Here is a 57,671-nt window from a genome sequence, read left to right as displayed (position 1 = left end):
CTCAGTGGGGTGTCGTACGTCTCGGATCACGGTCGGTGGGTGGGATGGCCGGTGTGGTCGCCGGGGACGTGGTGGCGCGGACGCCGGAGCAGTGGGGGCGGACCGGCGGTGGTGTCCGCGCTGCTGTCCGGTGCGGGGCAGCGATGGTGTTCGGCGTGGTCGCTTCGCTGGTGGGCCGCTCGTCGGTGCGTGTGGTGGCGGGGCGGACTCGGAGGGTACTCGGATGCGGGAGGGGGACACAGTGAGCGGCAGGATCGCGCTGGTGCTCGGCAATGGCAGCGGTGGTGTGGGACCTCATGTGCGTTCGCTGGGGCTGGGGTTGCTTCGGCGGGGGTACCGGGTGGTGGTGTTGGGGCCGCCCGAGGCGGAACGGGAGTTCGCCTTCACCGAGAGGGGGATGCGCTTTTCTCCGGTACGGGTCGGTTCGGCTCCCTCGTGGAGCGATCCGGCGGTGGTGGTGCGGTTGCGAACAGTGCTGGGAGGGGCGGACGTGGTCCACGCTCACGGATTGCGTGCCGGTGCCCTGTGCGCGTTGGCCGGCGTGGGCCCGTTGGTGGTGACCGCGTACAACGCTCCACCCTCGTCGCGGGGGCCGCTGGCCGCGGTCTATCCGATCCTGGAACGGATCGTGGTGGCGCGGGCCGAGGTGGTGCTGGGGGTATCCGGTGCCCTGGTGCGCCGATTGCGCGAGGCGGGGGCCAGGGACGCGCGCATGGCGGTGGTGGCCGCGCCGGAGATGGGACGTGTGCTCAAGGGACGGGCGGAGACCAGGCGGGACCTGGCGGTCTCGCCGGAGCGGCCGTTGTTGTTGACGGTGGCGCGGTTGGCCGAGCACAAAGGGCTCGACGTGCTCCTGGAAGCGGTGCCGACGATCGCCGACCGTGCGCCCGAACCGGTGGTGGCCATCGCCGGGGACGGGCCGCTGTGGGGCGAGTTGCACGATGTCGCCGCTGAGATGGAGGAGGACGTGCGCATGTTGGGGCGACGACGTGACGTGGCGGATTTGTTGGCCGCGGCCGACGTGTTCTGCCTCACGAGCCGGTGGGAAGGGCCCTCCCTGGTGATCATGGAGGCGTTGCGAGCCGGGCTGCCGGTGGTGGCCACACGGGTCGGCGGTATCCCGGACCTGTACGCGGGCACGGTGATGATGGTGCCTCCGGGGGACCCTGGGGCCTTCGCTGCGGCGGTGGGGAAGGTGCTCGATGATCCGGGACTCGCCGAGGACATGCGGGCGCGTTCGCGTGAGGCGGCTCGGACCCTGCCCGATGAGCAGGACGCGGTGGAGGCCGCGTGCTCGGTCTACAAGGCGGTGGCGCGGTGGTGACGGAGCGCGGGCGGGGTGGCCCTGGTGGAGCGTCGTGGGCGAGCGGGGCTTTCCTCGGGTGGCGGAAGGGCGCGGGGGAGGTGTCCACGGGGCCGGCGCGATACCACCGCTCGGGTGGTTTCCCTGGGGTGAGGGTTGATGGCATGCTGGGTGCCGGTCCGAATCGCGTATCCTGTGCCGGTGCGCTTTTCGCGCCTGCTCCATCACGTGAGGGGAGTATCCCTGTCGCGGCGGCGCCGTCATCACGGAGTACAAGGACGTGCTCCCGGTTCCGCCGGTCCACGCCGCTCGGGTGTGGGCGGGAGAGACCTCCGGTTGTTTACCGTGCGCGCACAACGCTCGCGCGCACCGACCGGAGGAGAATCCGTCCGTGAACGTTCCCCTGTGGGTGTGGGCCGCCACGATCGTGGCCATGATCTTGATCCTGACGCTGGATCTGCTCATCGTCGACCGTCCGTGGAGCAAGACCAAGGGCCCCATGGAGTTCGGGATCAAGCAGGCCGCCTGGTGGGCGGTGTTCTACATCGGTATCGCGGTGCTCTTCGGTTTCGGTGTCATGTACTTCGGTGGGGGGGTCCCAGGGGCCGAGTACTTCGCCGGGTTCGTCACCGAGAAGAGCCTGAGCATCGACAACCTGTTCGTCTTCTACCTGTTGATGACGGGGTTCGCGGTGCCCAAGAAGTACCAGCACGAGGTGTTGTTGGTCGGCATCGTCATCGCCATCGTCATGCGCGGTGTCTTCATCGTCCTGGGCGCCCAGGTCATCAACGCCTGGAGTGAGGTCTTCTATCTCTTCGGCGCCTTCCTCATCTACACCGGGTACAAGATCATCCGGGACCACCTCAAGGGTGACGAGGAGGAGAAGGACTTCACGCAGACTCCGGTGGTCCGCTTGGTCAAGCGTTTCTGGCCGGTCACGAACGACTACCACGGCGCCAAGCTGACCACGAAGTTGGACGGGCGTCGCCACGTGACCCCGATGCTGCTGGTGATCGTCGCCATCGGTGTCATCGACCTGGTCTTCGCGGTCGACTCCATCCCGGCGATCTTCGGCCTGACCCAGGACGCCTACATCGTCTTCACCGCCAACGCCTTCGCCTTGATGGGTCTGCGTCAGCTGTACTTCCTGTTGGCCGGGTTGATGGACCGTTTGGCCTACATCAGCTGGGGTCTTTCGGCCATCATGGTGTTCATCGGCGTGAAGATGATCCTGCACGCGCTGCACGAGAACGGCGTGCACGTCATCGAGGTGGGTATCGGTACCTCGCTGACCGTCATCTTGGGCATCATGACCATCACGATCGTCGGCAGTCTCCTGAAGTCCCGCGCCGATCGGAACAAGGAGAAGGCCGGCCCGGGGGCCCGGCTCGACGGCTCCTGACCACCCATCGGTGCGTGGGCTCGCGCACCGGGCCGAGAAGTCGCGAAAAACCCCGTTGTTCGAACGCCTGTTCGTCTATAGTGGTGGTGTCCTGGCGCCGGAGCGTCGTGGGCACCACCACTTTCGCGTGGTGGAAGAAACCGTCCCAGGCGATCGTTAGTCTTGTCGGACGGGGAAGGCGAGTCCCCTTCCCACGCCCCCTGAAGCGGCCCGCAGCACGAGGCCGCGGCGGCCCGAACGGGTCTGCGACCGCCATACCGCGAAGCCGCACACGGGTCGACGACGTCACGTCACGTGGCCCGCATCCCGTGCGTCACAGCCGAAGGATGTCTCACTCGATGGTCGAACAACTGGTGGTCCGTGGAGCACGGGAGCACAACCTCAAGGACGTCTCCGTGGACCTGCCCCGCGATTCCATGATCGTGTTCACGGGTCTGTCCGGTTCGGGCAAGTCCTCCCTGGCCTTCGACACGATCTTCGCCGAGGGCCAACGCCGCTACGTCGAGTCCCTCTCGGCGTACGCGCGCCAGTTCCTCGGTCAGATGGACAAGCCCGACGTCGACTTCATCGAGGGTCTTTCCCCCGCGGTCTCCATCGATCAGAAGTCCACCAGCCGCAACCCGCGATCCACGGTCGGCACCATCACCGAGGTCTACGACTACCTACGGCTGCTCTGGGCCCGGGTGGGGGTGCCGCACTGTCCCGAGTGCCACCGGGAGATCGCCCGGCAGAGCCCTCAACAGATCGTGGACCGGGTCATGGAGATGACCGAGGGCACCCGCTTCCAGGTGCTGGCCCCCCTCGTGCGTGGTCGCAAGGGCGAGTACGTCGAACTCTTCAAGGACCTGCAGTCCAAGGGCTACACCCGCGCCGTGGTCGATGGTCGGGCGGTGCGTCTGGACGAGGCGCCCAAGCTCGGCCGCTACGACAAGCACGACATCGCCGTGGTGGTGGACCGGCTCAGCGTCAAGCCCGCCTCACTCGGTCGACTCACCGACTCGGTCGAGACGGCCCTGAAGTTGGCCGGCGGCACCATCGTGCTGGACTTCGTCGACCTGGACTCCGACGACCCCGAGCGTGAGAAGGTCTTCTCCGAGCACCTGTACTGCCCCTACGACGACCTGTCCTTCGAACAGTTGGAGCCGCGCTCCTTCTCCTTCAACGCCCCCTACGGCGCCTGCGCCGACTGTTCGGGCCTGGGGACCCGGATGGAGGTCGACCCCGACCTTTTGGTGCCCGACCCGGAGAAGACCCTGGCGGAGGGGGCCATCGCCCCCTGGTCCGGTGGACACAACGGTGGGTTCTGGGAACGCATCCTCAAGGCCCTGGGCGAGGCGATCGGCTTCGATCTGGACACCCCGTGGGAGCGGCTGTCCAGGCAGGCCCGCAAGGCCATCCTGGAGGGCCACGACACCCAGGTCCACGTCAGCTACCGCAACCGGTACGGACGTACCCGCTCCTACTACACCGACTTCGAGGGCGTGGTGCCCTGGGTTCGGCGCCGCCACTCGGAGGTGGAGAGCGACCACACCCGTGAGCGCCTCGAAGGCTACATGCGCACCGTGCCCTGCCCTACCTGTGAGGGCACCCGGCTCAAGCCGGTGGTGCTCGCGGTGACGGTGGGTGGCAAGTCCATCGCCGAGGTCGCGTCGATGTCGCTCAGCGAGAGCGCCGCCTTCCTGGCCGGTCTCGAACTCTCCGACCGGGACATGGTCATCGCCGCCCAGGTCCTCAAGGAGATCAACGCTCGGTTGGGCTTCCTGCTGGACGTGGGGCTGGACTACCTCAGCCTGGCCCGCTCCTCGGGTTCGCTCTCGGGAGGCGAGGCCCAGCGCATCCGGTTGGCCACCCAGATCGGCTCCGGTCTGGTGGGGGTGCTGTACGTGCTGGACGAACCGTCCATCGGCCTGCACCAGCGCGACAACGCCCGCCTGTTGGAGACCCTCCAGAGGCTGCGTGACATCGGCAACACCCTCATCGTCGTCGAACACGACGAGGACACCATCCGTGCCGCCGACTGGATCGTGGACATCGGCCCGGGGGCCGGTGAGCACGGTGGTCACGTCGTGGTCTCGGGCATCGTCGATGAGTTGTTGACCGCCACCGACTCGCTCACCGGTGACTACCTGTCCGGGCGGCGCGTCATCGAGTTGCCGGCCGCGCGCCGTCCCCTCACCAAGGGGCACGAGTTGGTGGTGCGGGGTGCCCGTGAGAACAACCTCGACGGTATCGACGTGACCTTCCCCCTGGGCGTGTTCACCGCGGTCACCGGAGTGTCCGGTTCGGGCAAGTCCACCCTGGTCAACGAGATCCTCTACAAGGCTTTGGCCAAAGAGCTCAACGGGGCCCGTAACGTTCCCGGGCGCCACCTGCGGGTCAATGGCATGGGCAAGGTCGACAAGGTGGTGCACGTCGACCAGAGCCCGATCGGGCGCACCCCGCGTTCCAATCCGGCCACCTATTCCGGGGTGTTCGACCACGTGCGCAAGTTGTTCGCGCAGACCACCGACGCCAAGACGCGCGGCTACCAGCCGGGTCGCTTCTCCTTCAACGTCAAGGGCGGCCGTTGTGAGGCCTGTTCCGGTGACGGCACACTCAAGATCGAGATGCAGTTCCTGCCGGACGTGTACGTGCCCTGCGAGGTCTGCCACGGTGCCCGGTACAACCGGGAGACCCTCCAGGTCAAGTACAAGGGCAAGAACATCTCCGAGGTGCTGGAGATGCCGATCTCCGAGGCCTTGGAGTTCTTCGAGCCGGTCAACGCGATCCGTCGTCACCTACAGACCCTGGTCGACGTCGGGTTGGGGTACGTGCGGCTGGGCCAGCCGGCCACCACGCTCTCGGGTGGGGAGGCCCAGCGGGTCAAGTTGGCCGCCGAGCTACAGCGTCGTTCCACCGGCAAGACCGTGTACGTGTTGGACGAGCCCACCACCGGTCTGCACTTCGAGGACATCCGCAAGCTGTTGGGGGTGCTCGATCGGTTGGCCCAGAGCGGCAACACCGTGATCGTCATCGAGCACAACCTGGACGTGATCAAGACCGCCGACCACGTCATCGACATGGGACCCGAGGGCGGCTCCGGTGGCGGGATGGTGGTGGCTCAGGGCACCCCGGAGGAGGTCGCCGCCGTCGCCGAGTCCTACACCGGGCGGTTCCTGGCCAAGATGCTCTAGAGGGCATGTCCAAGGGGGCGGTCCAGGGCACACCACCTGGGCTACTACAGTTCGTAGTGGACGTACAGACGCAGGTGAGGAGCGTTCGGTCGTGGCCGGAAAGAGGACATGCGGGTGCGGGGTGAGCAGGCGAGGCCTGCTCGGAACGGCGGGAGCGACGGTGGCCGTCACCGCCGTGAGCGCCTGTGGGGAGCCTCCGAACCCGCAGGAGGTGCGTCGTGGTCGGGTGATCGGTCAGACCGATGAGGTCCCCGAGGGGGGTGGCGCGGTCTTCAGCCACAGCAAGCTGGTGGTCACCCAGCCCGAGAAGGGCCGGTACAAGGCCTTCAGCGCCGCCTGCACCCACGGGGGGTGCACGGTTCAGGAGGTGGAGGACGAGGTGATCCGCTGCCTGTGCCATGGCAGTGAGTTCGATGTCGTTTCGGGTGAGCCGTTGTCCGGACCGGCCAAGGAGCCGCTGGAGCCGTTCACCGTCACGATCGACGGCACCGACATCATCCTCGACTGAGGCCTGGGCCCCTGGGGGCGAATACGACGACGAAGCTCCCTGCGGTCCTGGATCGCAGGGAGCTTCGCGGCGTGTGGGGAAGGCTCTCAGTCCTCGTCGTCGGAACGGGTGCCGTTGCCATCGTGTACGACTCCGGAGGTGACCGTGGCACGGCGGAAGGCGGAGGCGGGGAACCGGGCGGCGTAGGCGGATTCCTCCTCGCCGCCGGAGATGAACTCGGTGCGCTTGCGCGGCAGCGACTGCGGGTAGTGGGTGGCCAGCCAGGTGACCAGGTGTTCGCGGATCTCGCAGGCGATGTTCCACTGGTCACCGGTGTCGGCGGCGGTGGCGACCACGCGCACCACGATCTCACCGGTCTCGCTGATGTTCACGACCTGGCAGGACCAGCTGCGGCCGTCCCAGTGCTTGCTCGCGGTGACCAGCTTGCCGGCCTCCTCGCGGAGTTCGGCGACGGGCACCTCCCAGTCCAAGGGGAACTCCACCTTGGCGGTGATGTTGGTGCCCTGCTTGGTCCAGTTCTCGAAGCTGGTCGTGGTGAAGTTGGCGACCGGGACCACCAGACGACGTTCGTCCCAGATCTTGATGGTGACGTTGACCAGACTCAGTTCCTCGACCCGGCCCCACTCGCCCTCGACCACCACCACGTCGCCGATCCGCAGGGCGTCACTGAAGGCCAGCTGGAGTCCGGCGAACAGGTTGCCCAGGGTCGACTGGGCGGCCACACCGGCGACGATACCGATGATGCCCGCGGAGGCCAGGAGTCCGGCGCCCAGTGCGCGCACGGCGTCGAAGGTGAAGAGGATGGCGGCGATCGCCAAGATCACGATGATGGAGGTGATGACACGGCGCAGGAGACGGACCTGGGTCTGCAACCGGCGGGCGCGGCGGTCGGCGTCGCCGCTGTTGACGGACAGGCGTTGCAGGATCATGTCGGTGGCCGCGTAGGCCAGGCTCATGCCCAGGGCGGTCAGCGTCGCGATCATCAGGATCTGCATCGCGTGCTGGATGGTCTGGTACGTGCTCCAGCCCACGTCCCCCACGCTGGGCAGGGCCAGGTTGGCGCCGACGACGGCGGCCGCGGTGTAGGCGGTCACGGCCGAGCGCGAGACGACGTAGCGCGCCAGCGGCCAGATCTTGCCCAGCTTGTTGTTGAGCAGCCAGTGCACCACGAAGACCAGGGTCATGGAGACCGTGACGGCGATGCCGATCGCGATCCAGTGCGCAATGGTCACGGCGTGGAGCCCCCTTGTCGTTCATGTCGGAAACTTGTGAGTTACCTGCCCAACCTAGAACATGGGGATACCCAATCGTGACGTTTGCTTGAATGATCCTTGTGAAGTGATCGGCTCCACCCAAGGGTGTGTCTCGTGCGGGTGGCCGTGTGTCCCCGGGACCCACCAGAATGGGGGCATGGCTGCGACTCCTCACTTGCGACCGGCGCCCGGATCGATTCCCACCGACCCGGGTGTCTACCGCTTCCGGGACGGTGCCGGTCAGATCATCTACGTGGGCAAGGCCAAGAACCTGCGGGCACGGCTGTCCTCCTACTTCCGTGACTTCGCCGGCCTGCATCCGCGGACCCAACAGATGGTCTCCACCGCAGCCGACGTGGACTGGACGATCGTCGGTACCGAGGTCGAGGCGCTCCAGTTGGAGTACTCGTGGATCAAGCAGTACAACCCGCGTTTCAACGTCAAGTACCGCGATGACAAGAGCTACCCCTACCTGGCGGTGACCCTCAACGAGGAGTTCCCCCGAGTGCAGGTGATGCGCGGGGCCAAACGCAAGGGTGTGCGCTACTTCGGGCCCTACTCGCACGCCTGGGCCATTCGCGAGACCGTCGACCTGCTGTTGCGGGTCTTTCCGGTGCGGACCTGTTCGGCCGGGGTCTTTCGGGGCGCACGCAACAGTGGGCGGCCCTGCCTGCTCGGCTACATCGGCAAGTGCGTGGCCCCCTGCGTGGGCAAGGCCACGCCACAAGGGCATCGGGACCTGGTGGAGGACTTCTGTTCCTTCTTGGCCGGTGACACCGGCCGGTTCCTGCGCGAACTCCAGACACAGATGATGGATGCGGCCAAGGAACAGGAGTACGAACGGGCCGCGCGGATCCGTGACGACATCGAGGCCCTACGAGCCGCATTGGAGAAGCAGGCCGTGGTCCTGCCCGACTCCACCGACTGCGATGTCATCGCCATGGCCGAGGATCCACTGGAGGCCGCGGTGCAGATCTTCCACGTGCGCGGTGGTCGCGTCCGTGGTCAGCGCGGTTACGTGGTCGATCGGGTCACCGACGCCGACTCCGGTGAGCTCATGCGGACCTTCCTGCGCCAGATCTACGGCGGTCTGGGCGGGGAGGAGGAGAGCCAGGGCACCGGCACCTCCGTGCCACGGGAGGTCCTGGTCTCCCACGAGCCCACCGACCGTGAGGCGGTGGCCGGCTGGTTGGCCGAACATCGGGGCTCGGCGGTGGACCTTCGGGTGCCTCGGCGGGGGGACAAGAAGTCCCTGTTGGAGACGGTGGACAAGAACGCCCGTGAGGCGCTGGCCCGGCACAAGACCCATCGGTCCGGTGACCTGAGCACCCGCTCGCGTGCCCTCAACGAGGTCCAAGAGGCCCTGGAGTTGCCCGAAGCGCCACTGCGCATCGAGTGTTTCGACGTCTCCAACCTCCAAGGCGAACACGTGGTCGCCTCCATGGTGGTGTTCGAGGACGGTCTGGCCCGCAAGTCCGAGTACCGGCGCTTCTCGGTCCGTGGCAGTGGCGTGGGCGGGGCCGAACAACACGATGTGGCCGCCATGTACGAGGTGGTCAAGAGGCGCTTCCGCCGGTACCTGGAGGAGAGTTCCCGTTCCGGGGAGTTGGCCCGCATGGGTAAGACCGGTGACCACGGAGGCCAGGAGGGTGTTCAGGAGGGCGAGCCGGCTCCCGGCAAGTTCGCCTACCCGCCCAACCTGGTAGTGGTGGACGGAGCCCGGCCTCAGGCGCGGGCGGCCCGGCGGGCCCTGGACGAGTTGGGTATCGAGGACGTGGCCGTGTGCGGATTGGCCAAGCGGTTGGAGGAGGTGTGGTTGCCCGACGACGAGGACCCCGTGATCCTTCCTCGTAACGGTGAGGGACTCTACCTGCTTCAACGGGTGCGTGATGAGGCGCACCGCTTCGCCATCCGCTACCACCGGCAACAGCGCGCCAAGGCGCTCACCGGCAGCAGCCTGGACGAGCTTCCGGGGCTGGGGCCGGCCCGACGCACCGCGCTCATCAAGGAGTTCGGTTCGGTGAAAAGACTGGCTTCGGCGAGCGCCGAGGATATCGCCGCCGTGCCCGGAATCGGTCCCAAGCTGGCCGAGGCCGTGCACGCCCACCTGTCCGGTGACCCCGCCGGGCGGGATGAGAAGGACGCAGGGGTGACCAAGGCAGAGCATGGACGGGGGAATGACGGATGACGATAGAACTGGGTGGGGAGTTGCCACCCGAGGTGGTCATCGTGACCGGGATGTCCGGCGCGGGCCGCAGTACGGCGGCCAGGGCCCTTGAGGACCTGGACTGGTTCGTGGTGGACAACCTGCCGCCGGGGTTGCTGCCGACGATGATCGAGTTGGCGGGTCGCACCCACGGTGCGGTCCCGCGGGTGGCGGTGGTGGTGGACGTGCGTTCGCTGGCCTTCACCGAGAATCTGTTGTCCACGGTGGAGGAGTTGCGCAAGCGTGACATGACCGCGCGTGTGCTGTACCTGGAGGCCTCCGACGAGGCGCTGGTCCGCCGCTTCGAGGGGGTGCGGCGTCCCCACCCGCTCCAGGGGGACGGGCGAGTCACCGACGGTATCGACCGGGAGCGTGAGACACTGCGCGCGATTCGGGGCGAGGCCGACCTGGTCATCGATACCTCCCAGCTCAACGTGCACCAGCTCAAGGCGCGCGTGATCGGGTTCTTCGGGCAAAGTGACGAGGCGCGTACGCGCGCCAACGTGGTCTCCTTCGGGTTCAAGCACGGGCTTCCGGTCGACGCCGACCTGGTCTTGGACTGTCGTTTCCTGCCCAACCCGCACTGGGTCCCCGAACTCAGGCCGATGAACGGCAGGGACGAGGCGGTGAGCGACTACGTGCTTTCCCAGGACGGCGCCAAGGAGATGTTGGAGGCCTACCTGGAGGTGTTGAAGCTGACCATCGCCGGTTACCAGCGTGAGGGCAAGCACTACATGACCCTGGCGGTGGGATGCACCGGTGGCAAACATCGTAGTGTGGCCATGGCCGAGCAGTTCGCCGAACGTTTGGGTGAGCAGGGCGTGGACGTGCACGTGGTCCATCGCGATGTGGGCAGGGAGTGAATCGGGGTCGGTGACGTCCCGCCCCGAGGGAGGTCGACCGAATCGCCAAGAATGGCGTCTTCCCTTACATTGGCCCGATCATCGTTGGTCTTCGGCCCTTGGGAGCCGGAGTACGGCGGGCCTGGGGCGTGGCCCGGCCGTTCGCACGCCACCTCGGGGTGGTGGGGCCGGAGCGTCCACTGGACCATGGGACGAGGGGACAGGCCGAGGGCATGTCGAAGAGCACCGCGCCGGACGGGGACGACGCCTCGCGTCCGCCTCGGGTGGTCGCGTTGGGTGGCGGGCACGGCCTGTACGCCTCGTTGTCGGCGTTGCGCAGGGTGACCACGGATGTCACCGCGATCGTGACGGTGGCCGACGACGGCGGATCCAGCGGGCGCCTGCGTGAGGAACTGGGCGTGCTGCCGCCCGGGGACCTGAGGATGGCGTTGGCCGCGTTGTGCGGGGACGACGAGTGGGGACACACCTGGACCCAGGTGCTCCAGCACAGGTTCCGTTCGGAGGGTGATCTGCACGGTCACGCCGTCGGCAACCTGTTGATCGTGGCGTTGTGGGAGTTGCTGGGCGACTCGGTGGCCGGGTTGGACTGGGTCGGTCAGCTCTTGGGCGCGCACGGTCGGGTCCTGCCGATGTCCTCGGTGCCATTGGAGATCTCCGCGGAGGTGGCCGGGGTGGACCCGGCGCGGCCCGAGGAGTTGACCACGGTGCGTGGTCAGGTGGCCTGCGCCAGCACCAGTGGGCGGGTGCGTTCGGTCTCCTTGGTCCCCGAGGGGCCGCCGGCCAGCCCTCAGGCGGTCAAGGCGGTACGGGAGGCCGACTGGGTGGTCTTCGGTCCCGGGTCCTGGTTCACCAGTGTGTTGCCGCACCTGTTGGTCCCTGAACTGGCCCATGCCCTGGTCACCACCCGGGCCAAGCGGTTGGTGGTGTTGAACCTGTCGCCGCAGAAAGGGGAGACCGACGGTTTTCGCCCCGAGACCTACTTGGAGGTGTTGCGCGAGCACGCCCCCAAGCTGGGGGTGGACGTGGTGCTGGCCGATGTCGCGATGGTGGAGGAACCCGCTCCGCTGATGTCGATCGTGGACGAACTGGGTGGCAGGTTGGAGTTGGCCGACCTGAGCCGGGGGGACGGTACCCCTCGGCATGACACCGACAAGCTCGTGACGGCTTTGGAGGACATCCTGCGGGACCGGTACGGGGACTGAGGTGGCGAGGCGCCGGTGGCTTCGGGCGCAATTGACCGCACATCGCGACGAAGGCTGACACCTCGCCTGTGAACAGGGTGGAGGGATCGGCAACACGCGGTGCAGGGGTCTGCCTTAAGACTCCAGTCACGTAGTCTGCGACGAGTAGGCCGCCCGCCCTGGTGGGGTGGGCGGTGAACCGGTGTCGGGCGTGTGCCACCGGTTTTCCGGCAGCTCAAGAGGAGGACCCCAACGATGGCGATGACCGGCGTGGTGAAGGATGAGTTGAGCCGCCTGGCGATTCTCAAGCCATGCTGTCGTAAGGCGGAGGTCTCCACCATCTTGCGTTTCACCGGGGGTCTGCACCTGGTGGGCGGCCGGATCGTGATCGAGGCCGAACTCGATACCGGTGCCGCCGCGCGCCGTCTGCGCAGGGACATCTCCGAGGTCTTCGGTCATGAGTCCGAGGTGGTCGTACTCTCTCCGAGTGGTCTGCGCAAGGGCAACCGGTACGTGGTCCGGGTGATCAAGGACGGTGAGTCCCTGGCCCGCCAGACCGGTCTGGTGGACAACAACGGTCGTCCCGTCCGGGGCCTGCCCCGACACGTGGTGGCCGGTGGCGCCTGTGATTCGGAGTCGGCCTGGCGTGGCGCTTTCATCGCGCATGGTTCCTTGACCGAACCAGGGCGGTCGATGTCACTGGAGGTCACCTGTCCGGGGCCGGAGGCGGCTTTGGCCCTGGTGGGGGCGGCGCGCCGGCTCAAGGTGCACGCCAAGGCCCGTGAGGTGCGCGGAGTGGACCGGGTGGTGGTGCGCGATGGTGACTCCATCGGGGCGTTGTTGACCTTGTTGGGTGCCCATCAGAGCGTGCTGGCCTGGGAAGAGCGCCGAATGCGTCGCGAGGTGCGTGCGACGGCCAACCGACTGGCCAACTTCGATGACGCGAACCTGCGACGTAGCGCCCGGGCGGCGGTCGCGGCCGGTGCGCGGGTGGAGCGGGCCTTGGAGATCCTGGGAGAGGACGCTCCCAAGCACCTGGTGGCCGCCGGACAGTTGCGACTGGCGCACAAGCAGGCCTCGCTGGAGGAGTTGGGGCAACTGTCGGTGCCGCCGCTGACCAAGGACGCCATCGCCGGACGTATTCGCAGGCTGTTGGCCATGGCCGACAAGCGGGCGAGTGATCTGGGGATCGAGGGGACCGAGGCGAACCTCACTCCGGACATGCTCGTGCCCTGAGCCGTTCGCCCCGTTGTCGAGGCCCGCTGGGTTCCAGGGCGAGGGAACAATGGGATGTTCACCTTTGTTAACTGGGAAAACCCATGGATAACTTCCGACAATGGTATAGACCTCTTTGCTTCGCGGTGCCAGGATGGGTGATGAATCCGCGAGGGGTGAAAGGGTTGTCGAAGGAGGGGTCGAACGGGTTCCCGTTCGGCGCTCCGCTAGGCTCTTTGTGAACACCTGTTATGCGTTCACGCTGTTCAACATGGTCGATTCGGCTCCTGTCGGCGCCGATCCCAGCGGTGTGGACGTGCGGGTGAAACTGATGTGCGATAAATGAGGAGATTGGTTCCGTGACCATCCGTGTAGGCGTCAACGGCTTCGGTCGGATCGGCCGCAATTTCTGGCGCGCGGTCGCCGCTGGCGGCAGCGACATCGAAATCGTCGCGGTCAACGACCTCACCGACACCAAGACGCTCGCGCACCTGCTCAAGTACGACACCGTCCTGGGCACCCTCGACGTCGACGTCGAGGCCGGTGAGGACTTCATCCGCGTGGGTGACAAGACCGTCAAGGTCCTCGCTCAGCGCGACCCCGCCCAGCTGCCCTGGGCCGACCTGAACGTGGACGTGGTCGTCGAGTCCACCGGTATCTTCACCAAGGCCGAGGACGCCAAGAAGCACATCGACGCCGGTGCCAAGAAGGTCATCATCTCCGCCCCGGCCAAGGGCGAGGACATCACCGTCGTCATGGGTGTCAACGACGACCGGTACGACGCCGCCAACCATCACATCATCTCCAACGCCTCCTGCACCACCAACTGTGTGGCACCCATGGCGAAGGTGTTGCTGGACAACTTCGGCTTCCAGCAGGGTTTCATGACCACGGTGCACGCGTACACCAACGACCAGGTCATCCTGGACCTGCCGCACAAGGACCTGCGTCGCGCTCGTGCCGCCGCGCAGAACATCATCCCCACCAGCACCGGTGCCGCCAAGGCCACCTCGCTGGCCATCCCGGAGCTGGCGGGCAAGCTGGACGGTATGGCCATGCGCGTGCCCGTGCCGGACGGTTCGGCCACCGACCTGGTCGTCACCGTGGACCGTGAGGTCACCAAGGACGAGGTCAACGCCGCCTTCAAGGCCGCGGCCGAGGGCCCGCTCAAGGACGTGCTCGTCTACACGGAGGACCCGATCGTCTCCTCCGACATCGTCGGCACCTCGCCCTCCTGCACCCTGGACGCCGGCATGACCATGGTCTCGGGTAACCAGGTCAAGATCCTGGGCTGGTACGACAACGAGTTCGGCTACTCCAACCGCCTGGTCGACCTGACCAAGCTGGTCGGCTCCAACCTGTAACCACGAGTTCTCACGGCTCGTGGCCGCACCGCGTGTCCCGGCACCCCTTCCGCTCCGCGCGGTGGGGGTGCCGTCGCGTGCGTGCCCCCGGCCCGCCGTGCGGGACCTTCAGACCCACAAACCCCAACGAGGAGACCAGCATGCGGACGATCGACGACCTCGACGTCTTTGGAAAGCGCGTGTTCGTCCGGGCCGACCTGAACGTGCCCCTGGACGGTGAGCGCATCACCGACGACGGGCGTATCCGGGCGGCCCTGCCCACCATCACCAAGCTGCGTGAGCGCGGTGCCCGGGTCATCGTCGCCGCCCACCTGGGGCGCCCCAAGGGCGCCCCCGACCCCCGCTACTCCCTGCGCCCGGTGGCCACCCGCCTGGGCGAGCTGCTGGGNNNNCCGCCCCCGCCGGTGACTCGGCTCGCCAGACCTGCGCCGCCCTGGCCGACGGTGAGGTGGCGCTGCTGGAGAACGTGCGGTTCGAACCGGGGGAGACCAGTAAGGACGACGCCGAACGCGGTGAGCTCGCCGACCGCTTCGCCGAGTTGGCCGACCTCTACGTGGGCGATGCCTTCGGCGCCGTGCACCGCAAGCACGCCAGCGTCTACGACCTGCCCGGCGAGCTCCCGAACGCCGTCGGTGGTCTGGTGCTGACCGAGGTCGAGGTGCTCAAGAAGCTCACCGGTGACCCGCAGCGTCCCTACGCCGTGGTCTTGGGCGGCTCCAAGGTCTCCGACAAGCTCGGTGTCATCGACAACCTCCTGGGCACCGCCGACCGCCTGCTCATCGGCGGCGGCATGGTGTTCACCTTCCTCAAGGCCAAGGGGTACGAGGTCGGTTCCAGCCTCTTGGAGGCCGACCAACTCGACACCGTCCGCGGTTACCTGGAGCGGGCCGAGCGCGAGGGCGTGGAGATCGTCCTGCCGGTGGACGTGGTGGCAGCCGAGAAGTTCGCCGCCGACGCCGCCCACACCGTCGTCGACGTGGACGCCATCCCGGCGGATCGGATGGGTCTGGACATCGGTCCCAAGAGCCGGCACCTGTTCGCCGAGAAGCTCGCCGACACCAAGACCGTCTTCTGGAACGGCCCCATGGGCGTGTTCGAGATGGAGCCCTACGCCGGTGGCACCCGGGCCCTGGCCCAGGCGCTCATCGACTCGGACGCCTTCACCGTCGTCGGTGGTGGCGACTCCGCCGCCGCGGTGCGCGCCCTGGGCTTCGACGAGGCGGCCTTCGGCCACATCTCCACCGGGGGCGGGGCCGGCCTGGAGTACCTGGAGGGCAAGGACCTGCCCGGTATCGACGCCCTCGCCTGACGGTACCCCCCGAACTCGAAGAACATCAGACCTTGAAGGAAGTGACGACGATGTCCAAGCGCCTGCCGCTCATCGCGGGTAACTGGAAGATGAACAACAACCACCTGGAGGCCATCGCTCTGGTACAGAAGCTGGCCTTCGCACTCAACGACAAGGACTACGACAACGCCGAGGTCGTGGTCCTGCCACCGTTCACCGACCTGCGCAGCGTGCAGACGCTGGTGGACGGGGACAAGCTGAAGATCAAGTTCGGTGCCCAGGACGTCTCCGCCCATGACAAGGGCGCTTACACCGGAGAGGTCTCCGGCTCGATGCTGGCCAAGCTCGAGTGCTCCTACGTGCTGGTGGGGCACTCCGAGCGTCGCGAGTACCACGACGAGGACGACGCCCTGGTCAACGCCAAGACCAAGGCCGCCTTCAAGAACGACATCGTGCCGATCCTGTGCGTGGGCGAGGGCCTGGAGGTCCGCAAGGCCGGACGACAGGTGGAGCACGTGCTGGCCCAGTTGGACGGGGCACTGAAGGAGATCCCCGCCGAGCAGGCCGAGAGGATCGTCGTGGCCTACGAGCCGGTGTGGGCCATCGGCACCGGTGAGGTCGCCACCCCCGAGGACGCCCAAGAGGTGTGCGCCGCCATCCGCGCGCGCCTGGCCGAGCTGTACTCGACGGAGGTCGCCGACGCGGTGCGCGTGCTCTACGGCGGTTCGGTCAAGGGCGACAACGCCCCCGGCATCATGGCCAAGGACGATGTCGATGGTGCGTTGGTCGGTGGTGCCTGCCTGAAGGCCGACGAGTTCACCAAGGTGATCCGCTTCGGTGAGAACGGCTGACCGAACGTCTTGTTCATCCTCGTCCGTCACGCTCCGATGTCCAAGCGTGACGGGCGGGGTGCCCGACAGGTGCCTCGTTCGGGCTAGACTTCGCTAAGGGGATGACCGTGCCTCGCGGTTGCTCCTCGCGTGCCCACAAGGCGCGGTAAAATCCGAAAACGTCCCCGGCTCTCCTCCTTCCGTGACCCGCTCCCGGACGGCACCCCCAATGTCGTCTTCGGTGGTGGGTGGGGAAAGGGGGGCCGAGGTGTCCATCCCCCCGCTGCGGGGTCGAGCTACGGGTGAGCGTGTGATCCTCGGTCTGTCCATCTTCGTGATGCTTCTCAGTGTGCTACTGATCCTCCTGGTGCTGATGCACAAGGGCAAGGGCGGTGGTCTGTCCGACATGTTCGGCGGTGGTGTCACCTCCTCGCTCGGCGGGTCCTCGGTGGTCGAGCGCAACCTCGACCGGATGACCATCGGTATCGGTGTCGTGTGGATCGTGACGCTCGTCGTGCTCGGCCTGCTCATCAACCGGGGGATGTAGCGCCGCTCGGTAGCGGTCCCTCGTCTACAGTCAAGCTCGCCCGAGTCAGCCGGTGAGCGAGTTCGCCGAAGGAGTTTTTCGTGGGTAGTGGCAGTGCCATCCGTGGCAGCCGAGTCGGAGCCGGCCCGATGGGCGAGGCGGAGCGGGGCGAGGCCGCGCCGCGTATCAGGGTTCCGTTCTACTGTGCGAACTTGCACGAGGTCGTTCCCAGCTTCGCCAGTGAGGCCGCGGTCCCCGATGAGTGGGATTGTCCGCGTTGTGGTTTCCCCGCGGGTAAGGACAAGGCCAATCCGCCCTCGCCTCCACGCACCGAGCCCTACAAGACCCACTTGGCGTACGTGAAGGAGCGTCGTAGTGAGGAGGAGGGCAAGCTCATCCTGGATGAGGCCCTCGCCAAGTTGCGCGCCGACCGTGCCGCCGTGGAGGCTCACATGAAGGCCTCCCAGAACTGATCCCCCAAGACTTACCGCCGGGGCTCGTCGCTGCGTGCGCGAGCCCCGACGTGTTTCCACGGTTCCGTCGAGAACGTGAAAAGGAGTCTGGTTTCCTCATTCTCGGGGTGTGTGTGACTGCTGGGAATTACTATGACCGAAACACCCCCGAAAAGCCCCTTGCCGTGAGGAGATGGTGTTGATGTCCACGTGCCCCACCGGAGGAGACCACGACTGGGTCCTGGGTGATGATCGCAAGTTCCAGTGCGCCAAGTGTGGGGCTCAGAGCGCTCGACGGCTCTGAGGGGGCTCGCCAGGCTGGGCGATCCCGCTCGCCTCGGGTTCGTTCTTGGCCTTGGCTCGCCAAGTGACCGGCTCACCCAGGCTTTCGGCCACGCCCTTGGCCCAACGTTCCAGTGGAGCGAACCGGTCCTCACCCTCCTCCGGCAGCATGGTCGATCCCCGATAGAGGACCCCCTCCTGGGACAACACCTCCCCGTTCACTTCGAGTGCCGTCTCGTACTCACGTGTGCCGCGTCTCATGGGCAGGACTGTAGTGGTCTTCGGTGCTTTCCACCGGGTGTTCGTCGCAACCGTCGTTCCGCAACGGTCACAACACCACAAAACCTGACAGGAGGGGCGAGTCGGCGGGCAGAGCGTCTCCGGAACTTGGGAGAATGGGGATATGGCTTCCCCCGAACCCTCGGAGGTCCCCTCGGCCTCACCAGGGGCCCCCTCGGATCTGACCCGGCCCTCGACAAGCGTTTCCCACCTGCGCCGGTACGTCAGTCTGCGAGGTCCCAACGCGCGTATGTGGATGACCGCCGCCTACTTCTCCGCGGCACTCACGCTCGGCTTCCTCCTCGTGGTGGGCTCGATGCTGTGGCACGTGGTGCGTGAAGAGGCCACCGTGGGCTCCGTGTCCCTGTGGGCCCTGGCCGGACTCGTCATGTTCTTCCTAGGTCCAGGAAGCAACGTCTTCCTCGTGCGCGGGTTGCCGCAACGCATCACCCGACAGGGGATCAGCGCAGACAGCGACGGCATCACCGTCCTCCAGGAACGCAAGTGGTGGTTCCCGGGGGAAGGGACCTTCATCGCCTGGCCGGAGATCCGCCGGATCCGTGAGGTGCACACCGGCGCGCGCAGGGTCCTGTACTTCATCGAGTTCGCTCTGGAGACCCACCGCACCGAGGCCGAGCTTCCCGGGTGGGCCGAGAGTCCCCAGAGCCTGGACCTGGAAGCCGACCCCGAGGCGGCCACGCAGTTCTACGTCCAGGTGCCGCGTGAGCACAAGGAACACATCCTGCGCATGGCGGAACGCACCGCTCCGCTGCCCGCCATCGTCGANCCCCCTACGTTGCCCTGCCGCTCAACCGGCGGGTGAGTTCGGCGGCGGCGTCGCGCACTCGTGCGGCCAGTGCGCCCGGGGTGACCGGCCGCGCGCTGGGCACGGTCAGGCTCATCGCCGCCGCCGGGCGGCCATTGTGGTCCACGGCCGCCGCGGCCACCGACACGAATCCCTCGGTGACCTGGCCGTCCTCCATCGACCAGCCCCGTTGTCTTTCTTGGGACAACACCGAACGCAGCTCGCTCGGGTCACGAGGCCCCTTGCCGGTACGGTCGGTGAAGGCCGCCGCGTCCGGGTACAGGGCGCGTACCTGTGGCCGAGGCAGGCGGGCCAACATCGCCCGACCCGACGCCGTCAAGTGGGCCGGTAGGCGCACTCCTACACCGGTGATCAGGGTGGGCGCGTGCGGGGGCTGTTCCTTGAGCAGGTACAAGGTATCGGCTCCGTGGAGAACGCCCAGGTGGGCGGTGGCTCCCGTGGACTCGGTGAGCTGGTGCAGCAGCGGGCGGGCCAGACGTTCGATGCCGTCGTGCCGCAGGTAGGCCGAGCCGATCTCGAAGGCCGCCACTCCCAGCCCCCACCGCCGCTCCTCGGGCAGGTGGGTCACGAAGCCCTCTTGGGCCATGGCCTCCAACAGTTGATAGACGCTGGAGCGGGGCAGCCCCAGTTCGGAGGCGATCGTCGAAGCCGACACCGGGCCAGGCCGGGTGGCCAAAAAGCGTAGTAGTCGCAACGCCCGCGTGGCCGCCGGAACATGACTCATGAACCGATCGTCCCACGTTCGTCGATCCATGGTCTGTGCACACCAGGGCGCCACAACAGCGCCATTTCGCATGTGAATTCAGCTACTCTGGATCCATGCCTGCGATTCAGATCAAGGACGTGCCGGACGAGGTCAGAGACATCTTGGCTGCGGAGGCCAAGCGGGCGGGCAAATCACTTCAGGCTTACCTGCTCGGTGTCCTCGAAAAGGAAGCGCGGTTCGCGCGGAACAGGGAGATCGTGGAGCAGACGCCCCTGCCAGGGGCCAACCTCAGCATGGACGAGATCGTGGCCGCAGTGCGTGAAGCTCGTGGAGACGGCGAGGCCGAGACCGAAAGTGGAATCGCGTGATCGTTGTCGACACTTCGGTACTGATCGATCTCTACCTGGGGTCACCCGGGCACACGTCCACCATGGTTCGAAGGGTGGTCGGAGCGGACGTCGAGTGGTGCGCGCCGAGCCATCAGCGGTTGGAGCTGCTCAGTTCGCTGCGTGGCCTGCTTCTGGGGCGGAAGATCTCTCTCACCGACGCCGAAGCCGCTCGCAGGCTCCATGCTTTTCAGGCCATCACGCATGTCGAGGTGGCGGGGGTCATCGCCGACCGGGTGTGGGAACTACGGCACGACCTCACCGCCTACGACGCGGCCTATGTGGCGGTGGCCGAGGCGTTGGACTGTTCCTTGGTCACCGGTGACGTGCGGTTGGCGGCCGCCCCAGGGATCAAATGCGAGGTACGTGTGGTGCGATAGTCCCGCCAAGTGAGTGTCTGGGGTTTCGGACAGAATTCCCGTGTCAGCACTTCCGGCCGGGTCCCGGGCGGGGTCGAATGGGGGCATGTCCACAGCAGTTGTTTCCGTGGCCGTGGGTGGTGCCCCCCTCACCCCGGCCCAGGTTCTGGCCGTCGCCCGCGACGGCGCCCTGGTCACCCTCGACGAACAGACCCGCAAGGCCGTCCGGCACGGCCGAGAGCGTGTCGAGTCCTTGGCCCGTGGCCAGGTTCCCGCTTATGGGGTCAGCACCGGATTCGGTGCCCTGGCCACCCGACACATCGCCCCCGACCTGCGAGCCCGCCTCCAACGCTCGCTGATCCGCTCGCACGCCGCCGGGGCCGGGCCCGAGGTGGAGACCGAGGTGGTGCGCGCGTTGATGTTGCTGCGTCTGCGCACGCTGGCCTCGGGCAACACCGGTGTTCAGCCGGTCACCGTCGACACCTTGGCCGCCCTGCTGAACGCCGGAATCACCCCCATCGTCCATGAATACGGCAGCCTGGGGTGCTCCGGGGACCTGGCCCCGCTGTCCCACGTGGCCTTGGCCCTGATGGGCGAAGGGCGGGTGCGCGTCGCCTCCGGTGAGCTCAAGGACGCCGCCGAGGCACTGGCCGAGGCCGGGATCGCCCCGGTGGAGCTGGGTGCCAAGGAGGGCCTGGCCCTGATCAACGGCACCGACGGCATGCTCGGCATGCTCGTGATGGCCTGTATGGACCTGGAACGGTTGCTCAAGGTCGCCGACATCACCGCCGCGATGAGCGTGGAGGCCCTGCTGGGTACCGACCGCGTCTTCGCCGCCGAACTCCAGACGCTGCGCCCCCACCCCGGCCAGGCCGCCTCCGCCACCAACCTGCGCGCCCTGCTCGCCGACTCTCCGGTGGTGGCCTCCCACCGTGGCCCCGACTGCAACCGGGTCCAGGACGCCTACTCACTGCGCTGCGCCCCCCAGGTGGCCGGGGCGGCGCGTGACACGCTCGCACACGCGCTGACCGTGGCCGGACGCGAACTGGACAGCGTCATCGACAACCCCGTCGTGCTCGACGACGGGCGAGTGGAGTCCAACGGCAACTTCCACGGCGCCCCCGTCGCCTACGTGTTGGACTTCTTGGCGGTGGCCGTGGCCGATGTGGCCTCCATCGCCGAGCGCCGCACCGATCGCATGCTCGACGTCTCCCGTTCCCACGGACTGCCCGCCTTCTTGGCCGACGATCCCGGCGTGGACTCCGGTCACATGATCGCCCAGTACACCCAGGCCGCCATCGTCTCCGAACTCAAACGCCTGGCCGTGCCCGCCAGTGTCGATTCCATCCCCAGCTCGGCCATGCAGGAGGACCACGTGTCCATGGGCTGGTCCGCCGGGCGCAAGTTGCGTCGAGCGGTGGAGGGACTCACCAACGTGCTGGCCGTGGAACTGCTCACCGCCTCCCGCGCCCTGGACCTGCGCTCGCCCTTGGAGCCGGGCCCCGCCACCGGCGCCGTGTTGCGTTCGGTGCGCCAGAAGGTACCCGGCCCCGGCCCCGACCGTTACCTGGCCCCGGAGATCGCCGACGTGGCGGCCCTGGTCGCCGATGGTTCGATCGTCGAGGCGGCCGAGTCCGTCATCCCACTCGTCTGACCCCCGCAAGGAGACGCCCATGAGCACGTCACGCACCGTCCGCGCCGCACGCGGCACCACCCTGTCCGCCAAGGGGTGGCAGCAGGAGGCCGCCCTGCGCATGTTCCACAACAACCTCGACCCCCAGGTCGCCGAACACCCCGATGAACTGGTCGTCTATGGCGGTACCGGTAAGGCCGCCCGGGATTGGCGCAGCTTCGACCGCATCACCGCGTCCCTACGCGACCTGGAGGGTGACGAGACCCTCTTGGTCCAGTCCGGTCGCCCGGTCGGCATCATGCGCACCCATGAGTGGGCACCCCGGGTCCTGCTCGCCAACGGCAACCTGGTGGGGGACTGGGCGAACTGGCCCGAGTTCCGCCGCCTGGAGGCCGAGGGCCTGACCATGTACGGGCAGATGACCGCCGGTTCGTGGATCTACATCGGTACCCAGGGCATCCTCCAGGGCACCTACGAGACCTTCGCCGCCGTGGCCGCCAAGCGGTTCGGGGGCTCACTGGCCGGTACCATCACCCTCACCGCCGGACTCGGTGGCATGGGCGGCGCACAGCCGCTGGCCGTCACCATGAACGACGGTGTGGCGATCGTGGTGGAGTGCGACGGTAGCCGCGTCGACCGCCGCCTCGAACACCGCTACCTGGACGTGCGCGCCGACACCCTGGACCAGGCCCTGGACCTGGCGGTGCGCGCCCGTGACGAACGCCGTCCACTGTCCATCGGTGTCTTGGGCAACGCGGCCGAGGTCTTTCCCGAACTGCTCTCGCGTGGTGCGCCGATCGACGTCGTCACCGATCAGACCTCCGCCCACGACCCGCTGGCCTACCTTCCGGTGGGGGTGGCCTTCGAGGACTGGAAGGCCTTGGCCGCGGCCAAGCCCGAAGAGGTCACCGCGCGTGCCCGTGAGTCCATGGCCGCGCACGTGGCGGCCATGGTCGGTTTCCAGGACGCCGGTGCCGAGGTCTTCGACTACGGGAACTCCATCCGTGACGAGGCCCGCCAGGGCGGCTTCACCCGGGCCTTCGACTTCCCCGGTTTCGTACCCGCCTACATCCGCCCCCTGTTCTGCGAAGGCAAGGGGCCCTTCCGCTGGGCCGCACTGTCCGGGGACCCCGCCGACATCGCCCGCACGGACCGGGCCATCCTCGATCTGTTCTCGGACGAGGAGCACCTGACCAGGTGGATCCGCATGGCCGGTGAGCGGGTCGCCTTCCAAGGGCTGCCGGCGCGTATCTGCTGGCTGGGCCAAGGGGAGCGCGCCGTCGCCGGACAGCGCTTCAACGAACTCGTCGCCTCCGGTGAGATCTCCGCGCCGCTGGCCATCGGCCGTGACCACCTGGACACCGGATCGGTGGCCTCGCCCTACCGCGAGACCGAGGCGATGAAGGACGGCTCCGACGCCATCGCGGACTGGCCACTGCTCAACGCCCTGGTCAACACCGCGTCCGGTGCCTCGTGGGTGTCCATCCACCACGGCGGTGGCGTGGGCATGGGACGTTCCCTGCACGCCGGACAGGTCAGTGTCGCCGACGGCACCGACCTGGCCGCCGCCAAACTCCAGCGGGTGCTCACCAACGACCCCGCCATGGGCGTCGTCCGCCACGTCGACGCCGGCTACGAAAAGGCCGAGGACGTGGCCCGGGAACACGAGATCCGCGTGCCGATGAGGGAGACCCGGTGAGCTTCGATCGTCTCTGGGCCGACTTGGCCCCCATCGGGCGCTCCAAGGGCGGCGGCTACCACCGTTATACCTGGGCGAGCGCCGACACCGAGGCCCGCTCCTGGTTCACCGACGCGGCCATCAAGCGAGGCCTGGACGTTCGCACCGATCGCAACGGCAACCTGTGGGCCTGGTGGGGTACTCCCGGTCCGGGGGCCGTGGCCACCGGCTCCCACCTGGACTCGGTGCCCGATGGTGGCGCCTTCGACGGTCCGCTCGGTGTGGCCTGCGCCCTGGCGGCCATCGACGAACTGCGTGGTCGTGGTTTCGTACCGGCCAGACCCTTGGCGGTGGGCGTGTTCGTGGAGGAGGAGGGCGGCCGATTCGGGGTGCCCTGTCTGGGAAGTCGCCTGGCCGCCGGGGAGATCGACCCGGAGCGGGCCCGCTCGTTGACCGACGCCTCCGGTACCAGCTGGGCCCAGGCGATGGAGGCGGCCGGTCTGGACCCTGGGGGCATCGGCCCCGACCCCGACCTGCTGGGCTCCTTCGACGTCTTCGTCGAACTCCACGTGGAGCAGGGGCGGGCGCTGGCCGAGACCGCGCACGCGGTGGGCGTGGCGAGTTCGATCTGGCCGCATGGCCGTTGGCGGATGGACTTCACCGGTCGCGCCGACCACGCGGGCACCACCCGTATGGTCGATCGGGCCGACCCCATGCTGCCGTTGGCGCACACCATTTTGGCCGCCCGTGCCTTGGCCGAGGACCATGACGCCCGTGCCACGCTCGCCAAGGCGCACGTCACCCCCAACGGCACCAACGCCATCCCCTCGCTGGTCAGCGCTTGGTTGGACGCTCGGGCCGCCGACGCCTCCACCCTGGAAGCGGTGGTGGAGGGAGTCCGGGAGAGGGCCGCCAAGGCCGCCCACGACCACGGGGTCACCTTGGAGGTGGTGGCCGAATCCACCACGCCCCTGGTGGAGTTCTCCCACGACCTGCGCGACCGCCTGGCCACCACCGTGGGCGCCCGCGTCCCCGAGGCGGCCGGCCCGGTGCCGCTGTTGCCCACCGGTGCCGGGCACGACGCCGGCGTGCTATCGGGTCACGTGCCCACCGCCATGCTGTACGTGCGCAACCCCACCGGTGTCTCCCACTCACCTCGGGAATGGGTCGATCCCCGGGATCGCCACGCCGGGGTCACCGCCCTGGCCGACGTCCTGGCCGACCTGCTCTCGGTGGAGCGCTCATGAACACACCACGACGCCTGTGGTGCGAATGGGCGTGGACGGGCGGTGCGGCCCCCGATCGCGGGGTGCTCCTGACCGTGGTCGATGGACGCCTGGCCTCGGTCGTCTCGGGAACCGACCGCCCGGCCGACGCCGAATACCTGAGCGGGCTCACCCTGCCCGGTCTGGCCAACGCCCACTCGCACGCCTTCCACCGGGCCCTGCGCGGGCGCACCCACGCCGACGGCGGATCCTTCTGGACTTGGCGCGAGGTGATGTACCGGGTCGCCGAACGTCTGGATCCGGACTCCTACCATCGTCTGGCCCGGGCCGTCTTCGCCGAGATGGCCCTGGCCGGTGTCGTGTGCGTGGGCGAGTTCCACTACCTGCACCACGGGCCCGGCGGCCATCACTACGACGACCCCAACGCCATGGGGCACGCCCTGACCACGGCCGCCGCCGAGGCCGGCATCCGGATCACCTTGCTGGACGTGTGCTATCTGGCCGGTGGCCTGGGAAAGGACGGTCGTCACCTGCGGCTGTCGGGTCCCCAGCTGCGTTTCGGGGACGGCGACGCCGGAGCCTGGGGTGAACGGGTGGCCGACTTCTCTCCTGAAGGCGACCACGCACGGGTCGGTGTGGCGGCGCACTCGGTGCGGGCCGTACCCGTACGGGACCTGCCCGAGGTGGTGGCGTTCGCAGACGGCGCCCGCGTGCCCCTGCACGTCCACGCTTGCGAACAGCCGGCCGAGAACGCCGCCTGCCTGTCCGCGTACGGGGCGACGCCCGTACGGGTCCTGGCCGACGCCGGGGCGCTCACCCAACGCACCACCTTGGTGCACGCCACCCACCTCACCGACGCCGACGTCGACACCGTCCGCGCGCATGGGGTCTCGGTGTGTTTGTGCCCCACCACCGAACGCGACCTGGCCGACGGTCTACCGCGTACCGGGGACCTGGTCGCCGAGCCCGGCGCGGTTCGGCTCAGTCTGGGCAGTGACCAGCACGCCCGGACGGACCTGTTCGAGGAGGCCCGTGCGGTGGAGCTGCACGAACGTCTGCGCACCCACCGCAGAGGCACCCTGGGTTCGGGGGCGCTGTTGCGCGCGGCCACCGTGGACGGTCACACCGGGCTGGGCTGGGACGACGCCGGAAGCCTGATGCCCGGGGCCCGCGCCGACCTGGTCAACGTCGCCTTGGACGGCGTGCGACTGGCCGGGACCGACCCCGCGCGGGCCACGGACGCCGTGGTCTTCGCAGCCACCGACGCCGACGTGCGCCACGTCATGGTCGATGGTTCCTGGACCGTCCGCGACGGCCTCCACACCCGCCTTCCCGACACCGCACACGAACTCGACACCGCGATCAAGGAGCTGCTGTGAGCCCCGCCGAAGTCCCCGATACCGTCCTCGTGGACGACATCGCCACCCTGGTCACCAACGATCCCGCCTTGGGGAAGGGGCCGCTCGGTGAGATCACCGACGCAGCCCTGGTCATCGAAGACGGTCGTGTGGCCTGGGTGGGGGCGCGTGCCACCGCCCCGGCCACCGACGTGCGGGTGGACGCCGGCGGGCGCTGCGTGATTCCCGGTTTCGTGGACAGCCACTCCCACATCGTCTTCGCCGGGGACCGCAGCCGTGAGTTCGCCGCACGGATGAGCGGCGTCCCGTACTCGGCCGGGGGCATTCGCACCACCGTGGCCGCCACCCGTGCCGCCTCCGACGGCGAACTCTTGGCCGGAGCTCGCCGTCTGGTACGCGAGGCTCACGCCCAGGGCACCACGACACTGGAGGTCAAGTCCGGGTACGGGCTCACCGTCGAGGATGAGCTGCGCTGTCTGGGCGTGGCCGGACGGGTCACCGACGAGGTCACCTTCCTGGGTGGGCACGTGGTGCCCTCCGAGTACGCTGACGATCCCGATGGTTACGTCGACCTGGTCACCGGACCCATGCTCGACGCGTGCGCCCCGCACGCCCGCTGGGTGGACGTGTTCTGTGAGAGGGGAGCCTTCGATGAGGAGGCCTCTCGCAGGATCCTCACCGCGGGGATGGAGCGAGGGTTGTTGCCGCGCGTGCACGGCAATCAGCTGGGTGAGGGGCCCGGGGTGCGCCTGGCGGTGGAGGTGGGTGCCGCCTCGGTCGACCACTGCACCTATCTGAGCGCAGAGGACGTCGAGGCCCTGGCCCAGGCGGGCGGGCGTGTCGAGCCCACGGTGGCGACCCTGCTTCCGGGCGTGGACTTCTCCACGCGCCGGCCCTACCCGAACGCCCGCGCGCTGATCGACGCCGGGGCACTGGTGGCGTTGGCCAGTGATTGCAACCCGGGTTCCTGTTTCACTTCGAGTCTGGCCTTTTGCATCGCGGTGGCGGTGCGGGACATGGGGATGACTCCGGACGAGGCGGTGTGGGCGGCGACCAAGGGCGGGGCCCTGGCGTTGCGGCGCACCGAGGTGGGACACCTGGCGCCCGGGGCCCGGGCCGACCTCACGCTGTTGGACGCGCCCAACCACCTCTACCTGGCCTACCGGCCGGGTGTTCCGCAGGTGGCGGCGGTGTGGAAGGACGGCGAGCCGGTCTGGGGCCGCCCGTAGGGGCGAGCGACCAGGGCGGGCCGAGTTCCTTGGTCGTTCGGGCCCGAAGCGAAGGTGGGGGTCGACGACACCGAAGTGCCGCCGCCCCCATGCTCGACGCGATGAGGCCGTCGCTCCGCCGCCACGCGGCGGAGGAGGGTGGTGTTACTGCGCGTCGCCGGACTCGGCGCCCTCGGTCTTCTCGGCGGGGGCCGGAGCCGGGGCGGCCTTCTTGGCGCGGCGCTTCTTCACAGGACGCGAGTAGTCGACCAGGGGCTCGAAGCGTGACTCGTGCTCCTTGAGGCACTCCTCGCAGGCGTCGACCTCACGGACGGCGCCTTCCCAGGCGAACTGGATGACCTCAGTCGCCTCGACCTTCTCCTCGCGAACGGCGTGGGGATCGCAGTACTTGCGCGTGAAGACCTCGGTGACCACGGCGGGGTTTTCCCTTCGGTATCGCGTGAACAGTGCGGACCCCTTGATCATACACCTGTACGAACACGGGAACCGGTGTAGAGCCGGTTTTCCGTCATGGGTGCGGGGTCGCCCCGAAGCCTAGCGAAGACGAAGGGGTCGCTGCGCCGTCGAGCCTGGCCGGAGTCCGGATGACCTGCTCCTCTACTCGGTCGCGAGCCGACGTTCTCGGTGCCCGACGTCTGTTCGCGGTGAGGTTTTCAGGGGAATTCCGACCGGTGTTTCATGCCCTTTCATCCTTTTCCGGTCGGCTATTGCTGTCAGTCGATTTGCGCATTTGGTGAACACGATGCGCGATCGGTGGTTATTGTGATCACTCACCGGAACGAGGTCGGCGTACCACCCGCATCGGCGACACATGAGCGCCCGTTCCTGGTGCGTCCGGATGGCGCCGCCGCGCTCCGGAAAGGATCCGGCGAGCCGTGGGGAGCGGCGACCGGGTAGTCGTTCGCCCGCCGGGGCGGAAAATGATCGTCGGGGGAGACGAGACGTGGTCGAATACATGGAGGGCGCGTCCCGAAAACGTGCCGAAAACGAGTTCGGGCGAGCCGGCGGCGGCGGGTCCGCGCGTTCCCGGACCAGGGCCGAGGCCGATCGAGCGCGCACCTGTGAACGTGTCTCGGTCGATCCCCGATTCGTCGAACTGAGGCGGCGTTTCGCTCTGCAGAGCGGACTCTTGTTCGCGACTTTCTTCGGTGGTTACATGACCTATCTCCTCCTTTCCGCGTACGCGCGTGACTTCATGAGTATTCAGGTCTTGGATTCGATCAACGTGGCCCTGCTCCTGGGAATCGGACAGTTCCTGTTCTCCTTCCTCCTCGCCTGGGCCTTTTGTCGTTTCTCTACGAGCTCCATCGACCCGTTGGCCGAGGAGCTCCGTGAGCACGCGCGTGCCGAGAACGCCGTCGACACGGAGGTGGCCGGCTGATGCACACCCTCGATCCGGGCAGCGTGCTCGGCGGACGGTTCGGCGTCGTCCACGTCTGGACCATCGTCCTGTGCGCCCTCTTCGTCCTGGTCACCCTCGCCATCACCCTCCGAGCCAGACGCACCACCAAAGGTGCCGTCGACTTCTACGCCGGTGGCCGTGGGTTCTCCAGTGCTCAGAACGGACTCGCCCTGACCGGCGACTACCTGTCCGCCGCGTCCTTCCTCGGCATCGCCGGAATGATCGCCCTCCAAGGCTACGACGGCTTCCTGTACTCCATCGGCTTCCTGGTGGCCTGGCTCTTGGTGCTGCCCATGGCCCAACTGATGCGCAACACCGGCCGATTCACCATGGCCGACCTGCCGGCCTTCCGCATGCGTCGGATGCGAGTGCGCTTGGCCTGCACGGTCTCCACCGTCACCGTGTGCGTCTTCTACCTGGTCGCCCAGATGGTCGGTGCGGGCGCCCTGGTGGCGGTCCTGCTGGGGCTGCACGACGGGGGCACCTTCATGGGGATGAGCGCGGACCAGGCTCGCACCGGAGCCATCATCGGGGTCGGCGTGCTGATGATCGTCTACGTCATGTACGGCGGCATGAAGGCCGCCACCTGGCTACAGATCATCAAGGCCCTGGTGCTGCTGACCGCCACCGGACTGCTCACCGCTTTGATGCTGGCCCACTTCTCCTTCGACCCGCGTACCCTGCTCGGTGACGCGGCTCAGGCCAGTGGTCACGGGCAGGCCTTTCTCGAACCCGGGTTGCGCTTCGGGGTGGAGGTGCCCGGTGAGGCCGCCCAGACCTTCTTCAACAAGATGGACCTGATCAGCCTCGGCCTGGCCCTGGTGCTGGGCACGGTCGCGTTGCCGCACATCCTCATCCGCTTCTACACGGTTCCCGATGGCCGTTCGGCGCGTTCCTCGGTCAATCGCACCATCGTGATGGTCGGCGCCTTCTACCTGATGACCCTCGCCCTGGGCTTCGGCGCCGCGGCCCTGGTGGGTTCGGAACGCATCTTGTCCCTGGATCCCTCAGGCAACTCGGCCGTGCCGCTGCTCGCCGAAGAGGTGGGACGGCTCACCGCCGGCCCCGTGGGCGCCGCCGTCCTGCTCGCGCTCATCTCCGCGGTGGCCCTGGCCACCATCCTCGCGGTGATCGCCAGCCTGACCCTGGCCTCCTCGTCCTCCATCGCGCACGACTTTTTCGGTCACATCCTCATGTGGGGGCGTCCGCGCGAGTCCCAGGAGATGAACGTGGCCCGCTTCTCCGCCTGCCTGATCGGCGCTGTGGCCATCTTCCTGGCAGTGCAGGCCCAGGACCTGAACGTGGCCTTCCTGGTCGGACTGGCCTTCGCGATCGCCGCCGCGGCCAACCTGCCCGTCATCGTCCTCACCATGTTCTGGCGTCGCTTCAACACCAGGGGTGTGGAGTGGGGCATCTACGGCGGCCTGTCGGCCACCCTGGTGTTGATGTCGTTCTCCCCGGTGATGTCGGGCAAGGTCCATCCGGTCACCGAAGAGAACCTGTCGGTGCTGCCGGCCTGGATCGACATCCAGCTCTTCCCCATGGAGAACCCCGCCCTGGTCTCCGTACCCGTCGGGTTCGCCTGCGCGATCATCGGGACCCTGCTCTCAGCCGAACGCGACAACGCCCGTTTCACCGAGTTGCGCGTGCGCTCTCTCACCGGCTGGGGCGCAGACCGGGACTGAGAGGGCTTCGCCGGGAGCGGAGGACGGGACCTTGTGGTGGACCGAGCGGGGTCAACTTCGAGGGGAGCGTGCGTTGGCCATCGCCTGGGCCAGGTCTTCCAACAGGCCCGGAAGTTCGGGCAGTCCTCGGGCCACACGCGCCCAGGTCCGCTCCACCTCCTCCACCCACTCCCGCACGTACGTCTGCTGGGAACGGCGCAGCGAACGCAGCAGCGCCCAGGACGCGGCGGCCACCAGTGGACGGGCCGGGCCACGCCCACGCACGTCCAGGGAGGTGGCCACCGACCAACGGTCGACGCCGCCGGCTGAGGGGGTGGCCGTTCCGGTGGCGCGTACCAGTGGGTGGACCACCTCGAACCCGGCCGGGTGGTCCTGTCCTCGGGCCCCGGACAGGGCCGCGTACCACTCGGGCAGCTCGATCCGGGCTCGCACCTGGACCCGCAGCAGGGGTGAGTCCTCGCGCAAGGTGCTGACCGGTGCGGGAAAACGCATCCGGGCATGTACCGTCAGGGTGCGCGCGGCCCGGTCGTGCTCCACGGTGCCGCTCGTGACCGGATCCTCGAAGCCCGACAGTTCGGGGTCCTCGCGCATCGCGAAGTCGAACGCGCACAACCCCTCCTCGTCCCAGGAGGTGATGGTCAGGTCGGTGCCCACCCACCCTTGATCCCCTTCGGCGAACACGGGCTCACCGTTCTCTCCCACCGTGCCGAGCAGGTAGTGGGAGCCCGGAGCCAGGTGTTCGCCCCGCAGTAGACGCAGGACCTCCTTGGAACGCAGCACGTCCAATTCGACCGAGCGCTCCTCGACGGCCCTTCGGGTCTCGGTCCGGGGCCTACCGTGCTCGGCCTGCTCTTGGGCCATCTCCTGGCGCAAGCGCGCGATCTCCTCGACCAAACGTTCGGCCTCGGCGTCCGCACGCTCCCGGTGGTCGCGCCGGGCCCCCGGGTCGACCAGGCCGGCCTCCTGTGCCCGCCGCTCCAGCCGCTCCAGTTCCTCCTCGTCGGGGACGAGCAGGTATCCCTGCTCGTCGAAACGGGCACTACGCAGTATCCGGTACGCCCCGTCGATCGAACGGAGCAGGTCCTCCCGGTCCAGGGCGTCAAGGTCCAGGGTGTGGCTCAGGCGGGGCATGTCCCCTCCGCTTCGACTGTTCGAACGTCATGGGCCCGCTCATTTTGACATCCTCCTCCACCGAGGGGCACAGGCCCTCGGCCGCTTTCCGTCCCTGAGTGGATCGACGCCGGATGGGGGCGCCCCTTTCGGACGCCCCCACGTGGCGCTCGGTCGCCCTGTGGGCGTCAGTCCAGGGAGTACACGCGCACGTAGTCCACGCGCATCTGCTGCGGGAACCGTGTGCTCGCGTCCGGGTAACCCGGCCAGTCGCCACCGACGGCGACATTGAGGATCATGAAGAACGGCTGGTCGTACACCCAGGGGTTTCCTCGGGTGTCCTCCCAGGTGTAGGTCTGGTACGCGTCGCCGTTGACCGACCAGGTCACCGAGCCGGGCCGCCAATCCACGGCGAAGACGTGGAAGGTATCGGCGAAGGACCAGCCCTGCGGGTGCATGTAGGAACCGGTCAGGGGGTTGCCCCCGTGGTATCCGGGGCCGTGGAGGCTGCCGTGTACCAGGTGGGGTTCGCGGCCGATGTTCTCCATGATGTCGATCTCGCCCGAATCGGGCCAGGGGGTCCGCGGGAAGTCCGCCCCCAGCATCCAGAAGGCGGGCCAGATGCCTTGGCCGCGCGGAATCTGGATGCGTGCCTCGATCCTGCCGTACTGGGGCTGGACCTTGTTCTGCGTGGTCATACGCGCGGATGTGTAGGAGCCATCGGCCTCTTGGCGTGCGGTGATGACCAGATTGCCGTTGCCGTCCAGAGCGGAGTTGGCCCGGCTGTCGGTGTAGTTCTGGAGCTCGTTGTTGCCCCAGCCGTGGTCGCCGAGTTCGTGGTTCCAGTTGGCGGGGTCGGGGGCGGCCCCGGCCGGCCCGTCGAACTCGTCCGACCAGACCAGGGTCGCCGTGGTGGAGATCGGGTCGTCGGGCGCCGCGGATGCGGCGGCGGGGGAGTGAAGGAGCGCCGCCGTGGTGAAGAGGACGGCGGTCACGGAGGTCAGGGTGCGCATGACGTGCTCCGAAGGAAGGGCCCGAAGGGGCGTGGCGGGGAAGTCGGTTCCTGGGGGCATGTGGACCGTGGGTGCGGATGTGGTTGCTCCCAGTATTGGAAAGTTACCTTACATTTAGTTCTTTGAGGCGGCAAGGGGCGAAAACGGCTTTCTTCGCTTCGAGCCACGAGGGTGGGTCGCACACGTGCCGGATGGTCTACGGAAGGGGCGGCGTGGTCCGGCGCCGGGGACTGTCCGAGAGGAGTACCCGGTGAACCGAGCATGGAGGCGACGAACGTCGTCATGACCACGGGAAGGGGTGGGGTCGGTGCCCAGACGGTGGACCGTGGTCCTGAAGGATCGAGCGGACCGGGCACGACCGATCCGTCCCGAGGATTGCCACGGACTGCTCAACCGTTGGTGGCCCCAGAGCGAACGGGAACACACCGGGGCCAAGCGCTGGGCCATGAACGGCTGGCCCCTGCCTCTGGGCAATCGACTCCACCACTGGACGCTCACCTGGTTGGACGATGACGTTCCCGCCCCCGTGGACCCGGCGGACCTGGTCGGCGTGCCCCAGCGCGTCGGTGACCACCTCCTGGAACCGCTCTCGGTGACCCGCACCTTCGACCGCACCTACGCCGAGATGCTCAGCGGCGAGTACACCCCCTTCCCGGTGGAGACGGCCCAGGTGCGTGCCCTGACCCCGGTGGTGACCACCACCCGTGACACCACGGGCGAACGAGTCCCGCACATCTGGCCCAGCCCGCGGCGGCTCTTCGGCGCGGTGCACCGGTCCGGAGGAGGGATCGTCGGCGGCAGTGGCGCGGTGGGCGCGGTGGCCCGCTTCGCCCCACCGTCCCTGGCGGTCCCCTGGTTGGAGGATGCCTTGGTCGAGTCGGCTCGGATCCGGCGCTCCCACCTACCGGGGGAGGACGTGCGTCTGACCGAACACCTTCACACGGACAAACGCGCCGTGCTGGGCTGGCTCGGTGGCCTGCGCTTGGAGAACGCGACCGGTGCGGGGCGGCCCTCGGCCACCTTCGCCGTCCTGCTCGACCTGCTCGAACTCACCGGTATCGGTAAGTACACCGCCCAGGGATTCGGAGCGGTCCGGGTGGACACGGTCACCGCCTCCAGGCCGGCCATGGAAGTCCCGGCACCCCGCGACGGTGGCGCCGCGCCTCCGCCGCGCCGCGCCCGACGCCAGGCGGGCGGTGCGCGTGCCCACGTCGTGGTCGAGGCGGAGGAGGAGTTCGGGGGGACCCTGTTCGACTGACCCACGGACCGCCGGTCCCCGCCCGAGGACGGGGGCGGGGACCGGCCCCTCCACCGTGGACGCCGGGGCGCCGTCGGTTCGGCCCCCTCCGGTGAACGGGGTGGGAGCCGATGCCTTCGTCCTCAGGAAGGTCCTTCGATCCAGGTGCGGCCGTGCCCACGGCGAGGTTCACGTAGCGAACGGGCCAGTTCACGCAGGTGCGGCGCAAGGTCATACGGTGTCAGGACGGAACCGGTGTGCTTGGTGGCGGAAGGACGCTCGCGCTCGGACGACCCGAGTGGTTCGCGTGGGTGCGGATGGGGCGTCGACATCGGAGGCCTTTCTCGGATGAGGCACGCGGCGGGCGCCGCTGAGCGTCCAGGGACGGCGGGGACGAGCACGTCCGTCATCGGGTTCTCTCGGACAGTGGCCATTCGTCGGGGGTCCACCCGGGCCCCGCATGACCGGATGGGGCCAACCAGGTGACGACACGGTGTGACCCCTGGTATCCGTGGTGTCGTCGGTACCGTCACGCGGACCAAAGGCCGCTGTCCGAGAGAGATGGACGGGTCGCCCTCGCGGTGCCCACCTCGTGCCCGCGCCTTGGGGCACGCGACACCCCTACAGGAGGAGTCCGTCACGGTGCCCCCCGCCCCCACCCACCGAGAACGAGTCGCCGGGCCGCCTCCGCCGGCCGGGGTCCTCGTCGGTGTGGACCTGCGGGGCATTCAGTCCTACGTCTACAGCGGGCGCCGCATCCTGGACGCGGTCGGCCGAGCCGCGCTCGTGGCCGAACTCACCGACACCTCCGACCCCGTCCATGGGGTGGCCGACCTGGTGCCCCAGGACTGTCTGGTCCTGCGCGACGCCGGTGGTGCGCTCACCATGGTCCTGCCCGACCTGGAGACCGCCCGGACCTTCACCGCCCGCTACACCCGCAGGCTGCGTGACCGCGCCGGGGACCTCACCCCGGTCGTGGCGTTCGTGCCCTACGGGCCCGAGACGCTCACGGTGACGGAAGGGGAAGGGCGAGGCGCCGTCCCCGACCTGGACACCGCATTGGACGAACTTCCGGTGCGTCTGCGCCGCGCTCGACGCCACATGTCGGCGCTGCACACCCCCGCCCACGGCTACGGCCTCACCGCGGTGTGCTCGGTCAGTGGGGCACCGGCCGAGTCGGTCGACAGCAGCCGCTCCGACCACACCCGCGTCCATGAACGCGTGGCCGCCGACGTGGCCCGGGCACGAGGCATCGGACGTCGATGGCACCGAGCGCACGGCCGGGCCTGGTTGACGGACGCGGTCACCGCGACGGGAACGGCCGAACTGGCCCTGCCCATGGAGGTGGACCGGCTCGGCCGTGACCACGGGGACCTCAGCCGGGTCGCGGTGGTGCACCTGGACGTCAACGGATTGGGCGCGATTCTGGGCGAGTACCGAGAACGTGCCGGGGACCCCGCCCTCCCCGGCTCGGGCGCCCTGGCCCAACGGACTCTGTCCACCAGGATCGCCGGACTCACCCAAGGGTTGGCGCGTGCCCTGGTCCGGGCGGTGGCCGCCATGGTCAGGGTCGACCCCGGAGTCCCTCCGCACGTACCGGGAACGGGAGCCGGGGGACCCATCACCCTGGATCATGAGCCATCGGGGCCGGTCCGGTTACCGATACGGCCCATCGTGGTCGCCGGGGACGATCTCACGGTCTTGTGCGACGCCCGCCTGGCGCTCGGCATGGTGCGGTACGCGCTGGGTTGGCTCGACGCCGACCCGGAGCGGATCGATGACGCGTCCGATCCCCGGATGGCGCTGCATAGGGCCCTGGCGATCGCACACGGTTCGGGTGGGCGTACGGTACGCGCCAAAGGCCACGAGTACACCACCTTCGTCCCCACCGTGGGGGTCGGGATCGCGGTGCAACCGGTCGGCGCACCCCTGTCACTGGGATACGACCTGTGCGAGGCGATGTGTCGAGCGGCCAAGACACACCGGGTGGCCAAGGCCGAACACGACCCGGGTGCCGCCGAGGAGCACACCGTGGCCTGGACGACACGCGTGGACGGGGTGGACCGGGTCCTTCGTGCCTTGGAGGCGGACCGTCGGGCCGATCCTCCGCGCACCGCCCTACCGATGAGCGGCGGTGACTTCTCCCGCTTCCTGGACCGTTACCTGGACGAGCGCACGGGCGGATCGTTCCTGGACGGTGACGCCCGCCGGCGCGGCTGGCTGATCTCCTCCCTGGTCCCCTTGCTCGAATCGGGAGCCGACCCCACCCCCGAACTGGCCCGCCGGGCCCAGGTGACCGGGCGCCCCGTCGCCTTGCCCCCAGAGTGGACCCCCGGTGAACTGTTGGACGCGGTCGAGGTGATGGACCTGTACCTGGACCCGGGGTGGACCGACGCGCCCACCACGGTGCCCACCGGGGGTGGTGTCGGGTGAGCACGCCGAATCGGATCGTGGTGCGCCTGGTCTCACCGGCTCTGTTCGTGGGCGCCAGCGCCGACGGGACGGGCGCGGACACGGACGTGGTCACCGACGGGCACGGACTGCCCCACCTGCCCCGCCACCGGCTGGCGGCGCGCCTGCGGGCCGGAGCGGTCGACGCGTTGACCGTGGCCCCCGAACTGAGTGAGGCGGCGGACCGGATCTTCGGTCGGGCCCGCTCCCACGGGGCGGACCGGATCTTGAGGCTGGGACACGCGGTCACCGGGAATCGTGTTCGGGCCACCGTCGCCCACGCCCTGGCCGGCCGCGCGGAACCCTTGCGCTCCACCCTGCGCCGCGCCATCACCGATGCCTACACCACCCTGGAGTCGGGGGTGGAGATCGGACCCGACCAGGTGCCTGAACCGGGGCGGTTGCGCACCAACCGGGTCCTGCTGCCGGGGCTGGTGCTGACCGCCCCCCTGGCCTGGTCCGTTCCACCCGCGCCCGAGGACTGGCGGTGCCTGGCCATGGCATGCCTGGCCACCGACCAGATCGGACTCAGGGCCACACGTGGCCGAGGGCGGGTGGACGTGTGCCTGGCCACGGCCCAGGACCCGGACCCGCACGCCACCACCCTGCGCTTGGCCGGGGCTCCGGGAATCGGATCGGGGCCGGAGGCGGCTCCCACGAGGAACGGTCGGAGGAGACCATGACCCCTCCCGTAGCATCCGCCGTCGCCTACCTACCGCTGAGGTACGTCCTCACCGACTCGATCGCGGTGCGCACCTCCTTCGACCCGTTGCGCGTGGTTTCGGCCACCGTGGTGAGCGGCCGTGCCCAGCGGGGCATGCTGGCCGCGGCGCTGGCCAGGGCCGGGCGGGAACGGGAGTCGACGGAGTGGGTGGCGCGCGGCGAACACGTCCGCTTCGCCCCGGCCCACCCTCGACTCGAACGACACGCCTGGGACGGGGGCCAGGTGGTCGCCCACCCGCCACCCGCTCACCTGTACTCCCCGGGTAAGGACGGGCACGCCCTCGTGGACGCCTTCGCCGGAGGCACCGACGACCCGAGCCGGCCCTACCGGGCGGTCCGGGACCCACTCACCCTCGACCGCTCCCTGCGCGCCGCCGTGCGTACCACCGTCGAGCGCTACCTGGGCCGCTCCCGCTCGGAAGAACCGCCACGAGGGATGCCCTTCTACACCACGAGCCTGGACCCCGGCCAGGTCTTCGAGGCGCGATGGCAACTGCGCGGGCCCGACCACACCTTCCTGCGTGAACTCGCCGAGCGGATTCTCCAGGTGCTGGAGGAGGCCCGGGGGACGCTCACCCTGGGCTTTGGCGGCACCCGCGCACACGGCGGGGTCGAGGTAGGACCGGTGGACCCCGAACGGCCGCTATCCCCGGACCGGGTCGCCTGGCCCCACTCCGACCGTTCCCGGGCCGCCGGTGAAGCCGTGGACCTGCTACTGCTCTCACCCGCGCTGTTGGTGGGCGCGCAGGGACAGCATCGCCCGCACGCCCTGGTCCCGGCGGTACGCGAACTCTGGGAGCGCTGCCGGCCCGATGCCCGTGTGGACGTGGTGGCCGCTCACGTCGAACCCGTGCTCGTGGGCGCCTACCACCGTGGTTATCGCGGACCCATGGCCCAGCGTTGGGCCGCGGCGGCGGGATCGGTGGTGCGCCTGCGCTCGGGGGAGGCCCTGAGCACCACCGGTGTCCGGGAGTTGGAGGCGCACACGCTGGGCGAACGGGCGATCGACGGGTACGGCCAGTTCGTCCTACTCGACCCGCCCCCGCCCACCCCCGAACCGTTCGCAGCACCTTCCGAACCCGTAGCGACCCGGCAGCGGGAGATGGTGACACTGCCCGACGGCGAGGTGCTGCCAGAGCCCGACCCAGGACAGGTGAGCCGCGACCCGCAGGTGGCCCTCCTCTACGACGCATTGCTCTGGAACGCCGCCGCGCGACCGGTCCGCGACCACGCTCGGGCTCTGGCCCGGGCCTGTGCCCCCACATTGGGGCCGCTCACCCCCAGCCTCCTGGGAAGGCTGCGCGAGGTCGTCGCCCACCCGCACCGCGCCCCGGACGAGGCATTGACCGCCCTGCGCGCGACCCTGACCGGGGTGGAGCCGGCCGAGGGCGCGCACAAGGTACTGCGCGAACGGGCCGTGCGGGCCCTGGAACACGCCCGCATGACCCACCGAGGCCTGCGAATCACGGTCCACCGATGGCTGAGCGACCTGTCCGGTGATGAGGCCGCCGTCCGATGGTGGGGTGTCAACCGTCCCGAAGGGGCACACGGGTCCGCTTACGCCCGTGCGATCGCCGCGGTGGACCTGACCTGTCCCGATGGCCTACCGAACAGCGGGTCTTCGAGCGGGCTCTCGGAGGCGGCCCAAGAGTGGGAACGCCGCGCCGCGTCCCGGCTCTGTCTGCTGTTGGTCTCCTCCTGGATGGCGGAGGCGACCCGTGCGCTGGGTGAGGACCTCGAACACGAGCGGGGCGGCCCACGGTGAACCACACCCTGGACGGACCCCAAAGGTGCGCGCTGATCTGGGAGTTCGCGGTCCGATTGCGTCTGCTCACCGACACCCACGTCGGTGCGGCCCGCGCCACGCCCCGGCACGCCGCCGAGGGCGACGTGGACCTGTCCTTGGACCGCGATCCGCGCAGTGGTCTGCCCCGGCTGCGCGCCACCACCCTGGCCGGCTTGCTGCGGCACGAACTGACGGGGCGTACCGATCACGCGGACGCCGCCGTGTTGTTCGGCACCGGGAGCGGGCGCGCCGCCTTCGGCGAGGGCGATCCGCTTCCGGTGGCCAGTGCCCTGGACCTGGACGACGCCCACGCCGAGTTGCCCGAGGACACGAACGTGACGGTACGGGTCGGTACCCGGGTCGACCCCGCCACCGGAACCGTGCACCCAGGGCGCATGTGGCGGTGGGAGGTCTTGCCCGCCGGGACGGCGTTCGTCTGTCACCTGCGCCTATGGGTGCCCGAGCGCGCCGTGGAGGAACGGTTGTTGACCCTGTTGCTCCTGGCGGTTCGCGGCTTGGAGGGGGAAGGGCCCGGAATACGGATCGGAGGGCGCACCGGTCGCGGCCATGGCGCGGTACGGGCCACCCACTGGGCGGCGCGTCGTCACGACCTCACCGACCTCGACGGATGGTTCGGTTTCCACGCACGGACCTGGGCCGAACGTCGCCGACGGGCCACCGAGGCGCTCACCGACGCCTCCTCCGTCAAGGGGTTGCCCGAACTCTTGGAGATCCGGCTGCGCGAGCACGGCCGGGCGGCCACCGCCGCGCACGTCAGAGCCCGTGCGGACACGCCCGACCCACGACACCGCGCCGAATTGCGGATGGAATTGCACGTGGCCGAACGGGCGGGTCCCCTCTCCCAAGGGCCGGACCCGGCGGCGCGAGGGCTGCGTCCCGGCCTGCTCATGATCGGAGACGTCCCCGAACCCGACCGGCTCGCCGAGGTGGACCGGGCCCACCGTCGTCGTCCCGTGGCCTGCGAGCCCGAGGGGGACCGGGTACGGGTCCGCCCCGTCCTCGGGGATACCGCCCTGTTCGCCCTGTTCAAACGGGTGAGCGGTCGCCTGGTCCGGGACGCCGCCGAACACCTGGGTGGGCCACCGGAGCGGTGGCGAGACTGGCACGGACACTGGTGGGGGGCCGACGCCAACGGAAGGAGGTCCTCCACCCCCTCACGAATCCGGTTGCGCGCCACCCCGGCCTTGACCGGCGGCTCGGCGTTGACCACCACACGGTCGACCGTGGACGCGCTGTTCGGTGACGCCGTGGACGGTCGACTCTTCACCACCGACCTGCACTGCGGCGGCTCCGCCGAGGTCGTCCTGGACGTGACCGAACCCGACGACGCGGTGCGCGGACTGCTCGCCTTGCTGGTACGGGAGTTGGCCACGGTTCCCCTGGACACCCTCGGGGCGGGCGCCGGCGGCGGTAACGGCCGTCTCACCGCGACCCGGGCGGTCCTGGTGACCCTGGGCGGCGCCGAGGAAGGATCGGGACGCGTCGTGGACCTGATGACGGTGCTGCAAACCCCGGAAGGGGAGCAGGCCCGCCTGGTACGCGGTTGGTTGCGGACACTGCACGGCCGCCTCACCGAGAGGAGGAACCGGTGAACGGCCACGCTCACCGACCCCCGGATCCGCTGGGGGTCCGAGTCGACCGACTCACCCCCGAGCAGATCGACCAGGTCCTGGACGACGTGTTCGTTCGGGGCGCGCGCTGCCGTCTCCTGGACACGGCCCCGGGGCGCCAAGAGCCTCCCGGGCCGCAGTGGTTGTTGGCCGAACTCGGTGATGGCCGACTCACCGGAGCCTGCCCTGGAGGCCGTTGGCGACGTTCGGACCACCCGCCCACCGCCCACCTGTCGGCTCCACCTTTGGCTCCGGACACCGATCGGTGGCGGATCCTGGAGGTGTCGGTCTTCGCCGCGCACGCCCAGATCAGGATCGGGGAGTTCGCCGAGGCCGGATGGATCAGCGCGGACGACCCCGTGGATCTGCCGCGGTGGCTGCGTCCGCGTGACCGCTCCTTCCTACTCCAAGGATGGCCCGGCGGCGAACACAGCCGTACCCTGCCGGGCGCGGTGCCGATGTCCCTCACTCGAGAGTTGTCGGGGAGCGAGGCGGTCCTCCCGGTGCCCTGGACCGACTTCTCCGGCCGGCCACGGCCCTTACCGGGCTCGGGGCGGACCGCGCTGGAGAGCACCGGGACCTGGCTGACCGTTCGCGAGTACTGGGCGTCGGAGGCCGCCACCGGGGCGGTCGGGGTGGCCTTCCACCGGCTCACCGGCATGTGTACCGGCACCAAACCCACCGGCCCGGAGTTCGACGTGGGCACCGGAGACCGGATCGAGGAGCCTTGAGGGTGGATCCACGACACGTCGCCTCCCGGGTGGGCCGACACGAACACGAACACCGTTACCGGGCCACGGCCCCCTATGGTCTGGTGCGGTTGGCCCAGACACCCCTGCCCGCCGTGTCCCTGCATCCCGACCACGACACCGCGACCCTGCTGCGTTCGCACGAGCGCACCGTACCGGGCACGCATACCGGCTGGATCGATCTGACCCTGACCACCCTGACCCCCACGTTCGTGGGACAGACCCGAAGGCGGGGCGGAGTGATCCGTTCCGCCCGCCTGCCACATGAGGGGCGTCCGCTCCCCACCATCCCCGGAACCACCTTGCGCGGTCTGATCCGCAACACGGTACGCATGCTCACCGGTGGGGAAAGCGGGCCGGTCAACACACCCATGTTGTTCTTCCGTGCCCCGGTGCGGGTGGATCCCGACCGCCCCGACAGCTCCCTGTCCGCCCGGGCCCGTCACGTGATGGCCCGACGCCACGACCACTACCGTGGTCGACGCGCCGGACTGCGCACCAGGCAGGGTTTTTTGTACCGTTCCCGCCAGGACGAGCGCTGGTACGTGGTGGAGGTACCGGGGAGCGCACTCGAACCCGAACCGGGGCGGGCGCTCAAGGTCTCCTTCTCGGTGCTGCGAGAGAGCGTGGCCACCTGGGACTTCGGGGTCGAGGACTTCCCCGACCCACCGCGCGGCGGCACCTACGTGCCCACCGCCCATGAACAACACGGCCGGTTGCAGCATCGTTGGGTGCACGCGATCCACCTGCGCGACCGGGTGGTCGCCGTCGCGCCCACCGAGAAGGAGGCCCGCGCCCACCCGGCCGTGCGCACGGACCGAGGGGGAGTGATCCCGGCCTTGTTGGTGCTGACCGGGGCGGCCACGGGGGAGCGCCGTAACGCCTACCTGTTTCCCCGTCCGGTGGACCTGCGCGAGGGCCGCCGGACGATCTCCGAGGACATGGTGGAGCTGTTCGAGTCCGCCGAACAGATCACCCGTTACCAGCGGGTGGCCTTCCCCGACACCCTGGGGGCGGGAGAGGAGGGCCCGCACCGGCCTCCGGTGGCCGGGGCCAGGGGAGGCGGGCTGCCTCGGCACGGTCTCGAACCGGTCTGGTTCGACCTGGACTCGACCGGCCGGGTGGTGTCCTTCGGCCGCTCGGGTGGGTACCGCATCGCGGTCGGCGACGACAGCCCCGTCCGCAGGGCCGTTCCCGGCCCGGTCCTGGGTCCCCAACACGGCGATCCCGACCGAGCGGCCCGAGCGGGACGGGCCGTGGACGCGTGTCGCGCGATGTTCGGCGACACCGACGTGTTCGCCGGGGAGGCAGGGGCCCTCAAGGGCCGCGTCTTCTTCGGTAACGCCGTGGCCCAGGACACCGACGCCGACCTCACCGACCCCGACCACCCCGACGGAACGGTACTGCGAGTGCGGTTGCTGTCCCCTCAACGAGGCTGTTTCGCCAACTACCTGGTCCAGGGGCCGGACACCGCCTCGGGGGACCGGCCCGACATCGTCACCTGGTCGCACGAAGGGACCGTACGGTTGGGCGGTTACAAGGTCTACCTGCACCGTCACCGTCCCGGTATCGGGCCCTACCCCTACGACGCGCTCACCCAGAAGGAGTTGGGCCTGGAGGTCTTGCCCCCGGGTGGGGTCGCGCCACCCCAGGACAGTCAGCGTGACATCGTCCCGTTGCGGGACGGTCTGGCCTTGCACTCCCGGATCACCTTCACCAACCTCACCGACGCCGAACTCGGGGCCCTGATGCGGGCGCTGTTGCTGGACAATCCCGTGAGCGGGGGCGAGGTCGACGATCCCGAGCACGCCCACAAGGTCGGCATGGGAAAGGCGTTGGGGATGGGTAGTGTCCACCTCGAGCCCGAGCTGTACCTGGTGGACCGGGGTGCTCGTGCGGCCGACACCTCGTTGCGTCCGGACGCCGGTGTGGTCCGCGCCGACCGATCCCGGATCCACTCGTTCCTGGACGCCTTCTCCGCCGCGCTCGTGGGGTATCGCCTCCCCGGCAAGACGGTGCCCGAGCGGTGGCGCGAGGTGGACCAGGCCCTCGACCTGTGTTTGGCCACCCGCTGGAGGCGACGTCTTCCTTGGGAGGAGACCGCGACCATGTCGCTGCGTGAGTTCGCCCAGTACCCGGTGCTGTTGCCCTTGGCGGAGCGTTTTCGTCTCGCCGGGCTCTGAACGGGGCGGGTGGGGTGGCCGGTTCAGTCTCCGGTGCTCTCGGCCAGAGCGTCGAGCAGGTCGGCCCTCAGGTCGGGGTCCTGCTGGGCCCCGCGCCACCGCTCGGGGACCGTGGGGCCCTCCACCAGCAACCGGCTCAGTAACAGGTCGAGGGTGCCGGTGGGGTCGGCGTCGAAGGCCGCCCGATAGGCCTGGGCCTGGGCGGCCATCTCTTGGGCCAGCCGGCTCAGCCACCGTCGTTCGTCGCGGTGCAGGACCTCGCGTCGGGGTCCGTCCCCTCCCTCCTTGCTCGGTTCCGTGTCGGGAACCGGGGCGTAGGGCGCGCTGCGGGCCCGCCCTCGGGCTCGCTGCACCAGATCGAAGTGGGCGGGCATGAGCGTGGCCATTCGGGACAGGACGTCGGTGAGACGGCGGGCCAGGTCCTCCCCGGTCAGTTCGGGAAGCAGGCCACGGAGCATCAGTCGGCGACGTTGGTCGGGGGTGCGGCCAGGGTCGGCGTCGCGGCCGGAGGCGAGTTCGGTCATCTTGCGCAGCAGGTAGTCGCCGGTGGCGGTGGAGACCATCGGGGGCTCCTTGACCACGCTCACGCCACGCCCGTACAGGTCGGCGACGGGCACGGCACCGCCGTCCTCGGTGAAGGAGACGGACTCCCCGGGGCCGATCTCCTCGGGCAGGTCGGCGGCGGGGTTGCCCCATCCGGCGGTGAGGACGAGCATGGCCAGGGCCTCCTGCTCGACCACGTCGGTGGCGACTCGGGCCACGTCGCGCCGCTGGGCCCAGCGGCGAGGGCGCTCGGAGAAGGCGCTGCGGGCCTTGCCGTTGGGCGCGGGGTTCGGGTACACCCGGCGCAGGTTCTTGTAGGAGCGGTCGCGGCGCACGTCGTCCAAGGCCTCACGAAGCCGGTGCGCGGCGGTGCGGTCCACCCCCTCGGGAGAGGGCAGGGCACGGGCCATGCGCACGGCGAGGAGCCCGTGCGGGTCGCCGCCGTGTTCGGGGCACGGGCAGTGCTCGACGCACAGGTCGATGTAGTCCCAGAACTGTTCGGTGTGACCGGCACAGCCCTGGGCGGTTCCGTCCGTGGAGCAGGGTCCGCATCCCAGCGCGCGACTGAACACGCGCAGGAAGGTGGCCGAACCGTACAGTTCCCAGACGGAGCAGCGGTGCTTGCTCACGAACTCTTCTCCCCGGATCCTCCGGGGCCGGGACGCTTCCCCAGCCCTTCCGGGGAAACGTGTGGGAGTCGTGAGTGTTGGTTTCGACACTCCTGAGTCAACGGGAGGTCGTACAACAAAATATGTTCCCTATAGCCGAACTGTCAATTCTCGACGTTCAACTCTAAAAACATTTCTCCAATCCTTTCATGGTGAATCGGTCATAAGAAACAGAAGTCTCACAAAGAGCATGGTGTCGTCCCTGGCAGGTGGTGCCGCGTGTGTCCGAGAGAGTGCGGTGAAGGGATCGGAACGGAGCACGAGGCACCGTTTGGTGCAGGGACGTAGGGCCTTGGGGCGTGAGAGGAACGGGAGGTCGCCGCATGAGGGTGGTCAATCTGACACCGCACGAGGTGCGGGTGGTGGATGAGGAGGCGAGGGTCATCCGTAGTTGGCCCAGTGCTCCCCGTCCGGCCAGAGTGGAGGCGGCTCGCGTGCCGCTGTCGGAACTGGACGGGATTCCCCTCATGGCGGAGAGACGGACCCGGGCCGCCAACCTTCCCGAACCCGAGGAAGGGGTGTGGTTCATCGTCTCGTCCGTGGTCGGTTCGGCCCACCCCGAGCGCGACGACCTGCTGGTCCCCTCCGATCTGGTGCGGGATGGCAAAGGGGTGGTCACCGCCTGCCGTTCCTTCGTCCTGACCTCCGGATTCGCGAGGCGGGTGGTGGGGCCCTCCCCTTGATCCCTTCCCGATCGCGATGGGTACCGTGAAATCTCTTCCCGATTGCACGGAAACGACCGAGAACGGCTTGTCCCTGTGATTCCACGGGAAAGGGAACCGTGGAAGGATCCAGCGCGAATGAAACCGGTATGGACGAAAGCGGTATGGACGCCGAGAGTGTGGCCGCCCCCGACACGGCCGTCGTCCTGGTGGGACAAAACCCCACCCCCGCGCTGTTGGCCGCGCTGACGATGCCCGTTGGACGGCTTCTCCTGGTCTGTAGCCAGGCCACGCTTGTGATGGCCCGTCGCGTCGCCGCCGCGGTGGACCGTCTTCGCTCCGACCGCTCCACACGTGTTCTCAGCATGGGACCCGACCCGCACGACCCCGAGGCGATCACCGCGCTCCTGGAACGGGTCCAACGTGCCTTGGCCGGGCGCCCCTGGTACCTGGACTACACCGGTGGAACCAAGATCATGAGCGTGGCCGCGGCCCTGTACCACGAACGCTCCCATCCTCCCCGCTCCCACCACCTGCGTCGTTACCTGGACCCGCACAGCGATCCGACCGGCGCGCAGGTGGTGGACCTACGGACCCTGGCCGAGGTCCATGGCGTCCACTGGATCCAACAGCGCGACCCCGCACCGGTGCGCCGCTTCCTCCAAGGAGGTGAACGTGCCCTGCGCGAGGCCTATCCGTGCCTGCCCGAGGGGGAACTCAACGGGATCGTGGCCGAAGGGTGCGTGCTGGCCCACCTGCGGCGATCGACCCGGGGCCGGCCCGACACCGAGGTCCTGGGTGCCCGCCGCGTGGCCGACCCCTACCGGCCGGGCGGTTCCATCGCCGACTTCGACGTCCTGCTACGCCACCGTCATCGGGTGCTTTGCGTGGAGGTCAAGAGCAGGGCCGAGGACGTGGTGGCTCGGGCCGGCTGGACCGTGGCCAAGTCCCGACGTGTCTTCGGCGGGGCCACCCAGGTCCTGTTCGTCTACACCGGCCCCGTCGTCGAGGACCTGCGCGAACGGATCACCGTCTACAACCCGGCATTGTCGGCCCGCACCGTGCACGTGTGGCACATGGACGCCCTGATGAAGCGGATCTCCTCCTTCGACGCACTACGGAGGGCCTTCTTTCCGTCCTTGGGAGCTCGAAGCCCCGCACCCGTACCGGACTCCCCTCGGCCCGTGCCCGGTCCGCCGGCCTTCCCACGGCACCACCCGAAACCTTCGGAGGGGCCCCTCCTGGTCACGCCGCTGGGCGGTAGCCGATTGGGCGCCCTGACCGCGCTGCACGCCCATCGACCCTCGCGTGCCCTGGTGTTGCCCTCCAAACAGAGTCTGCGCGCCAACGTACGCGAGGCCGCAGCCCGCACCCTGTACGCGGTCGAGCACCCAAAGCGTCCCACGCCCGACGCCGAGGCTCTGCGCACGTACCGGGACCGGGTGCGTCTGGCGGCCGATCCGGTGGACGGCTTCGATCCCGAGGCGGTCGCCACGGCCGTGCGAGAGTGGATCGCCCGCGAACACGACGGGCGGTGCCCGGTCGTCGTCGACTTCACCACCGGCACCAAGGCGATGAGTCTGGGGCTGGCCAAGGCCGCACTAGGGGCCGGAGGTTGCGCCACCTACCAACTGGCCCGTGAGCGGGCCGTGGTGTGCCTGCGACACGGTCGTTCGGCACTGCGCGGTCGGGCCGGTCCGGACTGGTCGTTGGTGCTGTCCGGCTACGAACCACTGGAGGGCGAACTGGCGCGCCTGGTCCACGGTCCCGCGCGCGAGCAGGTGGAGGTGGAGTTGTTGGACCTGGCGGCCCGCAGGCTCGCCGCGGCGGCCTCGGGGCCGTGCCGGGTGTGGTGGGACTCCTCGTTGCAGGACTCCTCGGCCTTCCTCACCGCGCAGGAACGCCCCACCCTGGTGCTGGCCTTCGATGACCGCGCGGTGGGGTTGGCCGCCCCGGCCTGGCGCAGGCGTCGCACACCACGGGGACCACGGCGCGAGGTGAGCCCGGGTGGATGGGCCCAAAGCGTGTTCGCGGCGACCACGCACCTGAGCGTGCGCTGTGACGTGGCCGGAACGTTGGTGGCCCTGACTCGCCCGGGGCGTGACGTGACACGGGCCGGGGAGCTGGTGGACTGGGTCGCCCAGGGGACGTCGGAAGGAGCGTCGGGCGAAAGGATCGGGTTCGGTGACCCGAACCGTCCGCTGGTGGTGGAGGTGGATCCGCGGGTGCCACCGGCGGTGTTGGACACCGACGTCGGCCTGCTCTGAGTCCGATCCGCTCCGGGGCTCACCGGCGTGAAGTGGTTTGTCGCATTTGTTACCTATCGGTAGGCAACCCTTGGCTCGTTCCAGCCGTCCAGGTGGTGGCGCCCCCCGAACCCCCCATCCCCCATCCCCTTTCTAGAACGGAGCCGCCGCGTGCGGTACGTACCCGCTCTGACCTCCACCTCCCTAGCGCTGTCCCTGCTCTTGGTGGCCGGCTGCGCGCCCGAGGAGGAACCCGTACGGGCCGATGCCTCGCTCGAGGACCAAGGCCCGAACCTGGAGCGTTTCGACAACCAACAGCTGTCCTGGAAGGCCTGTCACGACGAGAACGAAGTCGAGGAACTCCTCGAATGGGGCGCCCAGGAGAAGTGGCTGGAGAGCCTGGAATGCACCACCATGAACGTCCCCCTCGACTACACCGACCCCGAAGGTGAGCAGATGGGGCTGGCGTTGGTGCGCAGGGCCGCCGAAGGAGAGCCCGAGGAGCGCAAGGGTTCCCTGGTGATCAACCCGGGCGGGCCCGGGGGCAGTGGTCTGGAGATGCTCACCGGTGAGCTGTTCACCTCCGAGATCAGGGACGTCTTCGACCTGGTCTCCTTCGACCCGCGCGGCATCGGGGCCAGTGCCCCGATCTCCTGCGGGGAGGAGTTCGCGGACGAGGAGGACGACCCCTGGGAGGAGTACCTGAGCTGGGACGCCGATCCGACCGACATCACCGAGGACGACCTCGTCACGATGGACGAGATGGCACGGGAGGTGGTCGACCAGTGCGTCGAGGAAACGGGCGAGGAGTTCCTCGCACACATGGGCACCGTCAACGTCGCCCGTGACATGGACCTGATCCGGGAGAACCTGGACGAGGACGAGCTCCACTACGTGGGCTACTCCTACGGCACCCACCTGGGCGCCCTGTACGCCGAGCTCTACCCCGAGAACGTCGGCGGAATGGTCCTGGACGGCGCTGTGGACGGGGAGATCGATCTGCTGCGGATGGTCGTCGAGCAGACCGAGGGTTTCCAAGAGACCTGGGAGAGGTTCATCGAACAGTGCTCCGCCTGCCCCTTCGACGACTCCGAGAGCGCCACCGAGACGGTGACCGCCCTGGCCAAGGGTCTGGATGGCGACCCGATCGTCATCGACGATCCGGCCTGGCACGAGGAAGAGGTCACCATCGACGGTGGCGCCCTGATCGGAATCCTCATGCATTCCATGTACCAGGAGTGGGTGTGGCCCGACCTGGAGGAAGCCCTGGTCGCGCTGGGCCGGGGGGATCTGTACGAGGCCACTTACCAGCTCAGCGGTCTGTACTGGATGTTCTTCCTGTACATGGCCGAGGAGGAGGCCGAGGAGAACCAGGCCGCCGCTCGGGTCGCCGTGGAATGCGCCGACTCCGAGACCGGTGCCGACCTCGACGCCTACCGGGAGGCCGCCGAGGCCGCCTATGAGGCATCACCGCTCTTCGGCCCCGGCATGGTGTGGCCGCAGATGATGTGCTCGCACTGGGCCGATCCCGCCGAACGCCTCTCCGGGTTCTCCGCCTCCGAGGCCCCGCCGATCGTGGTGATCGGCACCGTGGGCGACCCGGCCACCCCCTACGAGTGGTCACGGCGTCTGGCCGACCAGTTGGACAGCGCCACCCTGGTCACCTACGAGGGTTCCGGGCACGGGGTGTACGGATTCGACGCCAACACGTGCGTGGACGAGGTGATCGACGCCTACCTGCTGGAGGGCGCCGTTCCGGACAGCGGCCACTCCTGCCTTCCGGAATAGTCGGGTAAAGCCACTGTTGACCGGTTGATCGGCATGTTCACCACACGTCCGACCTCGATCACCCAGAGTATGAGAACCCAGTGGTCCTACTACGGGGAGCGAGGTCGGGCGTGCGTGGGAAAGGACGAGCGCTGGGGGCGTTGCTGACGGCCCTGATCTGCGTCCCCGGGGTGGTCTCCGCCGACGTCGAGGGCGGCCCCCACCCCTTCCACGGACAGGAGATCGACTGGCGACCCTGCCTGAGTCCCCAAGAGCGCGCCGAAGCGGTGCCCACCGAGGGTGACCCGGACTGGCTCCGGCGCCTGGAGTGCGGCACCGTCACCGTCCCCCTCGACCACGGCGACCCCCAAGGTCGAACCCTGGACCTGGCGGTGATCCGCCACCCGGCCCAAGGCGTGCGCCAAGGCTCGCTGGTGATCGACTTCGGTGGCCCCGGAGTCTCCGGCACCGACACCTTCCTGAGCGGCCCCCTACCCTTGGGCAGGGGAGTGCGGGCAGGCTTCGACCTGGTCTCCTTCGACCCGCGCGGGGTCGGCGCGAGCGGCGGTTTCGTCTGCCCACTCTGGCGATACATGGAACGCCCCCTGGAGTGGGTACGCGACACCGACCCCCAAGACGTGGCCGGAGACCGGCTGGAGGCCCTGGAAAAGACCGCCCGCGCCTTGGCCCAGAGCTGCGTGGAGGAGGTAGGGGAGGACTTCCTCGCCAACATGGGCACCGTCAACGTCGTCCGTGACCTCGACATCCTGCGTGACGCCCTGGGTGATGAGCGGCTCGACTACCTGGGTTACTCCTACGGAACCTCGATCGGGGCCCTGTACGCCCAGATGTACCCCGAACGCACCGGTGCCCTCGTCCTGGACGGGGCGGTGCCGCTCGAGGACGACGTCGTCACCCGGGCGGTGGAACAGACCGGAGGACTCCAGACCTCCTGGGAGGCGTTCGTCGTCCACTGCCTGGACGGTGCCCCGGAGTGCCCGTTCACCGGCATCGAGGAGGCGACCGAGGAGGTGGAGAAGATCCTGGTCGACATCGACGCCGAGCCTTTGCGCGTGAACGAGGAGACCGTGGACCGACATGAGTTCCTCGACCTCCTGCGGGGCTCGCTCCACACCGAGCAACTGTGGCCCAACAACGTGCTCCTGCTCGCACGCCTGGCCGAGGGCGAGCGCGACGACTTCGTGCACGACTACCTGGCCGCTCTGAAGAGGACCAGGCCAGAGGAGGTCTTGGGTGCGGAGAGGTCCGCCCACCTCGCGGTGCGGTGCGCCGATCACATCGATCCCACCGACCCGAGCGCCTACCAGGAGGGAGCTCGACGAGCGTCCCAGGCGTCCCCGCTCTTCGGTGGCCACGAGGTGTGGCGGATGCTGCCCTGTGCCTTTTGGCCCGACACCGAGGTGATGCCCACCGGGATCACCGCGCCCACGGCCCCGCCGATCCTGGTCATCGGCACCCTGGGGGACCCGGCCACTCCGTACGCGTGGGCCCGCGAGCTCTCCGAGCAGCTCACTTCGGCCACCCTGCTCACCTATGAAGGGGGCGGTCACACCGCCTACGCCCAGGGTCGCCCGTGCGTGGACGAGGTGGTGGACGCCTACCTGCTCAGCGGCGTGCTGCCCGCCCCGGACGCCACCTGTCGGAGCCGGCTCTGACCGGGGTCTGCCAGACTCGACACCGCATCGTCGATTGGCGGGAGAAGGGCATGGACGTGAAGAAGGGACCGCCCTCGTGGCTGGGATGGGCCACGGCGGGTGCCGGGCTGGTTCTGGGTGTCGCACACCTGGTGGTCACTGGTGGTCCCGTTTTCGGGGGGGCGGAGCCGGCCACACCCGGTTCGCTGCTCTGGGTGTTCGTTCCGGTCCTGGTCGCGGTGGTGTTCGCCGCCGTGGCGCTGATGCTGATCAGCCCCCGGCACGCGAGGAAACGTTGGCCACTGTGGGCCTCGGGAACGGCCGCTGTCCTGACGGGGGTGCTCGCCCTGTTCGGACTCACCCCCTTGGCCTTCGGCGCGGAGTCGAGCAGCCTCTTCCAAGGACCGGGACCCTACGCCCTGCCGTGCGCGGTGTTGTTCGGCGCGCTCACCCTGAGCGCGGCGCGAAGCCGGAGGGCCCGGGCCGTCGACTCGATCCCCGCCTGACCGTATTGCGGGAAGTCCCCGAACAGAACGGCGATCCCCCGTGCGTCGTCCCAAAGTCACCTCCTGGTGGCTGATCCTTTTGTGCTGGGTGGTCTCCTGGCGATGGCCGCCGCCACACCCTCTCCTACCCGAGCCACGGCGCCGGCTTCTGCCCGGCATCGGTCCTGAGATGCCTGTTCCTTCCTTCGGGGCCACCGTCGTGACCTTTCTGTCCCGAGCTCAGAACCCGAAGGAGAGGGTGTTCCGAGTATCGACACCCACCGTCTTCCCGGCGACGATGCCGCCGATGTTCCCGTTCGTGACGCTGGTCCTGGTGGCCTTGGCATCGACCGTGTGGCACGACGCCCATTCCTTGCTCCCCACGGCGATGTTCTTCCTCGCCGCACTGAGCTTCCTCGGTTCCCTGACGTCGAGAGTCCTGGAGTTCGCACATGTTCGAGGGTGACCAGACCGGCCCTGACCACATTGACGTTCGGGAGGTTCCTTGCGCGCGCTCGCTCTACTGAACTGTGGACTCTTCCTATTTCTTCTGTCAGACTTCCAACTCTCTTATCAGCAAGATGGCCGTTCATTCACTTTGGCGCTCATCGTGACGATGTTGGTCATGCTGCTTGTTCACCTTTGCTTCTTGCCGGGAAGCGCGGGTATGCGTCGGCTCCCTCTCTGGGTGACTTTTCCCTACGCCCTCTTCGTCGTTGGGATTGGACTGATGATCCTGCTCGGCTATTCAGATGATGAACCGTACTGGTACACAGTGGCGATCTTCGCGATCGGGGGCGTATGCGCAGCGGTTGGAATGCTGCTCGCTGTCACTGAGCGGAGCTCGAAGCCGAAAGCAGGCTCTTCGATTCGCACCGGATGAATGAGCTGGACCCGAGAGATGCGTGCTCGCCGTCACCATCATCTCAGCGTTCTGCCGCCTGTGTTCCGTGAGGGGTTTGTTCCTGTACGCGTTGCCGCTGAGGGCAGGGGCGCGCGGGCCCTGCTGGCTCAGAGTGCCGCATCGAACATGCGAGCCAATCCGCGCGATGAGGTGGCCGGATGTGGCCAGGATAAAGTAGGCGCATGTCAGAAGTGGTTCTCGGTACCACTAATGGGTGGGTGGGTCATCGGATGATTGCGCTGGCTCGTGGAAGGTTGCTACTGTCCTTACCTGCTCGCGGGCCCGCCCCTCGAGGTCCCACATCCCCCACATATGAACGGCAGCCCATGCCTGGCCCCCTGACCCGCGCGACGGTGGTTTCGACCGCTGCCGCCCTGGCTCTTTCGTTGCTGTCCACCCCCCGTAGCTGCTGAACCCACAGCCCCCGACCCGGCCGATGCGGTGGATCAGCAGGAGTTCGATGCTCTGGCGTTGGCCGAGCAGACCGGGGAGCCGGTGGAGATTCCGGGGTTGACGGATGAGAAGACCCAACACTTGGCCAACCCGGACGGGTCGTTGACCGCTGAGGTCTCCGCGCTCCCGGTCAGGGTGCGCTCCCCACAGGGGTGGATGTGGACACCGACCTGGTCAAGGCCGAGGACGGGCTGGTCCGTCCCAAGGCGGCGGGTATGGACATCGCCTTCTCCGGTGGTGGGGACACCGCCATGGCCCACATCGGGCTGGGCGCCAACAGTGTTTCCCTGGGTTGGGTCGATGAGCTTCCCGAGCCCACACTCGACGGCGATCAGGCCACCTATACCGACGTGCTGCCGGACGTGGACCTGGTCCTGACCGCAGGCGTGGAGGGCTTCTCCTAGGTGTTGGTGGTGCATACCCCCGAGGCCGCGCAGGCCCCCGAGCTGGCCGAGTTGGAACTGCCGTTGTCTACCCAGGGTGTGCGGATGACGGTGGACGAGCACGGCAACCTGGACGCGACCGGTGACGAGGGCGGCCAGAGCGTGTTCTCCGCCCAGGCCCCGGCCATGTGGGATTCTTCGGGTGAGGAAGAACAGAGCGGAAGCGAAGACCCCACGGTGGCCGCGCCTTCGGGGGCTCGTGTGGAGTTGGTGGACACCTCGGTGGAGGTCGATCGACTCCGACTGGTCCCCGAGCAGGGCATGCTGGTTGACGAGGCCACCCAGTACCCCGTCTACATCGACCCCTCGGTGAACGCCAGCCGCCCCAACTGGGCCTACGTGGATCGGGCTTTCCCCAACCAGGCCTACTTCAATCCATCGTCCGCGGATCTGCTTGGGTTCTAGTGGTCGTTGCAACACCCCACTTGACGGGGTGCGATGGACGACTTCGAGATCCGTAAGAACCGGGACCCTCAGGGCCGTAAGAAGCTCCAGGCCGAGCGGGCGGCATATCTTGCCCTCATGGCCCAAGGAGTGAGTACCACCGAGGCGTGCCGGGTCGTCGGGGTGAACCGCAAGACGGGGCACCGCTGGCGGTTCGGCCACCCCACCCGGTCCCGGGACGGGCAGGAGCGATACCTTCCTCCTGCCCGCCCCGGCAACAGAGCCACCTCACCCGGCCGCTACCTGACCAGCGACGAGCGCACCCAGATCGCCGATCTGGACCGCGAAGGCATGGGTGTGCGGGCCATCGCCGTCAAGCTGGGTCGAGATCCTTCCACGATCAGCCGGGAACCGCGTCGCAACGCCACGGTGGACCCGCGTGGAAAAACCCACTACCGTCCCCACGCCGCCCAGGCCCGCGCCGAGGCCCGCAGACCCAGGCCCAAACCCTCCAGGATCGCCCTGGACCCTGAGCTGCGCACCCGGGTCCAGGACCTGCTCGACGAGCGGTGGAGCCCGGAGCAGATCAGCCGTAGGCTCAAAAGAGACTTCCCCGATCGGCCGGAGCTGCACGTGTGCCACGAGACGATCTACCAGGCCCTGTACGTTCAGGCCCGTGGCGGGTTGCGTCGTGAAGTGGCCGCCGCCCTGCGCTTGGGCCGGACCCGGCGCAAATCCCGCCACCAGGCCCAGCAGCGCCGCTCGCGCTTCGCCTATCCGATGGTGATGATCAGCGAACGTCCCGCGGAGGTCGCCGATCGGGCGGTGCCCGGCCACTGGGAAGGGGACTTGATCATCGGGGCGAACGGCGCTTCGGCCATCGGCACCCTGGTGGAGCGCTCGACCCGGTACACGATGCTGGTGCACCTGCCCCACGGTCGTAGCGCCGAACAGGTCGCGGACGCCCTGGCCGCCACGGTAGCGACCCTGCCCGCCCATCTGACGCGTTCGGTGACCTGGGACCAGGGCTCGGAGCTGGGCCGTCACCACGAGTTCACCACCGCCACGGACATCCCGGTCTACTTCTGCGACCCGGCCAGCCCTTGGCAGCGTGGCTCGAACGAGAACACTAACGGCCTGCTCAGGCAGTACTTTTCCAAGGGCACAGACCTGTCAGTGCACTCACGTGAGCACTTGGAAGCGGTCGCTGTCCAGCTCAACGGGCGCCCACGCAAGACGCTCGACTGGGATACCCCAGCCGAGCGCCTCGCTAAGCTGCTCGAAACGAGCAACTGAACTTCTGTGTTGCAACGACCCCTAGAATCCGCCCTGTGGGCGTGGGCCGCGTGGAGTGGGACCGGGTCTACACCCGTCGCGCGTTCTTCCAGTTCACGATGATGGCCCGCACCATGCACCCCAACACCATCATCAACTCCGCCACGTTGCGCACCGAGGTGGACTGGTCTTGGGACTGCAACAGCAACTCCCACATCCAATTGCAGCGGGTGAAGGCGTTCAACCGCAACACCACCTGGAACAACCAACCCGCCACCCAGGGCGGGGTGCTGGACACCCAGAACGTGCGGGGCGGGTGGGCCACCTGCCCCTCCTCCAGCGGGGTGGAGTTCAACGCCACCTCCGCCTACAAGTGGGGCGTTGACAACAACGCCTCGCACATCTACCTGCGCCTGAAGGAACGCAACGAATCCGGGACCGCTGCTTGGCGCCGCTTCGACGTCAAGAACAAGCCGCCGGTGCTGGTGGTGAACTACAACCACCCGCCGGAGAAGCCGGTGACCTCCACCATCTCCGACTCCCTGGGCGGGGTGTGCCAGACCGACCGCACCCAGCCCCGGTTGATCAACGACACCACTCTCACCTTCAACGCCCAGATCCGAGACCGGGACTCCTACTGGGTGGGCCAGCAGGTCAAGTCCCAGTTCGAATGGAAACTCACCGGCGTCGACGACCGACTGGGAACAGCCGACTCGGCCTATGTGACCGTGGGCAAGTGGTCGGGGGGTTCCTACCGGCCGGTGACCGCCCGCGATCTACCCGAGCGCGAGCTCATCGCCTACCGGGTGCGCGGCCACGACCGGTCCCACTGGGGGCCGTGGTCCTCGTGGTGTTTCATCGAGATCGACACCACCAAACCCGACACCGGCCCCGAGGTGACCTCCACCGACTACCCGGCCGGCGACACGATCCACGGCTCGGTGGGACGCTCGGGTGAGTTCACCTTCGCCAACAACGGCGTGGACCAAGCCACCTCCTACCACTACAGCGTCAACGACGCCTCCTGTTCCACTGAGATCGAACTGGACGAGTCGGGCGCGAGTGTAACGGTACCGATCACCCCGACCCGGGATGGGCCCAACCTCATTCACGCCCGGATCACCGACGGCTACGGTAACTCCTCCGAATGCGGCCTGGTCTACGCCTTCACCGTGGCCGCACCCGCGAACCCGGAGGTCCATCTGCCTTTGGACGAAGGCGAAGGCACCACGGTTACCGATGCCATGGACAACGACCGCGTTCTGACGGCCACTGGTGACATGGACTGGGTGCGTGGACGGGTGGGGCCCACCGAAGGTGGCACTCAGCGTCTTGAAGGCGCGGCCATCGACATCGACGGGGCCAACTCGCGCTTGGTCACCGAGGACCCGGTCGTGGACACCAGCCAGGCGTTCTCGGTATCGGCCTGGGTGCGCATGGACGACAAAGATCGCAACCGCAGTGCGGTGGCACAGACGGGGTTGGAGAACAGCGGTTTCTACCTGGGTTATCAACAAACCCTGGGTCATGATCGCTGGGTGCTGAAGATGGCGCCCTCGGACGAAACCGGAGCCAGCGGTTGGTCACGGGCCCTGTCCGACGAACCGGCACGGACCGGGGAGTGGACACACCTATTGGGCACTTTCGACCCGGCCACGGGAACGTCGGTGCTGTACGTCGACGGCGTGCGCCAACAGACCACCGGACACCTGGAAACCCCCTGGAAGGCCGAAGGCCCCCTGATGGTGGGCGGTGGTCTTTCCTCGGGTAACAACGCCGAGCATTGGCGTGGCGCCATCGACGATGTCCGGGTGTGGGACCGGGTCGTCTTCGATGAACCGTTCGTCGAGGACGATGAAGCCCGTTCGGAAGTGTGGGAGTTGGCCAACCGGCCCACCGCTCTCGAAGGCCGCTGGAAGCTGGACGAGACCGAAGGGACGGTCGCGGCGGATTCTTCTGACCATGGACTGGACGCCACCCTGCACGCCGACCCCTTGACCGCGTGGAACCAGGCCATCAACGAAGTGACCTTCGCCCCCGGCGTGAGTCTGGACGTCGCCGAACAGGAACACCTGAGCACCGAGGCACCGGCGGTCCGTACCGACCGCAGCTACAGCGTGGCCGCGTGGGTTCGGCTGGACGAAGTCGGCCACAACTCCACCGCGGTGGCTCAGAACGGTGATGACCATAGCGCGTTCTACCTCAGTTACCAGCACACCTATGACCACGACAACTGGGTCATGAAACTGCCGCCCGAAGACCGCACCGGCGCGAGCGGGTGGCACCGAGCCCTGTCCGACCACAGCCCCGAGTTCGGTCGTTGGACTCATGTGGCCGCCACCTATGACCACACCCTGGGCCAGGCGACCCTTTACGTCGATGGTGTGGATCAGGGAACCATCGAGATCCCCGAAGCGTGGCACGCCTCGGGCCCGGTGATGATCGGCGGGGCTCGATTCGAAGAAGAATTCTCCGACCCTTGGGCTGGAGACATCAGCGACGTGCATCTTTACCAGGGCGTGCTGACCGCAGCCGATATCGCCCGTGTCTACGAGGGAGAACTACCTCTCCCATAGTCCCCTCGACACCCCTTCTCCTCATCTCGCTCTTCTAGCTGCCCGGCAGGTGCGACCTGCCGGGCGGGAGGACTCCCCCTGTGTCTGACATCCCCCGCACCCCTCGGTCCGGCC

Annotated in this window: 47 protein-coding genes and 1 pseudogene; 41 read left to right on the top strand and 7 right to left on the bottom strand. The window is 68.5% G+C overall.

All coding sequences use genetic code 11. The features are described 5' to 3' along the window. The first annotated feature begins 241 nt into the window (after positions 1-241). The 4 genes from D472_RS0120470 to D472_RS0120455 all read left to right on the top strand — a co-directional run bounded on the left by D472_RS0120470 (position 242) and on the right by D472_RS0120455 (position 6,386). Positions 242-1,324, top strand: coding sequence for a glycosyltransferase family 4 protein (locus D472_RS0120470; protein ID WP_017606323.1), 1,083 nt, complete (start codon positions 242-244; stop codon positions 1,322-1,324). Between the two features lie 370 nt (positions 1,325-1,694). Further along, positions 1,695-2,705, top strand: a complete 1,011-nt coding sequence (locus D472_RS0120465) for a TerC family protein (protein ID WP_017606322.1) — start codon at positions 1,695-1,697, stop codon at positions 2,703-2,705. A 338-nt stretch (positions 2,706-3,043) separates the two neighbouring features. Then, positions 3,044-5,878, top strand: coding sequence for an excinuclease ABC subunit UvrA (gene uvrA / locus D472_RS0120460; protein ID WP_017606321.1), 2,835 nt, complete (start codon positions 3,044-3,046; stop codon positions 5,876-5,878). Between the two features lie 121 nt (positions 5,879-5,999). Next, complete coding sequence (locus D472_RS0120455) at positions 6,000-6,386, top strand: Rieske (2Fe-2S) protein (protein WP_026117910.1); 387 nt, start codon at positions 6,000-6,002, stop codon at positions 6,384-6,386. A gap of 86 nt (positions 6,387-6,472) precedes the next feature. Here D472_RS0120455 and D472_RS0120450 read toward each other — a convergent pair whose 3' ends face one another. Beyond that, positions 6,473-7,618: a mechanosensitive ion channel family protein gene (locus D472_RS0120450; protein WP_017606319.1), complete on the bottom strand. Its 1,146-nt coding sequence runs from the start codon at positions 7,616-7,618 to the stop codon at positions 6,473-6,475. Positions 7,619-7,796: 178 nt separating this feature from the next. On the opposite strand from D472_RS0120450, the gene uvrC reads away from it, so the two are divergent. From uvrC to D472_RS0120405, 9 genes and pseudogenes are all read left to right on the top strand, one after another. Then, on the top strand, positions 7,797-9,827 hold the full coding sequence (gene uvrC / locus D472_RS0120445; RefSeq protein ID WP_026117909.1) for an excinuclease ABC subunit UvrC: 2,031 nt from the start codon (positions 7,797-7,799) through the stop codon (positions 9,825-9,827). Beyond that, entirely contained in the window at positions 9,824-10,708 is an 885-nt protein-coding gene (gene rapZ / locus D472_RS0120440) for an RNase adapter RapZ (protein WP_017606317.1), read from the top strand. The genes uvrC and rapZ overlap by 4 nt, the downstream gene beginning before the upstream one ends. A 212-nt stretch (positions 10,709-10,920) precedes the next feature. Beyond that, the gene (locus tag D472_RS0120435; RefSeq protein WP_017606316.1) at positions 10,921-11,910 is read left to right on the top strand and encodes a gluconeogenesis factor YvcK family protein; all 990 of its coding nucleotides are present in this window, start codon (positions 10,921-10,923) and stop codon (positions 11,908-11,910) included. Between the two features lie 234 nt (positions 11,911-12,144). Beyond that, the gene (whiA, locus tag D472_RS0120430; RefSeq protein ID WP_017606315.1) at positions 12,145-13,125 is read left to right on the top strand and encodes a DNA-binding protein WhiA; all 981 of its coding nucleotides are present in this window, start codon (positions 12,145-12,147) and stop codon (positions 13,123-13,125) included. 338 nt (positions 13,126-13,463) lie between these two features. Then, positions 13,464-14,468, top strand: a complete 1,005-nt coding sequence (gene gap / locus D472_RS0120425) for a type I glyceraldehyde-3-phosphate dehydrogenase (RefSeq protein WP_017606314.1) — start codon at positions 13,464-13,466, stop codon at positions 14,466-14,468. A 140-nt stretch (positions 14,469-14,608) separates the two neighbouring features. Next, positions 14,609-15,777, top strand: a pseudogene (locus tag D472_RS26910) (phosphoglycerate kinase). Between the two features lie 50 nt (positions 15,778-15,827). Further along, a complete protein-coding gene (gene tpiA / locus D472_RS0120415; protein WP_017606312.1) occupies positions 15,828-16,607 on the top strand; it encodes a triose-phosphate isomerase in 780 nt (259 codons plus the stop codon). Between the two features lie 289 nt (positions 16,608-16,896). Then, positions 16,897-17,133: a preprotein translocase subunit SecG gene (gene secG / locus D472_RS0120410; protein WP_026117908.1), complete on the top strand. Its 237-nt coding sequence runs from the start codon at positions 16,897-16,899 to the stop codon at positions 17,131-17,133. An 80-nt stretch (positions 17,134-17,213) separates the two neighbouring features. Further along, entirely contained in the window at positions 17,214-17,585 is a 372-nt protein-coding gene (locus D472_RS0120405) for an RNA polymerase-binding protein RbpA (RefSeq protein WP_017606310.1), read from the top strand. 261 nt (positions 17,586-17,846) lie between these two features. On the opposite strand, the gene D472_RS0120400 is transcribed toward D472_RS0120405, so the two are convergent. Continuing rightward, positions 17,847-18,107 carry a hypothetical protein gene (locus tag D472_RS0120400; protein WP_017606309.1) on the bottom strand — a complete coding sequence of 87 codons (261 nt, stop codon included), beginning with the start codon at positions 18,105-18,107 and terminating at the stop codon, positions 17,847-17,849. A gap of 142 nt (positions 18,108-18,249) precedes the next feature. Here D472_RS0120400 and D472_RS0120395 point away from each other — a divergent pair, with 142 nt between their 5' ends. Next, positions 18,250-18,948, top strand: coding sequence for a hypothetical protein (locus D472_RS0120395; protein ID WP_017606308.1), 699 nt, complete (start codon positions 18,250-18,252; stop codon positions 18,946-18,948). Here the strand turns inward: D472_RS0120395 and D472_RS0120390 are convergent. Next, positions 18,917-19,675, bottom strand: coding sequence for an IclR family transcriptional regulator (locus D472_RS0120390; protein ID WP_026117907.1), 759 nt, complete (start codon positions 19,673-19,675; stop codon positions 18,917-18,919). The two genes, D472_RS0120395 and D472_RS0120390, sit on opposite strands and share 32 nt — an antisense overlap. A 95-nt stretch (positions 19,676-19,770) precedes the next feature. Here D472_RS0120390 and D472_RS0120385 point away from each other — a divergent pair, with 95 nt between their 5' ends. The 7 genes from D472_RS0120385 (at position 19,771) to hutI (ending at position 27,526) form a co-directional block, all read left to right on the top strand. Beyond that, the gene (locus D472_RS0120385; protein ID WP_017606306.1) at positions 19,771-20,025 is read left to right on the top strand and encodes a FitA-like ribbon-helix-helix domain-containing protein; all 255 of its coding nucleotides are present in this window, start codon (positions 19,771-19,773) and stop codon (positions 20,023-20,025) included. Beyond that, the gene (locus tag D472_RS0120380) at positions 20,022-20,423 is read left to right on the top strand and encodes a type II toxin-antitoxin system VapC family toxin (protein ID WP_017606305.1); all 402 of its coding nucleotides are present in this window, start codon (positions 20,022-20,024) and stop codon (positions 20,421-20,423) included. The genes D472_RS0120385 and D472_RS0120380 overlap by 4 nt, the downstream gene beginning before the upstream one ends. Positions 20,424-20,508: 85 nt before the next feature. After that, a complete protein-coding gene (hutH, locus tag D472_RS0120375) occupies positions 20,509-22,056 on the top strand; it encodes a histidine ammonia-lyase (protein WP_026117906.1) in 1,548 nt (515 codons plus the stop codon). Positions 22,057-22,075: 19 nt separating this feature from the next. Next, entirely contained in the window at positions 22,076-23,734 is a 1,659-nt protein-coding gene (hutU, locus tag D472_RS0120370) for a urocanate hydratase (RefSeq protein ID WP_017606303.1), read from the top strand. Beyond that, a complete protein-coding gene (locus D472_RS0120365; RefSeq protein ID WP_017606302.1) occupies positions 23,731-24,960 on the top strand; it encodes an allantoate amidohydrolase in 1,230 nt (409 codons plus the stop codon). The genes hutU and D472_RS0120365 overlap by 4 nt, the downstream gene beginning before the upstream one ends. Then, on the top strand, positions 24,957-26,318 hold the full coding sequence (locus tag D472_RS0120360; protein ID WP_017606301.1) for a formimidoylglutamate deiminase: 1,362 nt from the start codon (positions 24,957-24,959) through the stop codon (positions 26,316-26,318). The genes D472_RS0120365 and D472_RS0120360 overlap by 4 nt, the downstream gene beginning before the upstream one ends. Next, positions 26,315-27,526, top strand: a complete 1,212-nt coding sequence (gene hutI, locus D472_RS0120355; RefSeq protein WP_017606300.1) for an imidazolonepropionase — start codon at positions 26,315-26,317, stop codon at positions 27,524-27,526. The genes D472_RS0120360 and hutI overlap by 4 nt, the downstream gene beginning before the upstream one ends. A 144-nt stretch (positions 27,527-27,670) precedes the next feature. Here hutI and D472_RS0120350 read toward each other — a convergent pair whose 3' ends face one another. Beyond that, positions 27,671-27,940, bottom strand: a complete 270-nt coding sequence (locus D472_RS0120350; protein ID WP_026117905.1) for a hypothetical protein — start codon at positions 27,938-27,940, stop codon at positions 27,671-27,673. 529 nt (positions 27,941-28,469) lie between these two features. Between D472_RS0120350 and D472_RS0120345 the strand changes: the two genes are divergently transcribed. Both D472_RS0120345 and D472_RS0120340 read left to right on the top strand, forming a co-directional pair. Next, positions 28,470-28,907: a DUF485 domain-containing protein gene (locus D472_RS0120345; RefSeq protein WP_017606298.1), complete on the top strand. Its 438-nt coding sequence runs from the start codon at positions 28,470-28,472 to the stop codon at positions 28,905-28,907. Beyond that, positions 28,907-30,613: a solute symporter family protein gene (locus tag D472_RS0120340; RefSeq protein WP_017606297.1), complete on the top strand. Its 1,707-nt coding sequence runs from the start codon at positions 28,907-28,909 to the stop codon at positions 30,611-30,613. The genes D472_RS0120345 and D472_RS0120340 overlap by 1 nt, the downstream gene beginning before the upstream one ends. Before the next feature lie 51 nt (positions 30,614-30,664). Here D472_RS0120340 and D472_RS0120335 read toward each other — a convergent pair whose 3' ends face one another. Together D472_RS0120335 and D472_RS0120330 are read right to left on the bottom strand one after the other, a co-directional pair. Then, positions 30,665-31,744, bottom strand: coding sequence for a hypothetical protein (locus tag D472_RS0120335; RefSeq protein ID WP_017606296.1), 1,080 nt, complete (start codon positions 31,742-31,744; stop codon positions 30,665-30,667). A gap of 167 nt (positions 31,745-31,911) precedes the next feature. Beyond that, positions 31,912-32,736, bottom strand: coding sequence for a glycoside hydrolase family 16 protein (locus tag D472_RS0120330; RefSeq protein ID WP_017606295.1), 825 nt, complete (start codon positions 32,734-32,736; stop codon positions 31,912-31,914). A gap of 307 nt (positions 32,737-33,043) precedes the next feature. Between D472_RS0120330 and cas6 the strand changes: the two genes are divergently transcribed. The 7 genes from cas6 (at position 33,044) to D472_RS0120290 (ending at position 43,496) form a co-directional block, all read left to right on the top strand. Further along, positions 33,044-33,994, top strand: coding sequence for a CRISPR system precrRNA processing endoribonuclease RAMP protein Cas6 (cas6, locus tag D472_RS0120325; RefSeq protein WP_026117903.1), 951 nt, complete (start codon positions 33,044-33,046; stop codon positions 33,992-33,994). 621 nt (positions 33,995-34,615) lie between these two features. Beyond that, positions 34,616-36,406 (top strand): hypothetical protein, encoded by a 1,791-nt coding sequence (locus D472_RS0120315; protein WP_017606292.1) that lies wholly within the window; start codon positions 34,616-34,618, stop codon positions 36,404-36,406. Beyond that, positions 36,403-37,107, top strand: coding sequence for a hypothetical protein (locus D472_RS26115; protein WP_051046041.1), 705 nt, complete (start codon positions 36,403-36,405; stop codon positions 37,105-37,107). The genes D472_RS0120315 and D472_RS26115 overlap by 4 nt, the downstream gene beginning before the upstream one ends. Next, positions 37,104-38,912, top strand: coding sequence for a hypothetical protein (locus tag D472_RS0120305; protein WP_017606290.1), 1,809 nt, complete (start codon positions 37,104-37,106; stop codon positions 38,910-38,912). The genes D472_RS26115 and D472_RS0120305 overlap by 4 nt, the downstream gene beginning before the upstream one ends. Continuing rightward, on the top strand, positions 38,909-40,546 hold the full coding sequence (locus D472_RS0120300; protein ID WP_017606289.1) for an RAMP superfamily CRISPR-associated protein: 1,638 nt from the start codon (positions 38,909-38,911) through the stop codon (positions 40,544-40,546). The genes D472_RS0120305 and D472_RS0120300 overlap by 4 nt, the downstream gene beginning before the upstream one ends. Continuing rightward, a complete protein-coding gene (locus D472_RS0120295) occupies positions 40,543-41,295 on the top strand; it encodes a hypothetical protein (RefSeq protein ID WP_017606288.1) in 753 nt (250 codons plus the stop codon). The genes D472_RS0120300 and D472_RS0120295 overlap by 4 nt, the downstream gene beginning before the upstream one ends. A gap of 2 nt (positions 41,296-41,297) precedes the next feature. Beyond that, a complete protein-coding gene (locus D472_RS0120290; RefSeq protein WP_017606287.1) occupies positions 41,298-43,496 on the top strand; it encodes a TIGR03986 family type III CRISPR-associated RAMP protein in 2,199 nt (732 codons plus the stop codon). A 23-nt stretch (positions 43,497-43,519) separates the two neighbouring features. On the opposite strand, the gene D472_RS0120285 is transcribed toward D472_RS0120290, so the two are convergent. Then, the gene (locus D472_RS0120285; protein WP_017606286.1) at positions 43,520-44,668 is read right to left on the bottom strand and encodes a hypothetical protein; all 1,149 of its coding nucleotides are present in this window, start codon (positions 44,666-44,668) and stop codon (positions 43,520-43,522) included. 362 nt (positions 44,669-45,030) lie between these two features. Here D472_RS0120285 and D472_RS26110 point away from each other — a divergent pair, with 362 nt between their 5' ends. The 11 genes from D472_RS26110 to D472_RS0120230 all read left to right on the top strand — a co-directional run bounded on the left by D472_RS26110 (position 45,031) and on the right by D472_RS0120230 (position 57,557). Further along, positions 45,031-45,390, top strand: a complete 360-nt coding sequence (locus D472_RS26110) for a hypothetical protein (RefSeq protein WP_017606285.1) — start codon at positions 45,031-45,033, stop codon at positions 45,388-45,390. Positions 45,391-45,518: 128 nt separating this feature from the next. Further along, positions 45,519-47,636 carry a hypothetical protein gene (locus D472_RS0120275; RefSeq protein ID WP_017606284.1) on the top strand — a complete coding sequence of 706 codons (2,118 nt, stop codon included), beginning with the start codon at positions 45,519-45,521 and terminating at the stop codon, positions 47,634-47,636. Between the two features lie 150 nt (positions 47,637-47,786). After that, positions 47,787-49,403 (top strand): alpha/beta hydrolase, encoded by a 1,617-nt coding sequence (locus tag D472_RS0120270; RefSeq protein WP_017606283.1) that lies wholly within the window; start codon positions 47,787-47,789, stop codon positions 49,401-49,403. Between the two features lie 110 nt (positions 49,404-49,513). Further along, positions 49,514-51,058 (top strand): alpha/beta hydrolase, encoded by a 1,545-nt coding sequence (locus tag D472_RS0120265; protein WP_033304336.1) that lies wholly within the window; start codon positions 49,514-49,516, stop codon positions 51,056-51,058. 50 nt (positions 51,059-51,108) lie between these two features. Next, positions 51,109-51,543 (top strand): hypothetical protein, encoded by a 435-nt coding sequence (locus tag D472_RS0120260; protein WP_017606281.1) that lies wholly within the window; start codon positions 51,109-51,111, stop codon positions 51,541-51,543. A gap of 286 nt (positions 51,544-51,829) precedes the next feature. After that, positions 51,830-51,988 carry a hypothetical protein gene (locus D472_RS28495; protein ID WP_161625122.1) on the top strand — a complete coding sequence of 53 codons (159 nt, stop codon included), beginning with the start codon at positions 51,830-51,832 and terminating at the stop codon, positions 51,986-51,988. A gap of 39 nt (positions 51,989-52,027) precedes the next feature. Then, a complete protein-coding gene (locus D472_RS0120250; RefSeq protein ID WP_017606279.1) occupies positions 52,028-52,405 on the top strand; it encodes a hypothetical protein in 378 nt (125 codons plus the stop codon). A gap of 632 nt (positions 52,406-53,037) precedes the next feature. Continuing rightward, entirely contained in the window at positions 53,038-53,283 is a 246-nt protein-coding gene (locus D472_RS29425) for a hypothetical protein (protein ID WP_017606278.1), read from the top strand. 6 nt (positions 53,284-53,289) lie between these two features. Further along, complete coding sequence (locus tag D472_RS29420) at positions 53,290-53,727, top strand: hypothetical protein (protein ID WP_338036526.1); 438 nt, start codon at positions 53,290-53,292, stop codon at positions 53,725-53,727. A gap of 129 nt (positions 53,728-53,856) precedes the next feature. Then, the gene (locus D472_RS0120235; protein ID WP_394295633.1) at positions 53,857-55,002 is read left to right on the top strand and encodes an IS30 family transposase; all 1,146 of its coding nucleotides are present in this window, start codon (positions 53,857-53,859) and stop codon (positions 55,000-55,002) included. A gap of 35 nt (positions 55,003-55,037) precedes the next feature. Continuing rightward, positions 55,038-57,557, top strand: a complete 2,520-nt coding sequence (locus D472_RS0120230; RefSeq protein ID WP_017606275.1) for a LamG-like jellyroll fold domain-containing protein — start codon at positions 55,038-55,040, stop codon at positions 57,555-57,557. Positions 57,558-57,671: the final 114 nt, after the last annotated feature.

The organism is Nocardiopsis alkaliphila YIM 80379 (genome assembly GCF_000341005.1).
In the GTDB taxonomy this organism is placed as follows: Bacteria; Actinomycetota; Actinomycetes; order Streptosporangiales; family Streptosporangiaceae; genus Nocardiopsis; species Nocardiopsis alkaliphila.
This window is presented reverse-complemented; position numbering and strand designations above follow the sequence as displayed.

Bases quoted from the DNA above. Each gene is read 5' to 3' on its own strand.
- D472_RS0120385 (WP_017606306.1), top strand. From the start codon at position 19,771: ATGCCTGCGATTCAGATCAAGGACGTGCCGGACGAGGTCAGAGACATC.
- hutU (WP_017606303.1), top strand. From the start codon at position 22,076: ATGAGCACGTCACGCACCGTCCGCGCCGCACGCGGCACCACCCTGTCC.
- uvrA (WP_017606321.1), top strand. From the start codon at position 3,044: ATGGTCGAACAACTGGTGGTCCGTGGAGCACGGGAGCACAACCTCAAG.
- D472_RS0120305 (WP_017606290.1), top strand. From the start codon at position 37,104: ATGACCCCTCCCGTAGCATCCGCCGTCGCCTACCTACCGCTGAGGTAC.
- D472_RS0120330 (WP_017606295.1), bottom strand. From the start codon at position 32,736: ATGCGCACCCTGACCTCCGTGACCGCCGTCCTCTTCACCACGGCGGCG.
- D472_RS0120360 (WP_017606301.1), top strand. From the start codon at position 24,957: ATGAACACACCACGACGCCTGTGGTGCGAATGGGCGTGGACGGGCGGT.
- D472_RS26110 (WP_017606285.1), top strand. From the start codon at position 45,031: ATGAGGGTGGTCAATCTGACACCGCACGAGGTGCGGGTGGTGGATGAG.
- D472_RS0120400 (WP_017606309.1), bottom strand. From the start codon at position 18,107: ATGAGACGCGGCACACGTGAGTACGAGACGGCACTCGAAGTGAACGGG.
- hutH (WP_026117906.1), top strand. From the start codon at position 20,509: ATGTCCACAGCAGTTGTTTCCGTGGCCGTGGGTGGTGCCCCCCTCACC.
- tpiA (WP_017606312.1), top strand. From the start codon at position 15,828: ATGTCCAAGCGCCTGCCGCTCATCGCGGGTAACTGGAAGATGAACAAC.
- D472_RS0120335 (WP_017606296.1), bottom strand. From the start codon at position 31,744: ATGCCCCGCCTGAGCCACACCCTGGACCTTGACGCCCTGGACCGGGAG.
- D472_RS0120390 (WP_026117907.1), bottom strand. From the start codon at position 19,675: ATGAGTCATGTTCCGGCGGCCACGCGGGCGTTGCGACTACTACGCTTT.
- uvrC (WP_026117909.1), top strand. From the start codon at position 7,797: ATGGCTGCGACTCCTCACTTGCGACCGGCGCCCGGATCGATTCCCACC.
- D472_RS0120275 (WP_017606284.1), top strand. From the start codon at position 45,519: ATGGACGAAAGCGGTATGGACGCCGAGAGTGTGGCCGCCCCCGACACG.
- D472_RS28495 (WP_161625122.1), top strand. From the start codon at position 51,830: ATGTTCCCGTTCGTGACGCTGGTCCTGGTGGCCTTGGCATCGACCGTG.
- D472_RS0120340 (WP_017606297.1), top strand. From the start codon at position 28,907: ATGCACACCCTCGATCCGGGCAGCGTGCTCGGCGGACGGTTCGGCGTC.
- rapZ (WP_017606317.1), top strand. From the start codon at position 9,824: ATGACGATAGAACTGGGTGGGGAGTTGCCACCCGAGGTGGTCATCGTG.
- whiA (WP_017606315.1), top strand. From the start codon at position 12,145: ATGGCGATGACCGGCGTGGTGAAGGATGAGTTGAGCCGCCTGGCGATT.
- D472_RS0120435 (WP_017606316.1), top strand. From the start codon at position 10,921: ATGTCGAAGAGCACCGCGCCGGACGGGGACGACGCCTCGCGTCCGCCT.
- D472_RS0120260 (WP_017606281.1), top strand. From the start codon at position 51,109: ATGGACGTGAAGAAGGGACCGCCCTCGTGGCTGGGATGGGCCACGGCG.